The sequence below is a fragment of the Kribbella orskensis genome (assembly GCF_004342085.1).
Classification (GTDB): domain Bacteria; phylum Actinomycetota; class Actinomycetes; order Propionibacteriales; family Kribbellaceae; genus Kribbella; species Kribbella orskensis.
The window spans coordinates 1-56690 of record NZ_SLWM01000009.1 but is presented as its reverse complement, the minus strand read 5'-3'; the positions used below and the strand labels follow the sequence as shown (position 1 = coordinate 56690).

55 protein-coding genes and 1 pseudogene (1 of these 56 running past the window's edge) are annotated in these 56690 nt (G+C 68.9%); 25 read left to right on the top strand and 31 right to left on the bottom strand.

What is annotated here, in order from left to right; all coding sequences use genetic code 11:
* On the bottom strand, positions 1-368 hold the 5' portion of the coding sequence (locus tag EV644_RS23725) for a cupin domain-containing protein (protein ID WP_132191044.1). Its footprint begins 82 nt before the window's first position; only the first 368 of its 450 coding nucleotides appear in the window; it begins with the start codon at positions 366-368; the stop codon falls past the left edge of the window.
* Positions 369-423: 55 nt separating this feature from the next.
* Between EV644_RS23725 and EV644_RS23720 the strand changes: the two genes are divergently transcribed.
* From EV644_RS23720 to EV644_RS23710, 3 genes are all read left to right on the top strand, one after another.
* The gene (locus EV644_RS23720; RefSeq protein ID WP_132191045.1) at positions 424-1035 is read left to right on the top strand and encodes an HIT family protein; all 612 of its coding nucleotides are present in this window, start codon (positions 424-426) and stop codon (positions 1033-1035) included.
* A 27-nt stretch (positions 1036-1062) separates the two neighbouring features.
* On the top strand, positions 1063-1413 hold the full coding sequence (locus EV644_RS23715) for a VOC family protein (RefSeq protein ID WP_132191046.1): 351 nt from the start codon (positions 1063-1065) through the stop codon (positions 1411-1413).
* 213 nt (positions 1414-1626) lie between these two features.
* On the top strand, positions 1627-2676 hold the full coding sequence (locus EV644_RS23710; protein ID WP_241998698.1) for a serine/threonine-protein kinase: 1050 nt from the start codon (positions 1627-1629) through the stop codon (positions 2674-2676).
* A gap of 48 nt (positions 2677-2724) precedes the next feature.
* Here EV644_RS23710 and EV644_RS23705 read toward each other — a convergent pair whose 3' ends face one another.
* Entirely contained in the window at positions 2725-4806 is a 2082-nt protein-coding gene (locus EV644_RS23705; protein ID WP_241998700.1) for a vWA domain-containing protein, read from the bottom strand.
* 145 nt (positions 4807-4951) lie between these two features.
* Here EV644_RS23705 and EV644_RS23700 point away from each other — a divergent pair, with 145 nt between their 5' ends.
* The 6 genes from EV644_RS23700 to EV644_RS23675 all read left to right on the top strand — a co-directional run bounded on the left by EV644_RS23700 (position 4952) and on the right by EV644_RS23675 (position 10949).
* A complete protein-coding gene (locus tag EV644_RS23700; RefSeq protein WP_132191048.1) occupies positions 4952-5473 on the top strand; it encodes a DNA-binding protein in 522 nt (173 codons plus the stop codon).
* Positions 5474-5653: 180 nt separating this feature from the next.
* Entirely contained in the window at positions 5654-6526 is an 873-nt protein-coding gene (locus EV644_RS23695) for a substrate-binding periplasmic protein (protein WP_132191049.1), read from the top strand.
* Positions 6526-7278, top strand: coding sequence for an amino acid ABC transporter permease (locus tag EV644_RS23690; RefSeq protein ID WP_132191050.1), 753 nt, complete (start codon positions 6526-6528; stop codon positions 7276-7278). Before EV644_RS23695 ends, EV644_RS23690 begins: the two co-directional genes overlap by 1 nt.
* The gene (locus EV644_RS23685; protein ID WP_132191051.1) at positions 7262-8029 is read left to right on the top strand and encodes an amino acid ABC transporter ATP-binding protein; all 768 of its coding nucleotides are present in this window, start codon (positions 7262-7264) and stop codon (positions 8027-8029) included. Before EV644_RS23690 ends, EV644_RS23685 begins: the two co-directional genes overlap by 17 nt.
* A gap of 135 nt (positions 8030-8164) precedes the next feature.
* Positions 8165-8905, top strand: coding sequence for a polysaccharide deacetylase family protein (locus EV644_RS23680; protein WP_132191052.1), 741 nt, complete (start codon positions 8165-8167; stop codon positions 8903-8905).
* Between the two features lie 154 nt (positions 8906-9059).
* Positions 9060-10949, top strand: coding sequence for a hypothetical protein (locus tag EV644_RS23675; protein ID WP_132191053.1), 1890 nt, complete (start codon positions 9060-9062; stop codon positions 10947-10949).
* A gap of 41 nt (positions 10950-10990) precedes the next feature.
* Here EV644_RS23675 and EV644_RS23670 read toward each other — a convergent pair whose 3' ends face one another.
* The 6 genes from EV644_RS23670 to EV644_RS23645 form a co-directional block, all read right to left on the bottom strand.
* Positions 10991-11782 carry an HAD-IIA family hydrolase gene (locus EV644_RS23670; protein WP_132191054.1) on the bottom strand — a complete coding sequence of 264 codons (792 nt, stop codon included), beginning with the start codon at positions 11780-11782 and terminating at the stop codon, positions 10991-10993.
* Positions 11783-11983: 201 nt separating this feature from the next.
* Complete coding sequence (gene rpe, locus EV644_RS23665; RefSeq protein WP_132191055.1) at positions 11984-12646, bottom strand: ribulose-phosphate 3-epimerase; 663 nt, start codon at positions 12644-12646, stop codon at positions 11984-11986.
* 13 nt (positions 12647-12659) lie between these two features.
* Positions 12660-13391 (bottom strand): cobalt-precorrin-6A reductase, encoded by a 732-nt coding sequence (locus EV644_RS23660; protein ID WP_132191056.1) that lies wholly within the window; start codon positions 13389-13391, stop codon positions 12660-12662.
* 1 nt (position 13392) lies between these two features.
* Entirely contained in the window at positions 13393-14133 is a 741-nt protein-coding gene (gene cobM / locus EV644_RS23655; RefSeq protein WP_132191057.1) for a precorrin-4 C(11)-methyltransferase, read from the bottom strand.
* A gap of 31 nt (positions 14134-14164) precedes the next feature.
* Positions 14165-15352, bottom strand: coding sequence for a precorrin-6y C5,15-methyltransferase (decarboxylating) subunit CbiE (gene cbiE, locus EV644_RS23650; protein ID WP_132191058.1), 1188 nt, complete (start codon positions 15350-15352; stop codon positions 14165-14167).
* Positions 15345-15728, bottom strand: a complete 384-nt coding sequence (locus tag EV644_RS23645) for a pyridoxamine 5'-phosphate oxidase family protein (protein ID WP_369410514.1) — start codon at positions 15726-15728, stop codon at positions 15345-15347. The genes cbiE and EV644_RS23645 overlap by 8 nt, the downstream gene beginning before the upstream one ends.
* Positions 15729-15930: 202 nt before the next feature.
* On the opposite strand from EV644_RS23645, the gene EV644_RS48165 reads away from it, so the two are divergent.
* Positions 15931-16332, top strand: coding sequence for a transposase (locus EV644_RS48165; RefSeq protein ID WP_158292911.1), 402 nt, complete (start codon positions 15931-15933; stop codon positions 16330-16332).
* A 69-nt stretch (positions 16333-16401) separates the two neighbouring features.
* Here the strand turns inward: EV644_RS48165 and EV644_RS23635 are convergent, their stop codons facing one another.
* The 3 genes from EV644_RS23635 to EV644_RS23625 all read right to left on the bottom strand — a co-directional run bounded on the left by EV644_RS23635 (position 16402) and on the right by EV644_RS23625 (position 19957).
* Positions 16402-17064, bottom strand: coding sequence for a hypothetical protein (locus EV644_RS23635; RefSeq protein WP_132191061.1), 663 nt, complete (start codon positions 17062-17064; stop codon positions 16402-16404).
* Between the two features lie 377 nt (positions 17065-17441).
* Positions 17442-19043 carry an ABC transporter permease gene (locus EV644_RS23630; protein ID WP_132191062.1) on the bottom strand — a complete coding sequence of 534 codons (1602 nt, stop codon included), beginning with the start codon at positions 19041-19043 and terminating at the stop codon, positions 17442-17444.
* Positions 19040-19957, bottom strand: coding sequence for an ABC transporter ATP-binding protein (locus EV644_RS23625; RefSeq protein ID WP_132191063.1), 918 nt, complete (start codon positions 19955-19957; stop codon positions 19040-19042). The genes EV644_RS23630 and EV644_RS23625 overlap by 4 nt, the downstream gene beginning before the upstream one ends.
* Before the next feature lie 97 nt (positions 19958-20054).
* Between EV644_RS23625 and EV644_RS23620 the strand changes: the two genes are divergently transcribed.
* Complete coding sequence (locus tag EV644_RS23620) at positions 20055-20570, top strand: GbsR/MarR family transcriptional regulator (protein WP_132191064.1); 516 nt, start codon at positions 20055-20057, stop codon at positions 20568-20570.
* 29 nt (positions 20571-20599) lie between these two features.
* On the opposite strand, the gene EV644_RS23615 is transcribed toward EV644_RS23620, so the two are convergent.
* Entirely contained in the window at positions 20600-22468 is a 1869-nt protein-coding gene (locus EV644_RS23615; RefSeq protein ID WP_241998702.1) for an alpha/beta fold hydrolase, read from the bottom strand.
* A gap of 302 nt (positions 22469-22770) precedes the next feature.
* Between EV644_RS23615 and EV644_RS23605 the strand changes: the two genes are divergently transcribed.
* Positions 22771-22974, top strand: a complete 204-nt coding sequence (locus EV644_RS23605; protein ID WP_241998705.1) for a hypothetical protein — start codon at positions 22771-22773, stop codon at positions 22972-22974.
* A gap of 35 nt (positions 22975-23009) precedes the next feature.
* Here EV644_RS23605 and EV644_RS23600 read toward each other — a convergent pair whose 3' ends face one another.
* On the bottom strand, positions 23010-23774 hold the full coding sequence (locus EV644_RS23600; protein ID WP_132191065.1) for an alpha/beta fold hydrolase: 765 nt from the start codon (positions 23772-23774) through the stop codon (positions 23010-23012).
* A gap of 14 nt (positions 23775-23788) precedes the next feature.
* A complete protein-coding gene (locus tag EV644_RS23595; RefSeq protein WP_241998707.1) occupies positions 23789-24850 on the bottom strand; it encodes a LacI family DNA-binding transcriptional regulator in 1062 nt (353 codons plus the stop codon).
* A 78-nt stretch (positions 24851-24928) separates the two neighbouring features.
* On the opposite strand from EV644_RS23595, the gene EV644_RS23590 reads away from it, so the two are divergent.
* From EV644_RS23590 to EV644_RS23580, 3 genes are read left to right on the top strand one after another with little or no spacing between them, the layout of a single operon-like run.
* Positions 24929-25864: a carbohydrate ABC transporter permease gene (locus EV644_RS23590; protein ID WP_199239968.1), complete on the top strand. Its 936-nt coding sequence runs from the start codon at positions 24929-24931 to the stop codon at positions 25862-25864.
* Entirely contained in the window at positions 25845-26783 is a 939-nt protein-coding gene (locus EV644_RS23585; RefSeq protein WP_241998709.1) for a carbohydrate ABC transporter permease, read from the top strand. Before EV644_RS23590 ends, EV644_RS23585 begins: the two co-directional genes overlap by 20 nt.
* A gap of 25 nt (positions 26784-26808) precedes the next feature.
* The gene (locus EV644_RS23580) at positions 26809-28104 is read left to right on the top strand and encodes an ABC transporter substrate-binding protein (RefSeq protein ID WP_132191066.1); all 1296 of its coding nucleotides are present in this window, start codon (positions 26809-26811) and stop codon (positions 28102-28104) included.
* Between the two features lie 165 nt (positions 28105-28269).
* On the opposite strand, the gene egtD is transcribed toward EV644_RS23580, so the two are convergent.
* Genes egtD through EV644_RS23560 form a run of 4 tightly spaced genes read right to left on the bottom strand, consistent with a single transcriptional unit; the run spans position 28270 to position 32640 of the window.
* Positions 28270-29283: an L-histidine N(alpha)-methyltransferase gene (gene egtD / locus EV644_RS23575; protein WP_241998710.1), complete on the bottom strand. Its 1014-nt coding sequence runs from the start codon at positions 29281-29283 to the stop codon at positions 28270-28272.
* Positions 29271-30053, bottom strand: coding sequence for an ergothioneine biosynthesis protein EgtC (gene egtC, locus EV644_RS23570; RefSeq protein WP_132191067.1), 783 nt, complete (start codon positions 30051-30053; stop codon positions 29271-29273). Before egtC ends, egtD begins: the two co-directional genes overlap by 13 nt.
* Entirely contained in the window at positions 30053-31387 is a 1335-nt protein-coding gene (gene egtB / locus EV644_RS23565) for an ergothioneine biosynthesis protein EgtB (protein WP_132191068.1), read from the bottom strand. The genes egtC and egtB overlap by 1 nt, the downstream gene beginning before the upstream one ends.
* The gene (locus tag EV644_RS23560) at positions 31384-32640 is read right to left on the bottom strand and encodes a glutamate-cysteine ligase family protein (RefSeq protein ID WP_132191069.1); all 1257 of its coding nucleotides are present in this window, start codon (positions 32638-32640) and stop codon (positions 31384-31386) included. Before EV644_RS23560 ends, egtB begins: the two co-directional genes overlap by 4 nt.
* Before the next feature lie 301 nt (positions 32641-32941).
* Here EV644_RS23560 and EV644_RS23555 point away from each other — a divergent pair, with 301 nt between their 5' ends.
* On the top strand, positions 32942-34045 hold the full coding sequence (locus EV644_RS23555) for an FAD-dependent oxidoreductase (RefSeq protein WP_132191070.1): 1104 nt from the start codon (positions 32942-32944) through the stop codon (positions 34043-34045).
* On the opposite strand, the gene EV644_RS23550 is transcribed toward EV644_RS23555, so the two are convergent.
* Entirely contained in the window at positions 33988-34707 is a 720-nt protein-coding gene (locus EV644_RS23550; protein WP_132191071.1) for a (2Fe-2S)-binding protein, read from the bottom strand. The two genes, EV644_RS23555 and EV644_RS23550, sit on opposite strands and share 58 nt — an antisense overlap.
* A gap of 63 nt (positions 34708-34770) precedes the next feature.
* On the opposite strand from EV644_RS23550, the gene EV644_RS23545 reads away from it, so the two are divergent.
* Positions 34771-35427 (top strand): hypothetical protein, encoded by a 657-nt coding sequence (locus tag EV644_RS23545; RefSeq protein WP_132191072.1) that lies wholly within the window; start codon positions 34771-34773, stop codon positions 35425-35427.
* Here EV644_RS23545 and EV644_RS23540 read toward each other — a convergent pair.
* From EV644_RS23540 to folP, 3 genes are read right to left on the bottom strand one after another with little or no spacing between them, the layout of a single operon-like run.
* Entirely contained in the window at positions 35424-36113 is a 690-nt protein-coding gene (locus EV644_RS23540) for a class III extradiol dioxygenase subunit B-like domain-containing protein (protein WP_132191073.1), read from the bottom strand. The genes EV644_RS23545 and EV644_RS23540 overlap by 4 nt on opposite strands.
* 23 nt (positions 36114-36136) lie before the next feature.
* Positions 36137-36868, bottom strand: coding sequence for a pyrimidine reductase family protein (locus EV644_RS23535; RefSeq protein ID WP_132191074.1), 732 nt, complete (start codon positions 36866-36868; stop codon positions 36137-36139).
* Positions 36865-37677 carry a dihydropteroate synthase gene (gene folP, locus EV644_RS23530; RefSeq protein ID WP_132191118.1) on the bottom strand — a complete coding sequence of 271 codons (813 nt, stop codon included), beginning with the start codon at positions 37675-37677 and terminating at the stop codon, positions 36865-36867. The genes EV644_RS23535 and folP overlap by 4 nt, the downstream gene beginning before the upstream one ends.
* Before the next feature lie 250 nt (positions 37678-37927).
* On the opposite strand from folP, the gene EV644_RS23525 reads away from it, so the two are divergent.
* The 3 genes from EV644_RS23525 to EV644_RS23515 are packed head-to-tail and all read left to right on the top strand — an operon-like array spanning position 37928 to position 40958.
* A complete protein-coding gene (locus tag EV644_RS23525; protein ID WP_132191075.1) occupies positions 37928-39247 on the top strand; it encodes an L-fuconate dehydratase in 1320 nt (439 codons plus the stop codon).
* On the top strand, positions 39244-39996 hold the full coding sequence (locus EV644_RS23520; protein ID WP_132191076.1) for an SDR family NAD(P)-dependent oxidoreductase: 753 nt from the start codon (positions 39244-39246) through the stop codon (positions 39994-39996). The genes EV644_RS23525 and EV644_RS23520 overlap by 4 nt, the downstream gene beginning before the upstream one ends.
* Complete coding sequence (locus EV644_RS23515) at positions 39993-40958, top strand: aldo/keto reductase (protein ID WP_132191077.1); 966 nt, start codon at positions 39993-39995, stop codon at positions 40956-40958. The genes EV644_RS23520 and EV644_RS23515 overlap by 4 nt, the downstream gene beginning before the upstream one ends.
* Positions 40959-41547: 589 nt before the next feature.
* Here the strand turns inward: EV644_RS23515 and EV644_RS46515 are convergent.
* The 4 genes and pseudogenes from EV644_RS46515 to EV644_RS23495 all read right to left on the bottom strand — a co-directional run bounded on the left by EV644_RS46515 (position 41548) and on the right by EV644_RS23495 (position 45187).
* Positions 41548-42206, bottom strand: a pseudogene (locus EV644_RS46515) (SDR family NAD(P)-dependent oxidoreductase).
* 305 nt (positions 42207-42511) lie between these two features.
* Complete coding sequence (locus EV644_RS23505; RefSeq protein WP_132191078.1) at positions 42512-44092, bottom strand: ABC-F family ATP-binding cassette domain-containing protein; 1581 nt, start codon at positions 44090-44092, stop codon at positions 42512-42514.
* 168 nt (positions 44093-44260) lie between these two features.
* Entirely contained in the window at positions 44261-44491 is a 231-nt protein-coding gene (locus tag EV644_RS23500; RefSeq protein WP_199239964.1) for a DUF6343 family protein, read from the bottom strand.
* A 24-nt stretch (positions 44492-44515) separates the two neighbouring features.
* A complete protein-coding gene (locus tag EV644_RS23495) occupies positions 44516-45187 on the bottom strand; it encodes a FadR/GntR family transcriptional regulator (RefSeq protein ID WP_132191080.1) in 672 nt (223 codons plus the stop codon).
* A gap of 401 nt (positions 45188-45588) precedes the next feature.
* Between EV644_RS23495 and EV644_RS23490 the strand changes: the two genes are divergently transcribed.
* From EV644_RS23490 to EV644_RS23480, 4 genes are all read left to right on the top strand, one after another.
* Complete coding sequence (locus tag EV644_RS23490; protein WP_132191081.1) at positions 45589-45993, top strand: DUF3052 domain-containing protein; 405 nt, start codon at positions 45589-45591, stop codon at positions 45991-45993.
* Between the two features lie 424 nt (positions 45994-46417).
* Positions 46418-50284 carry a multifunctional oxoglutarate decarboxylase/oxoglutarate dehydrogenase thiamine pyrophosphate-binding subunit/dihydrolipoyllysine-residue succinyltransferase subunit gene (locus EV644_RS23485; protein ID WP_199239963.1) on the top strand — a complete coding sequence of 1289 codons (3867 nt, stop codon included), beginning with the start codon at positions 46418-46420 and terminating at the stop codon, positions 50282-50284.
* Position 50285: 1 nt separating this feature from the next.
* Positions 50286-50462, top strand: coding sequence for a DUF6104 family protein (locus tag EV644_RS45485; RefSeq protein WP_199234592.1), 177 nt, complete (start codon positions 50286-50288; stop codon positions 50460-50462).
* Between the two features lie 25 nt (positions 50463-50487).
* Positions 50488-51213 carry an AAA family ATPase gene (locus EV644_RS23480; RefSeq protein WP_132191083.1) on the top strand — a complete coding sequence of 242 codons (726 nt, stop codon included), beginning with the start codon at positions 50488-50490 and terminating at the stop codon, positions 51211-51213.
* A 42-nt stretch (positions 51214-51255) separates the two neighbouring features.
* Here the strand turns inward: EV644_RS23480 and EV644_RS23475 are convergent, their stop codons facing one another.
* Positions 51256-51618, bottom strand: coding sequence for an ArsR/SmtB family transcription factor (locus EV644_RS23475; RefSeq protein WP_132191084.1), 363 nt, complete (start codon positions 51616-51618; stop codon positions 51256-51258).
* Between the two features lie 116 nt (positions 51619-51734).
* On the opposite strand from EV644_RS23475, the gene EV644_RS23470 reads away from it, so the two are divergent.
* Entirely contained in the window at positions 51735-52964 is a 1230-nt protein-coding gene (locus tag EV644_RS23470) for a calcium:cation antiporter family protein (RefSeq protein WP_241998712.1), read from the top strand.
* A gap of 64 nt (positions 52965-53028) precedes the next feature.
* On the opposite strand, the gene EV644_RS23465 is transcribed toward EV644_RS23470, so the two are convergent.
* Genes EV644_RS23465 through EV644_RS23450 form a run of 4 tightly spaced genes read right to left on the bottom strand, consistent with a single transcriptional unit; the run spans position 53029 to position 55599 of the window.
* Positions 53029-53325: a WhiB family transcriptional regulator gene (locus EV644_RS23465; protein WP_132191085.1), complete on the bottom strand. Its 297-nt coding sequence runs from the start codon at positions 53323-53325 to the stop codon at positions 53029-53031.
* A gap of 16 nt (positions 53326-53341) precedes the next feature.
* On the bottom strand, positions 53342-53998 hold the full coding sequence (locus EV644_RS23460; protein ID WP_132191086.1) for a GNAT family N-acetyltransferase: 657 nt from the start codon (positions 53996-53998) through the stop codon (positions 53342-53344).
* Between the two features lie 7 nt (positions 53999-54005).
* Positions 54006-54974 (bottom strand): zinc-binding dehydrogenase, encoded by a 969-nt coding sequence (locus EV644_RS23455; RefSeq protein ID WP_132191087.1) that lies wholly within the window; start codon positions 54972-54974, stop codon positions 54006-54008.
* A gap of 31 nt (positions 54975-55005) precedes the next feature.
* The gene (locus EV644_RS23450) at positions 55006-55599 is read right to left on the bottom strand and encodes a DUF1349 domain-containing protein (RefSeq protein ID WP_132191088.1); all 594 of its coding nucleotides are present in this window, start codon (positions 55597-55599) and stop codon (positions 55006-55008) included.
* Between the last annotated feature and the right edge of the window lie 1091 nt (positions 55600-56690).

Sequence of the window (56690 nt, the reverse complement as noted above, 5' to 3'; positions counted from 1 at the left end):
GCCGCCTGCCAAGCACCCGCCGGTACTACGGCCTGCGGGTGCTGGCCGGCTTCGACGTCCGGGCCGAGGGTGATCGGTTCGGCCTCGCCCGGGTCGTCGCCGGTGCCGCCGAGGTCGAGCGTCAGCGGACCGCCCGAGTGCCACAGCCAGATCTCGGCCGAGCGCACCCGGTGCCAGCGCGACTCCTCCCCCGGCTCCAGCAGGAAGTAGATCGCCGTCGCGCTCGCCCGCGGTCCGTCGTACCCCTCCGGCTGGAAGCTGACCGGCGACCGCCAGGTCTCGCGGAACCAGCCGCCCTCGGGATGCGGCGCCAGGTCCAGGACCTGTGCCAGCTTCGGTCGTTCCAACTCGCCTGCCGGGTCACTCATGCCACAAACGGTAATGGCCGTGACAGCGGCCGATCGCGTTGGGCAGAGTTCGTGCATGAGCGAAACCGAGAGGCCGTCCGACTACCACCGCAGACTCCCGTACGGCGAACGCGTGTCAGCCGAGCCTCTGCTGGGCGGGCCGTTCTTCCCTTTCGAGGGCGACCTGCAGGTGGTCCCGCTGGACGAACCGGTCCTCCCCGAACCACCGCGTGCCGGTGAGCCCGGCGGCAAACCGTGCTTCACCTGCACCAACCCCGAGCTGGACGCGATCTGGGGCGACGACCAGTGGCGGCTGAAGTCCGGCTTCCAGCAGAACGGCCTGCCGATGGTGGCCCTGTTGGTCCCCCGCGAGCACTACCGGCTGGACAACCTCCCGCCCGAGCTGACGGCCACGCTCGGACCGATGATCCAGCGCGTCGCCGGCGCGATCCGCCAGATCGAGGGCGTCGGCCGCACCCACTTCAACCGCTGGGGCGACGGCAGCGAACACTTCCACGTCTGGTTCCTCGCCCGCCCCCTCGGCATGATGCAACTCCGCGGCGCCATGATCGCCGCCTGGGACGACCTCCTCCCACCCGTCCCAACCGAAGAGTTCCAAGCCAACGCCCGCACAGTCGCCACCGCGCTTTCAGAACAAGGCGGTGTCGCGCTCGGCCTCGGGAAGTGATCGATCCACCGCCGTTACAGTCGGTGGATGATCAACGGAGCGCACGTCATCATCTACAGCCGGGATGCCGAGGCGGACCGGGCGTTCTTCCGCGACGTGCTGGGCTATCCGCACGTCGACGCCGGCCGCGGCTGGCTGACCTTCAAGCTTCCGCCGGCGGAGGTTGCGGTGCATCCGGTGGGCGAGCGGGAGTCGCACGAGCTGTTCCTGATGTGCGACGACCTGGAGCAGACCGTCGCCGACCTGACCTCGCGTGGCGTCGAGTTCGTCAGCTCGCCCGAGGATCAGGGGTGGGGCATCCTCACGTCGATCCGTCTTCCCGGCGGGGGCGAGCTCGGGCTCTACCAGCCGCGGCACCAGACGGCGTACGACCTCTGACGCACTGACCTCGACCGTCGCCTTGCGAGATCGGCCGATTGCGGATCGTGGCCAAATCCTTGACCGGACTCGGTGCTGTCGGCTATCTAGCACCACCAACATCCTGATCGCCCGCGCCCTGGGCCACTAGCTCTATCGAGAATCGCCTGTACTCCGCTGCACGGGTACAGGCGGTTTCTCGTGATGGGACCGCGGGACGGTAGTTTCTGGGCGGTGGAGGCGTTTGCGGGGCGGTACCAGCTGATCGACCTGGTCGGCACCGGTGGCATGGGCTCGGTCTGGCGCGCCTGGGATCTGCGGCGGAAGGCGTACGTCGCCGCCAAGGTCCTCGGGCAGCACGACGCGGCGACGTTGCTGCGGTTCGTGCGGGAGCAGTCGCTGCGGATCGACCATCCGCACGTGGTCGCGCCGCACGGGTGGGCCGCGGACGACGACAAGGTCGTCTTCGCGATGGACCTCGTGCGCGGCGGCTCCGTCGCCACCCTGCTCGGCGACCACGGTCCGCTGCCCGAGTCGTACGTCGCGGTCCTGCTCGACCAGGTCCTGCACGGACTGTCCGCGGTACACGCCGCCGGCATCGTGCACCGCGACCTCAAGCCGGCCAACCTGTTGCTCGACGCCACTGGTACCGGGCGGCCGCACCTCCGCCTGTCCGACTTCGGCGTCGCCGGCCTGCTCGACGAGCCACGCATGACCCGTCACAGCACGGTCCTCGGCACCCCCGGCTACATCGCCCCCGAACAACTCGCCGGCGCCGACCCGGACCCCCGCCAGGACCTCTACACCGTCGGCGCCGTCGCCGCCGAACTCCTCACCGGAGTACGCCCGGACCTCAACGGCGCCCTGCCCACCGGCGAAGGCGACTTGTGGGATCTCATCCGCACCCTCACCGACCCCTCACCCACGGCCCGCCCGACCTCCGCCGCCGAAGCCGGCCGCCTCCTCGCCCAAACCATCCTCGTCCCACCCCCAGGTGCCGCCCCCTGGGCCCACCACCCCGATCCCCCCGAAGCCTTCGACCAACTCCCGCCCCTCCCACCCACCTGGACCCCTACCGGTCCAACTGCACGTCCCTCGCGATCGTCACCTCCATCGCGGCCGTCGTCCCCACAGCCACTAGCCGTCTCATCCACCGCCCTGGCGACCGCAACTATCAGCAGCCCCAGCTCCAGCCGAAGCAAGCCCCTCCTCTGGACCGCGGTCGGCAGCCTCACCGGCGCCGTGGCCCTTCTCGCCACCGCCACCTGGCTCTTCTTGCGCTGACCTGACAACAGCAGAGCCCGGACCGCTCGAGGCGATCCGGGCTCTTACTCAGCGCGGGGCTGGGCCTTGCTGCGGGTTCTGCGGTGGCCCCTGGTTCGGATAGTTGGGCTGGTTGGGGTGGTTCGGCTGGTTGGGGTGCTGTTGCCAGCCGGACGGCTGCGGGTAGGGACCAGGCTGCGGGTAGGAGGCGGGGTGGGCAGTCGCGACCGCGTTCTTGTTCCGAAGGCGGAGGACCGCCCAGGCGCCGAGCAGGGCCAAGAGGACGCCACCGCCGCCAAGACCGGCGATCAGGCCGACGGGAGTGCCGTCATCGGAGGAACTGCTGCCGCTGTCCTGAACCGGACCGCCCGCCTCGGTCTTGTCCCCAGAGGGCTTGTCGGACGGCTCGTCGGTCGGAGTCGCACTCGGGGTCACCGAGTCTCCCGAGACCGGCATCGCGCCGTCGACGTACTCCGGCTTGCCGGCGCCGGCCGTCCCCTGCAGTCCGACGGTCAGCGTCATCGGCATGGCGAAGGGCTGCGGCGCCTGCGTCTTCTTGCTGAGCGAGACCAGCACGTAGTACTCACCAGGCTGCGACGTCCCCGTGTTGTAGCTGTTGGCGCCGGTGCGGTTGAGGTAGCGGATCTCCTTGCTGACGACTCCGTGGACCGTGCCCCTGCTGGTCAGTGCGACCTTCTTGTACGCGCCGCCGGGCGCGCCCTTCGCGAACGTCGCGTACACCTCGTCACCGGTCGGCGAGATCAGGTTGACGTCGAGGTACCGAATGCCGTCGAACGCCTTCCCCATGGCCGCCCCCAGCTGCGGGACGCTGACCTGGGCCTGCAGTCGCTGGCCCCAGTCGACCTTCACCTTGTAGAGCTGCACCTCGCCAGGCATCAGGGTCGTCTTGTAGCTGCCCGGGCTCAGCAGTGGCGCGTCGGGAAAGCTCGAACCAGGCACGATCTCGCGAGGCGTCGAACCCGGCATCGACTTCCAGGTCGGCTCCTCGGCCTCGTCCGGCAGACCGGTCGTGGTGCTGACCGGCGGCTCCTCGTCGATCCGCAGCTCGAACGGTGTGGCCACCAGCTGCTTGTCGCCATGGGACACGGTCAGCACGAGCTGGTCCGCCGTGGCGCACTCGTCCTGCGTCTCCTTCCAGCTCGAAGCCACCCCGGTCGCGAGCCCCTCGTCACTGCCGTAGTTGTGCGGATAGCTCCAGCCACAGTCGTCGCCCTCGATCGTCGAGAGCTGGGTCTTGGACTCGACCACATCGCTACCGCCGGCAGGATTCCGGAAGCTGACACCGGCCCGCAGGGTCGAGCCGGCGATCGTCCGCTTGACCAGGTAGTACTTCGCGACCTTCTCGGCGCCGAACTTGTCGGAGTAGAGGCCCGGGGCAAGCACCGGGGCACCCTCCTGCTGCGGCCCGCCCTCGACCGGAGTACCGGAGAGGCGGAAGGGGCGGAAGGCGCGGGTGGACAGGCGGTCCAGGCCGGCTTCGAGGTCGATCGTGGAGTCGGCGTCGTAGTAGTCGCCGCGGCCCTCCCGGGCCACGCACTGCAACTGGCTGCGAGCCTTGGCGCCGACCCGGAAGCCGACGACGTCGATCTTCAGGTCGATGCCCTGCTTGGCGATCGACCGGGCCACCTCGCAGGGCTCCGGCGCGCAGGTCGCCTCACCGTCGGAGACCAGCACGATGGTGCGCTGGCCGCTCGGACCGAGATCCTTGGCGGCCTGCTGCAGGGAGTATCCGATCGGAGTCTCGCCGTACGGCTTGTACTTCGCGATCGCCGACAGCAACTGCGGGCGGTTGCCGGTGCCGATCGGCACGGTCAACTGGGTGTCCGTGCAGGCGCCGGGCTGGCTGCGCTTGAACACGGTCGCGCCGTAGACCCGGAGACCGACCTGGGCGCCTTCCGGGAGCTTGTTCACCACGCGGGTGAGCGCAGTACGGGCCGCAACGATCTTGGTCTGGCCGTCACCGGCCGGCTCCTTCATCGACCCGGACGAGTCCAGCACCATCACCAGCTTGCCGTTGTCCCCCGGCTCGGGATCGGCCTGCGCAGGCGCGATCGACAGACCGGCCAGCAGCACGGCGGCGATCAGAGTCAGGGCCGCGGGGCGGCGGTACCCCTGCGTTCGGATCATCATTTCCTCCAGTGGATTCGCTATCGCAACCTTTGCAGTTTGCTATCGCGAATGTCAAGCAGGTTCGGAACTGGAATTTGCGGTTCGCAGCTGCGAAGATGATCGAGCGGGCGCCGAGGGGGAGCCTGCCACAAGGAGGGTGGCAACCGTGGACCAGACCGAGCACAACCTGCAGCAGCAAACCGAGCTGTACGGCGAGCCGCTGGGGGTCCTGATGCGGCGGATCGGCGGCACCCTGGGGCTGACCCAGGCCCGGCTCGCTGAGGCGATCGGCCTGTCCGCGCCGATGCTGTCGCAACTGATGAGCGCGCAGCGCGTGAAGATCGGCAACCCCGCTGTCGTGCAGCGTCTGCACTCGCTCGACGAACTGGTCGCCCGGGTGGTCGAGGACGGCCTCGAGGATCTCCAGATCGCCGCCGAGCTCGACGAGATCCGCGGCAGCACCGGCGCCTTCACCAAGTCGGTGCCGACGGCAAGCATCGCGCGGCCGGCCGCGCGCACCGTGGTACGGGAGATCCAGGATCTGTTCCGGTCGGTCGCGTCGGCGGACGAGATCCAGCGGGCCGCGAACCTGATCGTTGCCGACTCCCCCGGTCTGGCCGAGCTGCTGCTCGCTTACGGTGCGGGACGGACCGACGACGCCGTGGCACATTACGAACGCCACCACTGAACCGGGCGTGATCTGAAGCACACAAGGGCATTCGGGCTCTTATATACCACGCTCCGAGTGGACATTGCGGTCTCGTCTCATCCCGCGTGACGGCGGAATGAGCCGCCGTACGACGGCGTTAGCGTCCTCGGGTGGGTCAACCCCACAGCCCCGACATCCCCTGTTCTGAAGGAGACACCCGTGCGCGCCATCAGCGCCTTCCGCCGGTTCGCCGCTCTCGGTACGGCCGTCACCCTGGCTGTCGCGCTCGCGGCCTGCGGCAGCGACGACAAGTCCGCTGCCTCGGGACCCGACCTGGGCCTGATGCAGTCCGGCACCCTGCGGATCGGCACGCTCACCGACGCGCCGCCGAACGTCTACGTCAAGGACGGCAAGTTTACCGGCTTCGACAACGACCTGATCACGGCGGTCGCGGCGAAGCTGAACCTCAAACCGGAGTTCGTCGGCACCGACTTCTCCGCCCTGCTCGCGCAGGTGAACGGGGGTCAGTACGACCTCGGCAGCTCCTCCATCACGGTCACCGAGGCGCGCAAGAAGACCGTTGCGTTCAGCAACGGCTACGACTTCGGCTACCTCGGCCTGAACACCACCAAGACCTCCGGCATCACCTCGTTCGACCAGCTGAACGGCAAGCGGGTCGTCGTGGTGCAGGGCACCGTGCAGGACGACTACGCCACCCAGAAGAACCTCGACCCGGTGCGGGTGCCGAACTACAACGCCGCGCTCGGCCAGCTCAAGGCCGGTACCGCGGATGCTTGGGTCTCGCCCGCCGAGATCGGCGAGAAGATGGCCAAGGAGCAGGGCGGCGGCACGGTGATCCTGGCCGCGAAGGAGCTCAGCGACGCACCGATGGCCTTCGCGGTGGCCAAGAGCAACGACAAGCTCCGCGAGGCCGTGAACAAGGCGCTCGACGAGGTGATCGCCGACGGCACCTGGACCAAGTTGGTCGAGCAGTACTACCCGGGCCGCGCGGTACCGCCGAACTTCAAGCCCGGTAGCGGCTCCGTCAAGTTCACCACCCCGACTGCCCCGGCCACTCCCGCGGCTGGCTGATGGACATCTGGTCCACCCTCTCGGACACCTTTCTCGACTGGGAGTCGATGAAGGCGGTCCTGCCGGAGATGTTCAAGGTGGGACTGGTCAACACCCTCATCCTCGCCGCCGCCTCGGTCGTGCTGGGCACTGTGCTCGGCATGGTCGTGGCGGTGATGGGGCTGTCCCGCCGCCGCTGGCTGCGCTGGCCGGCGAAGATCTATACCGACATCTTCCGCGGCCTGCCGGCGATCCTGACGATTCTCCTGATCGGCCAGGGACTGTCGCCGATCACCCGGCACTGGTGGGGTCCGGACCCTTACCCGCTGGGCATCCTGGCACTGTCCCTGATCGCGGCCGCCTACATCGGCGAGATCTTCCGCTCCGGCATCCAGAGCGTGGAGAACGGCCAGTTGGAGGCCGCGCGGGCGCTCGGCTTCACCTACACCTCCGGCATGTGGCTGGTCGTCATCCCACAGGGTGTACGGCGAGTCCTGCCCGCGCTGGTGAACCAGTTCATCGCGCTGGTGAAGGACTCGAGCCTGGTCTACTTCCTCGGGCTGCTCGCCAGCCAGCGGGAGCTGTTCCGGATCGGCCAGGACGCGGCGGCGACGAACGGCAACCTCTCGCCGTTGCTGCTGGCCGGGATCTTCTACCTGATCATCACGGTGCCGCTGACGCACCTGGTCAACTACTTCGACAAGCGGCTCCGCGAGGGCCGTCCCACCGCCGAACTCGAGGTCGAGGAGCTCGTCCATGCCGACCATCGCTGACACCGCGCCCGCCGACACCACCTTCCGGGCGGCCAGCCTGGAGCTGTCCGGGATCGAGCTCGCCTTCGGGACCAACAAGGTACTGCGGGGCGTGGACCTCGTCGTACCGGCGGGGAGGACGGCATGCGTGATCGGGCCGTCCGGGTCCGGCAAGTCGACGTTGCTTCGCGCCACCAATCGGCTCCTCGAACCCGACGCGGGTGACATCCGGCTCGGTGGCGAGTCGGTACTGCGGAGCAACCCGGACGAGCTGCGCCGGCGGATCGGGATGGTGTTCCAGCACTTCAACCTGTTCCCGCACAAGACAGTGCTCGAGAACATCACGCTGCCGCTGCGCAAGATCAAGAAGCTCACTCCCGAGGGTGCGGTCGAGGCGGCCCGGATCCAGCTCGAGCTGGTCGGACTCCGGGAGAAGGAGTCGGCGCGGCCGGGCAACCTCTCCGGGGGCCAGCAGCAACGGGTCGCGATCGCCCGGGCGCTGGCGATGAAGCCCGAGGTGATGCTGTTCGACGAGGCCACCTCGGCGCTCGACCCCGAACTGGTGAAGGGAGTGCTCGGCCTGATGGCCGATCTCGCCTCCGCCGGGATGACGATGATCGTGGTCACCCACGAGATGGGCTTCGCCCGGCAGGTCGCCGACCAGGTTGCCTTCATGGACCGCGGTGTGGTCGTCGAGGCTGGCGTCCCGGAGAAGCTGTTCACCGCCGCCGAGTCCCCACGGCTCCAGCAGTTCCTCTCCCAGGTGTTGTAGCCCTCGGAGCTTCGGGGATACCGGGCCTGTCCGGTATCCGAAGTTGTTGACGCGGCAGCGGCGCGCTCTCTGGCGTTCGGCGTACCTCGCGCGGATCGTGGGAGGCAGTGAGGTCACCTACGTCCGGGGGCACGCATGGTTCGTCGTTCGCCTGCCCGGGGCCGCCGGTCCGCCCGCCCACTCACCCGGCCGACCGTCCGCCCGACGGTCGCCACCACCGTTCTCGGCTTGATCGCGCTGCTGGGGATCTCCGCGTCCTGCACACCCCAGACCACGGTCAGCCCGGCGCATGCCGCACCCCAGGCGGCGCCGACGAAGTACGTGCTGCTCACCTTCGATGACGGGCCTGATGCGAAGTACACCCCGCAGATCCTCGAGATCCTCAAGTCGTACGACGCCAAGGCCACCTTCTTCGAAGTCGGCCAGAACGTGGTGAAGCACCCCGACCTGACGAAGCAGATCCACGAGCAGGGCCACAGCGTGCAGAACCACACCTGGTCGCACGCGGACCTGCGCAAACTCTCCTCGGCAAGCCTCAGGAACCAGGTGGCGAAGACCGACCAGGCGATCCGCGCCCAAACCGGCTACACCCCGCGCTGCCTGCGACCTCCGTACGGCGGGGTGAACAAGGTCGTCACCCAACGCACCGACAGCCTCGACAAGGTGATCCGCCTGTGGACCGTCGACTCGCACGACTGGGAACGACCCGGTACGTCGGTGATCGTGAAGCGGGTGCTCACCGGAGTGAAGGACGGCTCGATAGTCCTGATGCACGACGGCGGCGGCAACCGCAGCCAGACCGTCGCCGCGCTACCGAGCATCCTCAAGACCTTGCAGGCGAAGGGCTACGGCTTCGCCGCCACCTGGTGCCGCTAGGCGCTCGGCATCCCATCCCGCGCTGGCTGATTACTGATCGTCAGGTATATCCGTTCTCGGTAGCCCTCGCCTGTGACGTTTCCCTTTGTGGATAAGGGGATCTGACGCTCTGACGGTTTGCGTCCGGACTGATACGGACGGTAGTATCGAACACATGTTCGCCCGTGATGTGCCGCCTGACGTGGCCGCGTTGAGTGCGGCCGAGACGCTCGCCTCGGCCGCGCGGCTGCACGCGCAACGCAACCGCGCCGACGTCGAGCTGCTCGAACTGGCCCTGCACTTCGCCGACCTGCACCCCGACCCCGCCACCGTGCCCGGCCACCACCGGGTCCCCGGCGGAGAACGCGGCGTCGTCTACGGCGGACCGGGCTGCCCGGCGGTCGCGGAGTTCGCCGTGGCCGAGTTCGGCGCCGTCATCGGCCGCTCCACCGGCTCCGCCGCCGCCTACCTCGGCCAGGCCCTCGCGCTGCGCCACCGGCTGCCCCGGATCTGGGCCCAGGTCCGCTCCGAGCACGCCACCGCCTGGAAAGCCTGCACCATCGCCACCGCCTGCCTCACCCTGTCCGAACAGGCCGCCGCGATCGTCGACGCCGAACTCGCCGGCATCGTCGACACCGTCACCCCGCACCGGATCGCCAACATCGTCCGCGCCGCGCTGTGGCGAGCCGACCCCGACGCCGCCCAGGCCGCCGCCGAGGCCCGAGCCAGACAACGCGGCGTCTGGCCCGGCCGCACCGACGAACACGGCACCACCACCTTGTACGTCAAGGCCGCCACCGGCGACATCATCCGCCTCCACACCACCCTCACCCAGCTCGCCGACGCCCTCGCCGACCTCGGCGACACCGACCCCCTCGACCAACGCCGCGCCAAAGCCATCGGCATCCTCACCGACCCAGAACTAGCCCGCGAACTCCTCACCGTCACCCAGCACCTCACCAACACCCCCACCCCGGCCCGGCCTCAGCCACAGGCATCGGCCGTACCGCGCCCACAGGCACCGCCACCGCCGCCCTGTGACCAGACCCCGCCAGGCGACTCTCAGCCTGTCAGCACGCCCCAGGCCGAGCAGACGGCCACAGCCGAGCAGGCGGCCACAGCCGAGCAGGCGGCCACAGCCGAGCAGGCACCACCTCTCGAGGACCAACCGCACGTGGATGACCGGTGCGAGCCCCGCCTCGACGCTGAGCCCGGCCCGGACGACGAAGCCGACCGCGACGCACCCCACCCCAGCGAGCCGGCATCCGACGAACTGTCCGAACCACTCTCGGCACCCGACCACAACAACACCAACAGCGGCGACAGCGGCGACAGCGGCGACAGCGAGAGCAACAGCCGTCACACCAACCCGGCCGAACCAACCACCGACGCCGGGATGGACGCCGCCGCGCGCCGCGAACTCGCCCGGAAACTAGCCGCCATCAAACAAGGCGCCCACAGCAACCACCCCACCAGCGGCGCCGGCACCACCGACAACCGCACCACCGACGGCCACACCGGCGGCGCCGGCACCACCGACAACCGCACCGAACGCGGGCGCAAGCACGCCCGGACCACGACGCTCTACGTGCACATCACCGACCAGACCCTGCTCGCCGACGGCGGCATCACCCGCGTCGAACGCTTCGGCCCCGTCTACGCCGCCCGCCTCGAAGAACTCCTCGGCCACGACCAGATCACCGTCAAGCCCGTCATCGACCTGAACAACAAGATCAGCGTCGACGCCTACGAAATCCCCCGCCGGATCCGCGAACACCTCAAACTCACCCACCCCGTCGAACAATTCCCCTACGGCACCGCCGAAACCACCCACCACACCGACCTCGACCACATCCAGCCCTACAACTTCAACACCACCGGCCCACCAGGCCAAACCAGCACCACCAACCTCACCCCGCTCCGGCGCTACAGCCACCGGGTCAAAACCCACGGCCACTGGACCGTCCACCGCCTCAACGACGGCGCACTCGAATGGACCACCCGCCACGGCTACAAATTCCGCGTCGACCACACCGGCACCCACCCCGTCGCGGACCAGCCATGACCTGCCTGCACCCCCGGAGGTTCAGCGAAACGATGGTGCGCTCAGGTCAGAGTGGTGATCAGGGGGACGACGTCGGCGATGGATTCGACGATGCGGGTCGGGCGGTAGGGGAAGCGTTCGACCTCGTGCTCGCCGGTCGAGCCCGAGAGCACCAGGACGGTGCGCAGGCCCGCCTCGAGGCCGCTGATGATGTCCGTGTCCATCCTGTCGCCGATCATCACGCTGGTCTCGGAGTGCGCCTCGATCTGGTTCAGCGCGCTGCGCATCATCAGCGGATTCGGCTTGCCGACGAAGTACGGCGCGACACCGGTGGCGCGGGTAATCAGCGCCGCCACGGATCCGGTGGCCGGCAGTGGTCCCTCGGCAGACGGGCCGGTCGGGTCCGGGTTCGTCGCCAGGAACCGCGCGCCGTCCGTGATCAGCCGGATCGCCTTGGTGATCGCCTCGAACGAGTACGTCCGGGTCTCCCCCAGCACCACGTAGTCCGGGTCCCGCTCGGTCAGCACGTACCCGACCTCGTGCAGCGCCGTAGTCAGACCCGCCTCGCCGATCACGTACGCCGTACCGCCGGGGCGCTGGTCGTCCAGGAACTGAGCGGTCGCCAGCGCGGAGGTCCAGATCACCTGCTCCGGCACATCGATGCCCCCGGCAAGCAACCGGGCGCGCAGATCCCGCGGCGTGAAGATCGAGTTGTTCGTCAGCACCAGGAACTTCTTCCCCGACGTCTGCAGCGTCCCGATGAACTCACTGGCCCCAGGAATAGCCCGCTCCTCGTGCACCAGCACGCCATCCATATCCGTCAGCCAGCTCTCAACCCGCTTGTGCTCGCTCATCCCACACCCCTCGTCGCCGCCCGTCCCCTAGATCCTGCCAGACCCCCCACCCCTCCCCCGGCAACCCGCTCGGACGTGAGCACCCACTCACTCGTGGATCAGGAACCCAGGCAAACGATTGCCCACCCCGAAGATCCACGACTGAGCGACGGCTCACCCGCGGCTCGGGTGAACGGTGGCGACGGAGGAGCCGCGTGGGGGTTACTTGCTGGCGTTGGTGGCTAGGGTGCGGAGGGTTTCGACCATCTTGTTGGGGTCGTCGGCGTTGTAGACCGCCGAGCCGGCGACGAAGACGTTGGCGCCGGCTTCAGCGCACTGCTCGATCGTGTCGGCGGAGATGCCGCCGTCGATCTCGATCCAGATGTCGAGGCCGTGCTTGGCGACCAGGTCGCGGGTGCGGCGGATCTTGGGGACGCAGACGTCGAGGAACTTCTGGCCGCCGAATCCCGGCTCGACGGTCATGATCAGCACCATGTCGAACTCGGACAGGATGTCCTCGTAGGGCTCGATCGGGGTGGCCGGCTTGAGCGCCATCGCGGCGCGGGCACCCTTGGCGCGGATCTCGCGGGCGGTACGGATCGGGGCGCGGCAGGCCTCGATGTGGAAGGTGACGCTGCTCGCGCCGGCCTCGACGTACCCGGGGGCCCAGCGGTCCGGGTCCTCGATCATCAGGTGGCAGTCGAGCGGCTGCGCGGCGGCCTTGGCGAGCGACTCGACCACCGGCAGGCCGAGTGTCAGGTTCGGCACGAAGTGGTTGTCCATCACGTCGACGTGCAACCAGTCGGCGTTCGAGACCGCTGCCGCGTCCTCGGCCAGCCTGGCGAAATCGGCGGACAGGATGCTCGGTGCGATCTGGATTCCCATAAGGCCCCGGATTCTACCGACGGTCCCGCAGCCACCCGACGACCTGGTCGGCCGACGCCACCATGCAAACGCCTTCCGGTACCGGCGGCCGCCTGATCACCGTAACCGGGATCCCGACCTCGCGCGCCGCTTCGAGCTTCGCCGCGGTCATGTCGCCACCGCTGTCCTTGGTCACCAGTACGTCGATCCGGTGCCGCCGCAGCAGGTCCAGCTCACCAGCAAGCTCGTACGGCCCGCGGTCGAGGAGCAACTCGCACCAGGTGGGCCGTGGCGTCGGTGGATCCACACACCGCGCGAGCATCCACACCCCTGCATCGGCAAACTCCCCCAAGCCCTGCCGTCCGATCGTCAGGAACGCCCGGGCGCCAAGAGATCGCAGTACGGCGGCAGCCTCCGCAGCCGAGTCGACCCACACCCAGCGGTCCCCCGACTGCTCACGCCAGCCCGGGCGCCGCAGTACGAGCAGTGGAAGGCCTAGAGAAGCAGTAGCAGCTACTGCGTGGGCAGTCATCGTCGCGGCGAAAGGGTGCGTCGCATCGACCACGGCGTCCACACATTCGGCCCGCAGCCAGTCCACCAGCCCAGGGACGCCACCGAAGCCGCCCTGCCGTACAGCACCCTCGGGCAACCGAGCCTCGAGCGTTCGCCCGGCGAGCGACGACACCACCTCGACGCCCGGCTCGACGACCAGCAGGGCGGCCACCTGCCGAGCCTCCGCAGTACCGCCGAGCAGCAGAACCTTCATGTCACCTGGAGCGGGTTGTGGAGTACAGGTGACTGTCCCGGAAGTTCTCGGCGGCCAGCACTCTGCCGACGATGACTACTGCGGTCCGGAGGATGCCGGCCTCACGGACCTGGGCAGCGATGTCGGCCAGCGTGCCGCGCAGGATCACCTCGTCGTCACGGCTGGCGCGAGCGACTACCGCCACCGGGCAGTCTGCGCCGTAGTTCGGGGTGAGCTCGTCGACCAGCCGTTCGATGTGCTGGACCGCCAGGTGCAGGACGATCGTGCCGCGGCTCGCGCCGAGCGTCGCCAGGTCCTCCCCCGGCGGCATCGCGGTCGCCTGTGCCGCGATGCGCGTCAGGATCACCGTCTGCCCGACCTCCGGCACGGTCAACTCCCGCTTGAGCGAGGCCGCCGCAGCAGCAAACGCCGGTACTCCGGGCGTCACGTCGTACGGGATCTCCAGCGCATCCAGGCGGCGCATCTGCTCAGCCATCGCGCTGAACACCGCAGGGTCGCCTGAATGCAGCCGCGCGACGTCCAGCCCGGCCTCGTGGGCTTTGGTCAGTTCGGCGAGGATCTCATCCAGGTTCAGCTCAGCGGTGTCGATCTTGCGAGCGCCGGGCGGGCAGTGGTCGAGGAGCTCGACGGGGACCAGCGCACCGGCGTACAAGCAGACGGGTGACGACGCGATCAGGTCGCGCCCACGAACGGTGATGAGGTCGGCCGAGCCGGGGCCGGCGCCGATGAAGTGCACAGTCATGTGATCACGCTCCGGCCGATCAAGGACGTGGTCATTTGGTCACGCTCCAGATGGTCACGGGCATCGCGGGGCGCCAGCCGGTCATGGTGCCGACGGGCGAGGCGCGCTGGACGCCGAGGCGGACCAGGTCGCCGCCCAGTTCGGCGTACCAGCGCGCGATCAGGACCTCGGTCTCCAGCGTGACGCCGTTGACGACGAGCCGGCCGCCTTGCTTGAGCGCCTCCCAGCAGGTCTCGATCATGCTCGGCGCCGTCGCACCGCCGCCGACGAACACGGCATCCGGCGCCTCCAGCTCGGCCAGGGCTTCCGGCGCCTTGCCGACAACGGTCCGTACTACGACGCCAAGGTTCGCCGCGTTCCGTTCCAGCCGCTTCGCGCGGTCCGGATCCCGCTCGATCGCGACCGCGCGGCAACTCGGGTGATGCCGCGACCACTCGATCGCGATGCTGCCCGCGCCGCCGCCCACATCCCAGAGCAGTTGCCCTGGGACGGGTGCGAGCCGAGACAGCGTGACCGCGCGTACTTCGCGCTTCGTCAGCTGCCCATCACTCTCGTACGCCGAATCCGGCAACCCCGGAGCCGTCGACAGCACTGGCCCGCTTTCGCAAAGGATCCCGATCACGTTGAGCGCGTCCACGTCGCCGGCCCACTCCGCGGCTTTCGTGGTCCGGACCCGCTCATCGGGCGAACCCAACTGCTCCAACACGGACAACCGACTGGCGCCGTACCCGCGATCTGTCAGTGCTTTTGCAACCTCGCCCGGCGTGTGTGCGCCCCAGCTCAGTACTATGAGCCGCCGGCCGGGTTGGATGTGCGGGTGCACGAGTTCGAGCGGGTGGCCGACCAGGCTGATGACCTGAACCTGGTCCTGCGGCCAACCGAGGCGGGCACACGCCAGCGACACGCTCGACGGATGCGGAATCACCCGTACCGCGTCGGCGCCGAGCAACCTCGTCAGCGTCGTACCGATTCCATGGAACGTCGGGTCACCGCTGGCGAGCACGCAGATCCGTCTGCCGCGGTGAGCATCGAGCAGTCCAGGCAGGGATTCCGAGAGCGGCGACGGCCAGGCGACCCGTTCCGCCTTGCCGTCGGGAATCAGGGCGAGCTGTCTCAAGCTTCCCATCAGGACCTCGGCCTGACTGATGACGTCCCGGGCTGTCGGCGCCAAGCCGTCCCAGCCGTCCGCGCCGACACCTACGACCGTGAGTTCAGACACGGCCGAGGACCTTGGTGACGGCGATCTCGATGACGACGCGCTCCGGGTTCTCCCGCGGCTGACGGTAGCGCTCGGCGTACCGGCGTACGGCGTCAGCGACCCGTTCTGGATCGTCGCTCACCACCGCCCGCCCCTCCAACGTCGACCACTTCCCCCCATCGGTCTGCGTGACAGCGACCGAGGCCTCCCCCGCCGCCCTGATCTGCCGAGCCTTGTGCGACCCACCCGAACAGATCACCCGCGCGATCCCCGTCTTCAGATCGACCGTCACCCCGACCATCACGGCATGCACAGTCCCATCCGCCCGCACTGTGCTCAACACCGCCAGATGCCGCTCAGTCCAAAAGTCGACGAACTCCCCAGACCGCTCACTCAAAGGCCGCTCCACCCACCGATCGTAAACAGCAGCCTCTCGAAGCCGTCGGGCCAGGCCCTACGCGAGGGCCACCAACTCCGACTCCTACCCCGCTCCAAGCGGCTTCAGACAACCACACTCGCCGGTGTCGTCGGCGACGGGCGGTTCTACGAGTGGGCCTGGATCAGCATCGAACCCGAACGCAGTGACGCTCAAGGCAGCGGTGGCTGATGATTCGCCGCAACAACGCCACCGGCGAGCTCGCCTACTACCGCTGCTGGTCACCGACACCGGTGCCGCTGCGCGAGCTGGTCTGCGTCGCCGGGCGCGCTGGACGATCGAGGAATCCTTCCACGCGAGCAAGACCCTCACCGGGCTCGACCAGCACCAAGTCCGCCGCTGGGACAGCTGGCACCGCTGGACCATCCTCGCGATGCTCGCCTACGCCTTCCTTGCCGTCCTCACCGCGCCCGAACCAGCCACCACCAGCGCCGACAGGCCATCCCGACCAAAGATCACGAAATACGGCTGCCGTACTAGACGGGCTTCCAAAACAGATGGTGGCCGCAGTCCCGGCGGCATCGACCCGGGCGGCGACGGTCGCGCGGCACGGTGGCTGTCCTAGCCCACAGACTTGGCGAGTCATCCTCGCGGAGGAAGATCACGGCGCAGGCCGGCGCATTTCCGCGGGCCCCTATCCCGTGTTGCCGGCACGGATCGGCGGGCGGGTGACGAGGATGACCACGCTGACCAGCAGGACCCAGGCGGGGAAGAGGAGTTGAGTCCATCTGTGTTCACCGGCCGCCAGCAGCAGTACCAGCGCGACGAGGTAGCCGAGGACCGCGACCCACCGGGGAACGGCGGCCGTGCGAAGCCCGACCGTGCTGACCGAGAGGGTGAATACCGCAGCCATCCGCATGGCGTAGACCGAGATGAGTGTCTGCGTGCTGCTGCGACCGAACGCATAGACATCGGGGTTGACGTTCCCTTCCGCGAGCATCTCCATCATGCTGGTCGTGGTGACTGCGCCTACGAACAGCATCGCCAGGAAGAGCAGACCGCTGCCTAGGAACACCGTGGAGAACAGGCGGTCCTCGACACTGCCCAGCTGGTCGCGAATCACGCCGATGAACCACAAGAAGGCGATGCCCGCGAACGGCACCAGGTGAAGACTGAGCCGGATCAGGGTGCGTCGCTGTGCGTCAGCTTCGAATGACTGAAGGTTGCCCTCGGACAGCGCAATCCGCGTCATCGTCAGGGACGCGAGGAGCAGCACGCCGAAGACGATCCCGGCGATCGCTGCCGACCGCCGGTTCCGCCAGAATCGGGCGGTCAGCACGGGAGATTGGGCGCTCATCTCAGTCGTTCCCTCTCGCGACGGTCACCACAGCATAAGCGGGCCTGAGTTGCTCGGCAGCGATCGCCAAGCCGTTCTGCTCGGCCCAACGTGCCGCCATCCCAAAATTTCCCCGAGCCCGTTGATGCGCTACGGATCGTAACGATCGCTAACCGTGACCAACAACGACAATCCAAAGAGTTGGACCCATACAGTTGGCCGAACTGAATGGGCAGGCATTGACGTAGGCCACTTCGCCGGGCGCTCGCTCAGAGGCGTACGAACCGTCGGGACCCGGTGGGGCGACGAAGCTGCAGATCGTTGCAAAAGAGCAGCCCGCCCGGATCAGGTCCAGGCGGGCTGGGGTGGGCCGGACCCCTCAGGCCGGCGCCACGTTTCTAGGTGGTGATGTCTCGGCGGCGGAAGGTGTAGAAGCCGGTGAGGATCAGGGCGGCGGCGATTGCGGTGAGGGTGATGACTGAAGTGGCTGTGAAGTCGCCGCCTGGGAGCCGCGGGGTGTGGGCGTAGGGCGAGATGTCCATCAGGCCCTGCGGGAGGTCGAAGATCGGGCCGAACTGGCCGATCAGGAGGAACGCGCCGAACAGGACCCAGGCGGCCGTGACCAACTTCGGGGCGAACCCGAAGAGGATGACCACGAGACCCGTCACGACCCAGATCGCGGGCAGTTGCACGGCGGCCGCCGCCAGCATGCGCGGCACCTGCCGGCCCATGTTGCCGAGCGAGGCGCCACTCGAGATGCCCGAACCGAGACCGCCGACGAGTACCAGGACCGCAGTACCGAGGAGCGCCATCAGCACGTGACTCGCCATCCACTGGGCCCGTGTGACACCTGTCGCCAGCAGCGGTTCGGCCCGCAGCGCGGTCTCCTCGGAGCGGAGTCGCAGAGCCGCCTGGATGCCGAACGCGGAGGCGAGCAGGCCGAGGACGCCCATCTCGCTGGAGAGGAACGCGTCGGTGATGCCGTTCACGCCGCCGAGCTTCTCCACGAGTTCCCTGGCGCTGTCGCTGCTCACGAACCCTTCGACGTTGCTGGCGATGTTGCCCACGATGAAGCCGAGCAGCAGGAACGCGAATCCCCAGGCGTACAAGGTTCCCCGGTGCAGCCGCCACGCAAGTGCGAGCGGCGAGCGCAGCGAGACCGAAGCCGTGGCGGGACCCGGGCGCGGCCGCACGAGACCGGCGCCGACGTCACGCCGCCGTACCAGCGCGAAGGCCGCGGCAACGAGAACCCCCATCAGCGCAAGAGGAAGCAGTACGACGACCCAGCGGTCTCCCGCGAACGGGCGGATCTGCTGAGCCCACCCGATCGGCGACAACCACGAGATCCAGCGCGTGCCGCCATCGGACGCGGAATCACCCAGCGCCCGTAGTACATAGGACACACCGAGTACTACGGCCGTCAGGCCGTTCGCGGTCCGGGCACCCTCGGTGACCTGGGCGGTCAGCGCGCCTACGCCGGCGAAGGCGAGACCGGCCGCGGCCCAGGTCAGACCGAAGGCGAAGGATCCGGAGGCCGGCAGGCCAGTCCCGATCAAGCTCAATGCGGTCAGTAGGCCCATCACGATCACCGTGCCGGCGGACACGATCAGCGCGGCGGTCAGGGAGGCGTAGCGGCCGAGCACGCCGGCGCTGAGCAGTTCCAGCCGTCCCGACTCCTCCTCACCACGGGTGTGGCGGACCACCACGATCGCGGCGAGCAGAGCCACCAGCAGCGCGCCGAAGGAGGTCAGCTTGAACAGCGAAACCTCACCGAGCGAGGTGGGATCGAAGATCCGGCCGTAGAGGGAGACCAGCGCGGGCGACGAGTTCGTGGTGTTGGCCGCCTCCACCCGAGACGCCACGTCCGGGTAGAGGTCGATCGACGCCTTCGCGGAGCCTGCCGCCATCGAGACGAACACCACGATCCATACGGGCAGCATGATCCGGTCGCGGCGCAACGCGAGCCGCACCAGGGTCGCAGTACCGGCGAAGTCCTTCATCGGGTCGCCGCCAGAGGTTCTGCTGCGACCGTGTCGTCCTCGTAGTGCCGCAGGAACAGTTCCTCGAGCGTCGGGGGCTGCGCCACCAGGCTCTTGATGCCGCTGGCGGCCAACTGCTTCATCAGCGCGTCCAGCTGGGCCGTGTCGACCTCGCACCGCACCCGGTTGCCTTCGATGTCGAGGCTGTGGACACCCGGCAGGTTGACGATGCCGTTCGGCGAAGCGGCGAGCTCAGCCTGGATCGACGTCCGGGTCAGGTGCCGCAGGTCGGCCAGCGTCCCGGTCTCGACCACCTTGCCGCGACGGATGATGCTGATCCGGTCGCAGAGGGCCTCGACCTCGGACAGGATGTGGCTCGACAGCAGCACGGTGCGGTCGCGGTGCCGCTCCTCCTCGATGTACTGCCGGAACACCTCCTCCATCAACGGGTCCAGGCCGGAGGTCGGCTCGTCCAGGATCAGCAGTTCCACGTCGGAGGCGAGCGCCGCCACCAGGGCGACCTTCTGCCGGTTGCCCTTGGAGTAGGTGCGGCCCTTCTTCGTCGGGTCAAGGTCGAAGCGCCGCAGCAGGTCGTCCCGCTTCTTCGGGTCCAGCCCGCCGCGGAGCCGGCCCAGCAGGTCGATCACCTCGCCGCCGGTCAGGTTCGGCCACAGGTTCACGTCACCGGGGACATAGGCCAGCCGGCGGTGCAGCTTGGCCGCGTCCTGCCACGGGTCGCCGCCGAGCAGCGACGCGTCGCCCTCGTCCGCCTTCAGCAGACCGAGCAGGACCCGGATGGTCGTGGACTTCCCGGCACCGTTCGGACCGAGGAATCCGTGCACCTCACCGGTCGCGACCTCCAGGTCGAGACCGTCGAGGGCGTGCGTACTGCCGTACGACTTGTGCAGTCCAGAGACCACGATGGCTGATGTCATGATTCATAACGTACACTTCATTCAGAAGATTGTGAATCTTGCTAACACGATTCTCACACCGCGAGTTTTTCACTGACGCAGAGGAGATGATGGGGCGGTGAGCGCACCCAGACAACGAGACGACGAGGCGGTCCAGCGGTATGCCGAGCAGTTCGGCAACGTGCTGGCCGAGACCGGCTGGCCGCGGATGTCCGCCCGTGCCTTCGCCGCCATCCTGGCCAGCGAGGAAGGCCGTCTCACCGCCGCCGAGCTCTCCGAGCGGCTGAAGGCAAGCCCCGCCGCCATCTCCGGCGCGGTCAACTACCTGATGCAGTTACGGCTGGCCACCCGGGAACGCGAGCCGGGCAGCCGGCGCGACGTCTACGTGGTGCAGGAGGACTTCTGGCACGAGTCCATGATGAGCCAGGACCGGGGCCTGTCCCGCTGGGAGGACATCCTCCAGCAGATGCTGCAGGTGACCGGCCCCGGTACTGCGTCGGACCGCCGGATCCGGGCCACGATCGGCTTCATCGAGTTCATCCAGGAAGAGGTCGAGGGCCTGAGTGAGCGCTGGGTCAAGCGCAAGGCCGAGATCGACGCCCGGCTGGACGAGCAGGACAGCCGAGGGGCCTAGTGGGCCCCCCGGCTGTCGAGCAGTACTAACTAGCGCAGCGAGGTGGCCGCGACCGTGTCCAGCGCCTGCTGGAGCAGCGGGTTCGTCCTGGCGCTGCCCGCCTTGGACTTCGGCAGCGGCACCGCCTTGCCGTCCACCGGGCCCTTGACCGGGTAGACCGACAGTTCCTCCGGCAGCGGTGTCGTCCCGCAGACCTGGTCCTTGCCCGGCAGCTCGCCGGTGAAGACGAACTTGTCACCGATCGCCTCGGCGCACGACGACGCCGAACCGACGTACTGGCCGTGCTGGCCCTCGTCGTCGATCGCGACGAACCGGGTGGCCTGCTTGGTGTCGTTGTGAGTCCGCAGCGATCCCTCGTACGCCGTGGCCGGGTCGAGCTCGCCCTGGATGATCAGCATCCGCGGCGATCCCTTCAGGTCCAGCTTCCGGTCCTGCGGGGCGTAGTTCCAGAACGCACACATCGGGACGCCGTTCATGTAGCCGAAGAAGCTGTACTTCTTGGCCATCTTGTCGGCTTCCTCGAGGTAGAAGTTCGGGTCCTTGTTCCAGGCGGTGTCGTTGCAGCGGACCGTGGTACCGATCGCGCCGAGGTTCACCGGCTGGTCGCCCGAGGTGGCCGTGGCCGCCTCGGCCCGGGCATCGGCCATCACGTCCTTCAGCGAGTCCACCTTCGCCGCGGCGACGGTGGCCGGGGATGGGGCAGGCGACGCGGCCGCCGAGACGCCGTACCGGGCGCGGAGCGCGGCCAGCGTGTCGTACGCCTGCAGGTTCGGGGCGAGCCGCGCCCAGGCCCGGTCGACGTGCGCGAGCTCGACCTCGCCCGAGTCCGACGGGTCCTTGGTGAACTCGTCGTGCACCAGGATGTCGAGCGTCGCCCGGATGAATCGGGTGTTGCCGTAGATCGCGCTGTAGATCAGGCCGTCCAGGTTGTCACCGCGGACCGAGCTCTCGCCGGCCTTGACCAGCGTGGTCAGAGACGCGCGGATGCCGTTGTAGCGCGCGGTCACCTGGGCCGGCGTCTTGCCGAGACCGGTGATCTGGTCGGCGTGCCGGGCGATCCAGGGGAACAACTGGGTGTCGCGGCGGCGCTGGCCGGAGAACGGGTCGAAGTTCACGTTGTCCCACTGGGTGTGGGTCCAGTCCATGTTCGAGTCGAGCACGAACCGGCCGACCTTCGACGGGTAGGTGTCGGCGTACCAGCCGCCGAGCCAGGTGCCGTAGCTGTAGCCGATGAAGTTCAGCTGACGGGCCTTGAAGAGGGCCCGGATGAAGTCCATGTCGTACACGGCCTGCTGGCTGCTGACGAACTGGCCGAACTCGGTCGCGGCGCAGGCGTCGGCCTGCAGCTTGGCCTCGGCCACCTCGACCTGGTGGGTCAGCTTGGTCCGCTCCTTGTAGTCCGGCGTCACCGGCAGCGCGTTGAGCGCCTCGGCGGTGGTGATGCACTGCAGCGGGGTGCTGGCGCCGAAACCGCGCGGGTCGAAGCCCACCAGGTCGAAGTCGCTGAACAGCTGCGGCTTGTCCGCGGCCAGTGCCGCCGACAACGAGAGGCCGGCGCCACCCGGGCCACCGGGGTTTGTGGTCATCAGACCCTTGGAGGTGCCGGTGGCCTGGCTGTAGGCGATGGCGACCTGGACGTCCGGGTGCGCGTCCGGGTTGGCCCAGTCCATCGGCACGTTGACCTTGGCGCAGTTGGTGGTGGGCGCCTGCGGGTAAAGCCGCTTGACCGCGGCATCGAAGGAGCACACCGACCAGGTGATCGCCTGGTCGAGGTACCGCTGCGGGATGGAAGGCGTCGGCGGATCCGTCGGAGCGGCCGCCGAGGCCGCGGTGGTGGCCAGCAAGGGAACTACCAAGGCGAGGGCGGCTGCCATCACGAGCATGCGAGGTTTCTTCACAGTGCAACCCCTGTGTCATTGCAGGCGGACAGGATGCTGCAACCTATGACGCCGAAAGGATCGGGTTCCAGGCCTCAGTCCGACGTCAAGGGCAAACCCGCGACTACAACTCGTAAACAGTGAAGATGGTGCAGTAGACCGGAGGGGACTCCAGTCCCGGGTAATAGAGCCGCCCCGCGTCGTCGGTGATCTTGAAATAGGCGGTCGAGGCCCCTACCTGGGACGGCGCCTGCAGCCTCATCCAGACCGTCACAACCTCACCCGGTACGGCGTCCGGAACCAAGGCGGACTGGAACGACGCCGTGGCCCGCGGGGTCGCCCACCGCGGCGACCTCCACCCGCCCAAGGGAGCCCTCGTCTTCTGGGACCTCGCCGCGCCGTACGGGCACGTCGGGGTCGCCCGGGGTGACGGCTACTTCTGGGCCACCAGCGTCGGCGGCAAGATCGGCCTGGCCAAACTCCCCTACTTCTCCAGCTACCTCGGCTGGGCCTGGCCGAACTTCTAGACCCCTGGTCACGAGCACCCGGGTGCGACCGCCCCTCAAGCGCCCGGGTGCTTTGCCAGCTCTTCCATCCGGTCGAGCCAGTCGGACACCAAGGCCCGATAGAGCGCGTCGTTCTGGATCGGCAGGTCGTGGTCGGCCCGATCCAGTACTGCGTACGTGGCGCGCGGGTAGTCGTCGAGCAGCGGCCACGCATCGGCGTAGCCCGTGATGGTGTCCTGCCGACCGGTGACGATCAGCGTCGGGGATTCCAACCGCGCGGACGGCTCGACACTCAAGGCATAACCATTGCGCTGGATCGCGCCGAGGAAATCGAGGTCGGCCTGTTCCTCAGCGGGCAGGTAGTACCTCTCCTGCTTCTCCCGATGCGCCTCGACAAAGCCATCAGGCATCGGCCTGTATTCCGGAAGCGTGCGCAGGTCGCGATCCACGATGACGCCGGGGACGCGGAGGAGCAGACCCAGGATGCGCGAGGGATCCCGGTGGATGATGCCGCGGGCGTGGAGTCCACCGGCCGAAGTACCGGCGAGCGCGAAGGGTTCACCGCCGACCAGGTCGTCGACCACCCCGGCCAGGACGCCGAGCATGTCGTCCTGGTCCTTGATCCGGTCGCGCGAAGGGGTGTTGCCGGTGCCCGGTGGGTCGACGTAGATCCGCCGCCAGTCGGGGTGTGCCTCGAAGACCGGCTCGTGGACGTCGCGTCCTTCGCCGTTCGCGTTCCCCCAGCCGGGCAGGAAGACGATCGGACGGCCTTCGCCGTACGACTCGTAGTACACCGGGAGGTCATCGACGAGGCTGATCACCTGACCGACGCTACCTACTCCCCCGCCGGCTCGGCTTTGATTCTCTTCCCAGCAGAAGGCGGGCGCTCTCCCGAGCCTCGCTGGATCAGCGCGCACGGAAGGACGATGCGCTGCGGCGGCCGGGTGTCGATGCCGGAGGTCCGGTCGAGCAGCAGGCGGGCCGCGGTCCGGCCGAGCTCGGCGATGTCGGAGGCAACGACCGTCACCGGGGTCGGGAGCATGTCGGCCAGCCGGAAGTCGTCGAACCCGACCACGGCCGGCTCGGCGTCCACCCCGCGCAGCGCACGCAGTACGCCCTCGGTGAGAAAGTTCGTCGAGGCAAAGAAAGCGGTCGGCGGATCGGGGCGGTGCATCAGTTCGCGCGTCGCCTTCTCGGCAGCCTCGGCGTTACCTTCCGACAGCTGAACGACGAGGCTCTCGTCGACGTCGAGACCGGCCGAGCGATAAGCCCGGCGATAGCCGCGCAACCGCCGGCCGGTGGTGTAGTACGACGGGGCGAGCAGGATCGCGATGCGCTCATGTCCCTGCTGGAGAAGGTGTTCCGCGGCAAGCCGGCCGCCGCCTTCGTTGTCTACCATCACGATGTCGGCATCGATCCCGTGCGCGGGCCGGTCCACGAAGACCACCGGCACGCCGGCGCTCGCCAGGAACGAATGGTCCCCTTGGTCCGGCACGATCATCAGGCCGGCCACCTGCCGCCCGATCAGTTCCTGGATCGCGCGCTTCTCCCCTTCGGGATCCTCGTCGACGCTGCCGAGCACCACCGCGAAACCGACCTGGCCGGCCACTTCGAGCGACGACTTCGCGATCGTCGCGAAGAACGGGTTGGTGAGGTCACCGAGCACCAGGGCCAGGCTGGACGACTTCTTCCCGGGCCGGAGTGCGCGGGCGACCTCGTTGCGCTGGAAGCCCAGCGCGTCGATCGCGGCGCGCACCCGGCTCGCGGTCTCGTCCCGCACACCCGCGCCGCCGTTGACCACCCGGGACACCGTGCCGAGTCCCACTCCGGCGCGCTTGGCCACGTCGATCATCGTCGGGCGGCTGGGCTCCGGCTGTCTTGGAAACGTTTCGGACACAGGGTTGACTTCTCTCTCACGACACGGCATCGTCACACAACAATAACCCGTTGGAAACGTTACCATCCAGGAGGCAGGATGAATCGTGACGGACCCGGAGGGGGCCGTGGGCTGAGCCGGAACGCGGGCTCGGACGTGAAGGCGGCGTACCTGTTCATCGCGCCCGCGATCATCGGCTTCACGGTCTTCGTGGTGTATCCGCTGATCCGCTCGTTCTATCTCGCGCTGACCAAGTACAACGGCCTGACCGATCCGGTCTTCGTCGGCCTGGCCAACTTCCGCCGGCTGTTCACCGTCGACCCCGCGTTCTGGCCGTCGCTGCGCGCGACCGGGTACCTGGTGGTGCTCTACGTCCCGCTCTCGCTCGCGATCGGGCTGGCGCTCGCGATGTTCTGCAACCAGCGCTTCGCCGGCGTCCGGATCGTCAGGACACTGGCCTACCTGCCGGTGGTGCTGCCCGCGGTCGCGACCATCACGCTCTGGAAGTTCATCCTCAATCCTCAGGTGGGGTTGCTGAACACCATTCTGGAGAAGCTGCACCTGCCGACCAGCAACTGGCTGCAGAGTCCGGCGATGTCGATGCCCTCGATCGTGACCGTGATGCTGTGGGGCGTCGGCGGCACGATGATCATCTTCCTGGCCGCGCTGCAGGCCGTGCCGACCGAGCTCTACGAGGCGGCCCGGGTCGACGGCGCGGGGCCGTACTCGGTGTTCTTCCGGATCACCCTGCCGATGATCAGCCCGATCATGCTGCTGCAGGTGATCCTGCAGACGACGGCCGCGCTGCAGACGTTCAACCAGCCGAAGATCCTCACCAACGGCGGACCCGGTTTCAGCACCAGCGTGCTGATGCTGTCGATCTACAACAACGGATTCTCCAACCTCGGCAGGGTTCCCCAGCTCGGGTACGCCTCCGCCCAGGTGTGGGTGCTGTTCATCCTGATCATCGCCGTGATCGCCCTGACCGCGAAGTTCTCCTCGCTCTGGACCTACAGTGACAACACTCCCGACTGAAACCGCGGAAGCGCCCCGAGCCGCCGAGGCGGCCGCACTCACCCAGACCAGTGCCAAGAGCCCGGCTCCCCCGGGCCGGCGACGACCTGTCGGTACGGCGTCGTGGTACGTGATCGCGCTCTTCATCAGTTCGGTGATGGTCGTCCCGCTGCTGTGGATGATCACCATCGGCCTGAAGAGCGGGACCGCCGTGTTCGAGGTGCCGCCGAGGTTGCTGCCGCACGAGTTCAAGTGGAGCAACTTCGTCAACGGCCCGCAGGCGATCCACTTCCCGCGGCTGCTGCTGAACTCCACCATCATCACGGTGCTCAGCGTGCTCGGCGGGGTGATGACCGCGATGATGGCGGGCTACGCCCTGGCCCGGCTGCGGTTCCCCGGCCGGAAGCTCTGGTTCTACCTGTTCGTCGGCAGCATGTTGCTGCCCGGCGTGGTGGGCCTGATCCCGCTGTTCCAGCTGTACAAGAGCATCGGCTGGTACGACACCTGGCTGCCGCTGATCGTGCCGGCCTTCTTCGGCGGCAACCCGCTGTTCATCTTCCTGGCCCGGCAGTACTTCCTGGCCATCCCGTACTCGATCGACGAGGCGGCCAAGATCGACGGCGCCGGGCACTTCCGGATCTTCACCAGCGTGATGCTGCCGCTGACCCGGCCGGCCTGGATCACGATGGCGATCCTGGCCTTCCAGGCGTCCTGGAACGACTTCCTGAATCCGCTGGTCTACCTGTACTCCTCGGAGAAGTGGCCGCTGTCGGTCGGGATGGCGTCGTTCATCTCGCCGTTCGCCGGGCAGACGCCGAACTGGAGCTACTACATGGCCACCAACCTGCTCTACATGCTGCCGCCGCTGATCATCTTCTTCGCCGCGCAGCGCTACTTCATCCAGGGCCTCGGCTCACTGGGCAGCACCACTCAGAAGTAACCCCGAACCCCCGAGGAGCACAGCTGTGAAGAGGATCATCGGTACCACCCTGGCGTGCGCCGGGTTGCTGACGGCAACGGCCTGCGGCGGATCGGACAGCGGCGGCGACGCCGACGGACCGGTCACCGTGACCGTGATGACGTGGGAGTCGCCGGAGACCAACGCCGCCATCAAGAAGGCGCTGGAAGGGTTCAAGGACGACAAGATCACCGTGCAGCTGATCGACACCCCGAGCGGCGGGTACGGAGACAAGCTCGCGTCGCTGACCCAGGCGAAGAAGCTGCCGGACCTGTTCTGGTGCGGCAACGACACCGAGCAGCAGTACACCTCGCAGGGCCTGCTGGTGGACTGGTCGAAGCGGATCGCCGACGGCGACGGCGACTTCAAGGCCGACAAGTTCGTCGCCTCCGCGATGGAGAACTGGAAGACGGCCGAGGGTCAGATGGGCGGCCTGCCGTCGCTGATGAACACCTACGGCGTCTGGTACAACCTCGACGCCTTCAAGGCGGCCGGCCTCCCCGAGCCCAAGGCCGGCTGGACCTGGGACGACATGTACGACGCCGCCGGCAAGCTCGCCAACAAGGGCGGCGCGAAGTACGGGCTGGTCGCGGACCAGCTCACCTCCGCCGATGCCCCCTTCACGATGAGCCTGTACTCCGTGTCCGCGGGCGGCGCACCGTTCACCGACAACGTGAACCACCCGACCAAGGCCGAGGCGGACGACAAGTACACCGAGGGCGTCACCAAGCTCGCCGAGGCGATCAAGTCCGGCGCCGTCGCCCCGCCCGGGTACGACGCCTCGAACGTGCCGGCGCTGTTCTCCGGCGGCAAGGTGCCGATGATGTTCGGCGGCCAGTGGCTCGCGGCCGGGTTCCAGACGGACAAGCCGAAGATCAAGTACGGCTTCGCGCCGTTCCCGCAGGTGACCACCCCGACCACTTTGTACGACTCGGTCGGCATCTGCACCCCGCAGTACACGGCGAACGAGGACTCGACGTACAAGGTGCTGCAGTACCTGAACACCAAGGTGTGGGACGCCGTGCTGCCGGCCGCGCCGGTCGCTCCCCCGGCGTACACCCCGGCACAGGAGAGCTACTTCGGCGCGCTGACGAAGTCGAACCAGACGACGGTGGTCGACACGGTGAAGGCCGACCTGGCCGCCGAGAAGACTGTCGGCGTCCGCTTCACCACCCAGTGGTCGTCGCAGGTGGGCGACCTGACCACCGCGATGTACCAGCCGATCCTGAGCGGCAAGAAGCCGGTCAGCGACCTGCAGGCCTACGTCGGCAAGATCAACGACCTGATCAAGTCGCAGGGATAGTTGCCGCAGGCGATGTTCTGGCACGCGGGTCGGCGGACGGTGTCCACCGGCCCGTGGCCAACAGCAACGACGAACCGCCGGAGAACCACTACCACGGTAGGCCGACCGACCTCGCGTCCGAGGAACTGCGGAGACGTCTCAGCGGTTCTTCGGACGCAAGAGGTTCTAGACGGCCTGCCAGAGGGAGAGGGCGAAGCGGTCCTGCGAGTCGGTCCACCAGGCGCCGGAGGTGAAGCCGGCCTTGTCGAGCTCGGCCTCGACGCCGTGCCGGTGGAACTTGGCGGACACTTCGGTGCTGAGCTCCTCGCCCTCGGCGAAGTTCACCTCGAGCCGGATCTCCGGGATCAGCACCCGCATCGCCCGGTCGGCGCGCAGGTGCATCTCGATCCACTCGTTGTCGGCGTCCCAGATCGCCACGTGGCTGAACGCGTCCACGTCGAAGTCCGCGCCGAGCTGCCGGTTCAGCACCCGCAGCACGTTCCGGTTGAACTCGGCCGTCACGCCCGCGCTGTCGTCGTACGCCGCGACGAGGGTGGCCGGGTCCTTCACCAGGTCGGTGCCGAGCAGCAACCACTCCCCAGGCTCCAGTACCTCGCGGACGGACTCGAAGAAGTCGCCGCGCTCGTCGGGCAGCAGGTTCCCGATCGTGCCGCCGAGGAACGCGACGACCCGGGGAGCCTCGCCCGGCAGCTTGTCCAGGTGCGCCGTGAAGTCGCCGACCACCCCGTGCACGACCATGCTCGGGTAGTCCGCGGTGATCGCCGCGGCCGCGTCGCGCAGCGCGGACTCGGAGACGTCCAGCGGTACGAACGTGGTCAGCGTGCCGTGGTCGCGCAGGCCGTCGAGCAGCAGCCTGGTCTTCTCCGACGAGCCGGAGCCGAGCTCGACCAGGGTGTGCGCGCCGGTCAGTTCCGCGATCTCGCGCGACCTGGCCTTCAGGATCTCCCGCTCGGCCCGGGTCGGGTAGTACTCCGGCAGCCGGGTGATCTGCTCGAACAGCTCACTGCCGCGGGCGTCGTAGAACCACTTCGGCGCAAGCCACTTCGGCTCCGCGGTCAACCCGGCCCGGGCATCCGCCCGCAGCGCGCGAGCCGCGTAGTCCGGGGTCAGGTGAATATCGATCTCGGGGTCGATCAGGGTCCCCTGACCGGGGCGGTGGGGTGGGGTCAGAGAGTGCACTGTCGTCCTTCCATCGGGAGCTCCTGCGGTCCTGGAGCGAGAGGTGTGATGGCTACGGTCGTTGCCGTTGCCAAGAGCAATGAATAGTCCGGGACTTCTTCCCAGCCGTCGGTGGTCCAGGGCTCCGAGCTGACCGTCACGGAATCCGTCGTACGCCGGACCCAGAGCGAGTGTGTCCAGGTGGTCGCGACCAGTTGCTCGCCGTCTGTCAGCAGCACGTTCAGCCGGGATTCGGGTGCCGCCGCCGCCACCTCGCGCACGACTGACGCGACAGCCTCGGCCGCGGACGATCCGGAGTACAGGCGGTCCTGGATCAGAGCCCAGAGCAACGCCGAGTCCATCGGGGCGTCAAGGGTGAGCAGCTCGGAGACGGGCAGTGCCTCGGCGAGCTTCGAGATCGAGCCGGGCCAGCCGCTGATCAGCCCGTTGTGGCTGAACAACCACTGGTCCCGCACGAACGGTGCCACCGCCGACTCGGTCAGCGGCGACCCCACCGTCCCGTTCCGTACTGCGGCCAGCACCGCGCCCGACTGGATCGATCGAGCCAGCCCCGGCAACGACTCGTCCGCCCAGATCGGCACACTCCGCCGATACCGCACAGGCGCAGCCCCGTCGACGTACCAGCCGAGGCCGAAGCCGTCGGCGTTGACCGAGCCACCGCCGCGCATGTCGGACGGGGCCCAGCTCTGGCGGTACAGCGAGTGAGGCGGCTCCAGCACCAGCGACGCCAGCGACACCGGCGGCCCGAGGTAGGCCAGATGACGGCACATCAGGCGAGCTCCTCCGGCCGCGGATCCCGGGCACAGCGGAAGCCGGCGAAGATCTGCCGGCGGATCGGGTAGTCCCAGTTACGGAAGGTGCCGCGGGCCACCACCTCGTCCGTGCCGAAGGATCCGCCGCGCAGCATCTTGTAGTCGCTCCCGAAGAAGACCAGCGAGTACTCGTCGTACGGGAACGCGCGGAACCCCGGGTACGGCCTGAAGTCGCTGCTGGTCCACTCCCAGACGTCGCCGATCAACTGCTCGACACCGAGCGGCGAGGCGCCTGCCGGGTAGGCCCCGATCGGCGCCGGACGGAGATGACGCTGGCCGAGGTTCGCGTGCTGCGGGCCCGGGCTCTCGTCGCCCCACGGGAAGCGCCGCGTCCGTCCGGTCGCCGGGTCGAACCGCGCGGCCATCTCCCACTCCTCCTCGGTCGGCAGCCGCTTGCCCGCCCAGCGCGCATACGCCTCGGCCTCGTAGAAGCAGACGTGCATCACCGGCTCGTCGAGCGGCAGCAGCTCGCGATGGCCGAAGCGGGTCCGCAGCCAGTTGCCGTCGACGAGTTCCCAGAAGCGCGGCGCGACCAGCGAGGCTTTCTGCACATGCGCCCAGCCGGCCTCGGACCACCATTGCGCGTCCTGGTAGCCGCCGCCGGTCACGAACTTCAGGTAGTCCCCGTTGCTCACCGGCGCCGTGTCGATCACGTACGGCGCGACGTGCACCGCATGCGCGGGTCGCTCGTTGTCGAGCGCCCATGGCTCGATCGAGGTGCCCATCTCGAACACCCCGCCCGGCACCAGCACCTCGGACCGGGCCAGCCGTCGCCCGGCGGGTGGTGCTGGAGCGTCGAGCACCGGAGCGCCCGTGCGGAGCTGGTGCGTGGCGAGCATGGTCTCGTCGTGCTGCTGCTCGTGCTGCACGATCATGCCGAACGCGAAGGCGTTGTCGACCAGTTCGCGACCACCGCTGAACTTCACGTGGTCGAGCACGTCGAGCACCTTGTCGCGGACCTCGACGACGTACTCGCGGGTCTCGGTGGGACCGAGCAGCGGCAGCGACGGCCGGTCGGCCCGGGCGTGCATGAACGCGTCGTACAGCTCATCGATGTCCTGGCGGACCGGTTCGCGGCCGCCGACGTCACGGACCAGCCAGAGCTCCTCTTGGTTGCCGATGTGCGCGTAGTCCCAGACCAGCGGCGACATCAGCCGGGAGTGCTGCCGGACCAGGTCGTCGGTGTCGACCGCGTCGGTCAGCTGGACGGTCCGGCCACGCGAGCGTTCCAGCTGCGCGGCGACGAACGAGCGCAGCTCCTCGGCGGTCAGGTCGGACAACTGGTGGTTCATGATGCTCGCCTTCTGTGGGTGTCGTCGACGATGCAGTGCAGTCGGGTGCCGACCTCGGTGATCAGGTCCTGATCCACGCCGGTGCGGCTCAATGCCTCGGTCCCGAGCTCGACCACGTCACGCGCGGTCTGCAGGACCAACTTGTCGTCCAGCCCTTCCCGGGCAGCCGGGAACCAGCGCCCGGCCGACGGCTCGGCCGCGGCCAGTGCCTGGTCGATCAGCGCGGGGTCGGACATCAACGCGGTCAGCAGCAGGGTCGGCGCGATCCACCCGTCCCCCTGCTGCGCGTCCAGGTAGCGCACCTCGAGGTACCCGCGCGGCCGGACCGGCGGGAACAAGGTGGACAGGTGGTACACGAGATCGTCGTACGTCGGTCTGCCGCCGGCCGGATCTCCGACGGCCAGGTCACTGCCGACCAGAGCGCCATCCGCCCAGGCACCGAAGGTGAGACCGGCAGGGGCGTCCCACGTGTCACCCCGGCGTAGGCAGAGCACGGGCGCATCCATCGCGGTCCGGGCCCACGCCTCGGCCGGGTCGCCGTTGAGCGGAGGTGGCTCGGTGAAAGGGGCACACGTGCCGAAGGTCGCCTCGGTCCGGGCGGACGCCCAGCCGGTGTCGGAGCCCGCCCGGCGCCGGGAGTTCGCGAACAGAGCGACCAGCGCCGGGCCGAGGTTGTGCAGTGCTCGCCAGCGGAGCGCGGTCTGGTCCTTCTCGCCTGCGTCGAGGCAGACCTGCAGGCCGGCCGTGCTGCACATCATCCGCGGGCCGTGCGGGCCGAGCTGCTCGAAGGCACGCTCCATCGCGGCATAGCGCGGGACGGTGAGGATGCGGCGGGGCGGGCGGAAGGCGTCGAGACCGTGGGCGCCGGGCACCAGGTCTTCGGTGGCGAGAAGGGAGAAGAGCTCCGCGGCATCTGCGGCGGTGTCCTCGATCAGCCTGGGCACGGAGGCCGAGGCGGGGCCGGAGATCTCCACCTGGCCACCCGGCTCCACCGTGACCAGAGCACCCCGGCTCAGTGGCAGCTGCGGGCTGCCCCGGACCAGGGTGGCGGGCGCGTGCACGCCCAGGGCCTTGCTGAGTTGTCCGGCGTCGAGCGGCCGGTGCGGATCGTCCGCATGGTGCACCGTCCACTCCAGCTCGACGCCGTGCAGCTGGGGAGGTCCGTGCTTGAAACACACCATCGCGACGTAACCCTCCGCCTCCACGCGGGAGCCGATCGGAGTCGTCGCCGGGAAATCGCCGGACGCGGTCACGTCAGCGAACCTAACCGCGGCCCTGGGTACGGACAACCGATAGCGGGTTACCCCTCGATGACGTCAGCCACCCTGCGGCGCCCGTCCAACACTGTGTCGAAGTCATGGTCGACATAGTGCCGCCGCCCACCGACAATATTCCGCGCCCGATCTCCTCGGCCGATCCCGGCGGGGTCCGTCCGCAGCGGGGTCCCGGCGGCTGACGCGGTGGCCCCCCGGTCGCGCTTTCCGCTCTCAGCGAAATACCCGGCCGAGCCGGCGCCAGTGGCCGGTATCCGGAGCGGCCGGGTAGGAATGACGAATGCAGACCTATGACGTCGTCGTGATCGGCGCCGGGGCGATGGGCTCCGCGGCCGCCCGCGCTCTCGCCGCGGCCGGCCGCGAGGTGCTGGTCCTGGAGCAGTACGAGCTCGGGCACAACCGTGGCGGTTCGCACGGTGGCACGAGACTCTTCCGGCTGGCGATAGACGACGAGGCCGAACTCCTCCGGGCCGAGCAGTCACGAGTCTTGTGGGAGGAGCTGGAGAGCGAGACCGGTGTGCGGATGCTCGACCTCGTCGGTGGCGTCGACCACGGCGTGGACGAGCACCAGGTCCGGGAGTTCGAGGAGCAGTTCAGGCGGCACGGCATCGACCACGAGGTGCTCGATCCGGCGGAGGCGACCGAGCGCTGGCCCGGGATGCGGTTCGAGACGAAGGTGCTCTACCAGCCGAGGTCGGGACGCGCGCTGGCCGACCAGGCGCTGACCGCGATCCGGGAGTCGGCCCAGAGCCTCGGAGTGGAGTTCCGCCCCAACTGCCCGGTCACCGGGCTCAAGGTGGCGGGTGCGGCCGAGGGTCTAGTGGACCTGGAGACGCCCGCGGGCGCCGTACGGGCTCGTCAGGTGGTGGTGACTGCCGGGCCGTGGGCGCCGCGGATTCTCGGTGGGCAGCTCGAGTTGCCGGCGATCACCGTGTCGCAGGAGCAGCCGCGCTTCTTCGCGCCGCTGGATCCGGACAGCGCGTGGCCGGTCTTCGTGCACCGGCGCCGCGGCGACGATCCGCTCGACGCGGCCACGGTCTACGGAGTGTTCGAGGAGGGCCGTGGGGTGAAGGTCGGCATGCACGCGACCGGCGCGGTGATCGAGCTGGACCAGCGGGACTTCGCGGTCGAACCCAACCGTGACGCCGCGCTGGTCTCTTACGTCCGCGACTGGTTCCCCGGAGTGGATGTGACCAGGTCGGAGGCGATCAGCTGCCTCTACGACAACACCGAGCGCGGCGACTTCGTGATCGATCGCCGCGGACCGATCAGCGTGGCGACCGGGTTCCACGGCGAGGGGTTCAAGTTCGTGCCGCTCGTCGCCCGCTATCTCTCGGAGCTGGTCACCGGGACGGGTTCCCCGCCGACCGCCTTCGCGCTCTGAGTACTGCGAACCCGGGGGCAACCGGCGCAAGGGTTCACGTTGGGAAGGGCATAGACGAAGCAGCAGGACGTGCGGATCTGCTGGTCGAGCCTGATGTGGAAGGCCTCCGCGGCAGCCGCCGCCTGCAGGGCTTCCTCGGGTAGCCGCATCGCGCCCCGGAGCTCGTCCTCGACAGCACCGAGTCGCTGCCGCGAGCTGAGCTTCACCCCGGGCCGGTAGCTGTCGGTGAAGGCCCTGGTGTGCGATTCCACCTGCTCGACCGCCTTGGCCAAGGGCACGACGTCGGGCGACAGCAGAGCCACGTCAGTCGGGTAGTGGGCGGTCGGGTGCCGCCGGAACGCCAGGGACGCCGGTGACACGTCCGGCGAGACCCCGGCGAGCGCAGTCGACAGACCGGCCACCATGGACGGCACCGAGACATACCACATCAGCACGAACATGGCGGCCACCTGCACCGGCGCCTCGATGTCGTACTCGCGCCCGTAGTCGTCCTCCAGCGCCTTGCGCCACCCGTACGTCGGGTCGCCGCCGTTCTGCTGGTCCGCGAGGAGCTCGGCGCAGGAGATCCACTCGGGCCCCGGCAGCGCCGACGCAGTACGGACGGACAGCCAGGACACCTGCCCGTCCAGCATGTCCGCGAGGCGACCCGCGGTGTACGTCATACGGCCAGCCTACGGTCGGCTCGGCCGGCAACCAGCACTGAGCCGCCTGGGTAGGGTCGGGGTATGACGGCTTTGGAGCGCTGGCATGTCGGGCCCTGGACCACGCGAGGGACGTTGCCTGGTGAGCCGTTGGAGCCGGGACGGAAGCGGACGCCCGACGAGCTGAACTTCGACATCGTCGGGCTGGCGCGCATCCTCGGGCGTCGGCTGTCCGGACGCGAGGAGCTCCAGGTCCGCCTCTGGCAGAACGAACTCCGCCCCACCCACACCCGCCGCTGCGGCGTCCACACGCTCGCGGATCCCGGCAACTCGCGCCTGCTCGCCGAGACCGCCCAGAAGGCACTCGCCTGGCTGGCCTCGCGAGCACCTGAGGGCTACGAGTTCGTCCTCACCGACGCGGTTTGTCTGCGCCCGCTGACGGAGCTGGCGGCCGAGACCGTCACGGTCGACGCGGTCGTCCAACTCGCCGCCGAGCGCGGAGATGCTCTCCCGGCCGACCGCCTGGCCGCTTCCCACGTACGCCGCTCCTCGGCGGGCGAGTGGTTCGCCGGCGACGCGGTCTGCAACTGGTCCGGCCCATACCCGACCGCGGAAGAAGCAGCCGACGCGATCCGGGCCGCCCGAGTAGAACTGACCAACCAGTTGACCGAGTCCGGCCACTCGGACCTCGCGGCAACCTTCTCCCGCTGGTCAGACGTCCACGTGGAACCTGCCGTCTAGGTCCAGCTCGCGACGAAGTAGCCGACGCCGTACGGGGCGGTGTGGTGGGTGAGGTTGCCCTGGAGCGGGGTGGTCGCGGTAGCACCGGCCAGGACCTGCCAAGGAGCTCGGCCAGCGGCCTGGAGAGTCGTCGCCAGGTCTGGGTCCAGCGCGGACAAGGTAGTGGTGTCGGCCAGGTCCAGTGCGGCGGCGACGGTCGTGTCGAAGATCTCGGCACGGGGGTGAAGGTGCACCGGGGAGTGTTCGCTGCGGCGGGCCGAGCCGTCCCCCATCACCAGCAGAGCCACCCGTTCATTGCCATGGGCAAGCTCTTGCCCCAGTTCCAGACAGGCGGCCGGAGTCTCGTCGGCAGCGACCGTGATCGAGAACCGCGGAAGACCCGCCGCCTTGCTCTGGTTGACGAGCCACGCGCCCATCGTGAGCGAGAGCGGCAGCACCGGTTCGCCGGAGCCCACCTGTACGCCGGGAGCGCCGTACGGGCCGAACGTGCCACCGGCGGACGCGTCGTACCGGGTGCCAGTGGTGGGTCCGGAGCCCACGATCACCAGGGTGTCGGCGTCTGCGAGCTGGTCGATCGCGGCAAGGCAGGCAGCGCGCAGGTCGTCGAGCTCGGCGGCGGCTCCACCGGCGATCTCGGGAACCAGGAGCGGCGGATGCGGGCAGACCGCGGCGCTGACGATGGGCACGACGTCAACCGTAGTCGAGGCTCTCAGTTGGCCCGGAGGTAGCGCATGAAGAGGTACCCGTCGTCCGAGCCGAGCACCGACCTCAGCTCCAGCCGCCGGGCGATCGTCGATACGGGGCCGGCCGTGATGCGACCCGCACCGGGGCCGGCCAGCAGCGGCGCCAGTGACAGGCACATCTCGTCCACCAGATCCGCCTCGGTGAGCGCACCCAGCAGATGCGGCCCACCCTCCGACAGGATCTGCGGCAGCCCTCGCTCAGCCAAGGCGGCCACGGCCGTCGGGAGATCGACCGACGTCTCGCCACAGACCAGTACGTCGGCCACCTCGGCGAGTGCTTCGTGGCGGTCGGGCGGCGCCGCGGCGTGCGTGATCACGACCGGCCGGATCGGCGCCTGCGCGAACACCGGGTTGATCGGGTTCAGGTCGAGCCGTGACGAGACGATCGCCAGGGTCGGGTTCTCCGGCAGACCGTTCGCCTGCCGCCACTCCCGGCGCTTGGCACTGAGCCGGAGCGGGTTGTATCCCTCGGCTCGGACAGTCCCGGCACCGACCAGGATCACGTCGCTGAGCATCCGGAGCTTGCCGAACAACTCCTGGTCCGCCTGGTTCGACAGCGACTTCGACTGCCCGTCAATCTCGACCGCGCCGTCGATACTGCAGACGAAGTTGCTCCGCAGATGGGGCACCGAGCGATCGTCGACCTGGTACGCCGCGATCACCTCGTCCTCGGTCAGATCGGCCAACTGACGAATCAAGCCAGGCTCCTTCGGGTTCCAGCGGGCTGCGCGGCACCCTGCAGTACTGCGACCAGGTCCAGCGCCTGCCGGGCCGCAGGGACATCGTGCACCCGGAAGACCCGGGCGCCCAGCCAGGCGGAGACGGTCAGCGCGGCGAGTGTCCCGGAGCCACGCTGTCCCGGCGGCAGGTCGAGGGTCTCGCCGATGAAATCCTTGTTCGAGACCGCCACCAGCACCGGCCAGCCGGTCGCCGCGAGTTCGTCCAGCCGGCGGGTCAGCTCGAGCGACTGCAGGGTGTTCTTGCCGAAGTCGTGGGTCGGGTCGATGAGGATCCCGTCCGGCCTCACTCCCGCGGCGACGGCCCGTTCGGCGAGGGCCGTGGTCGTGCGGATCACGTCGGCCACCACGTCGTCGTACGCCATCCGGTGCGGGTCGGTCCGCGGGGTGAGGCCGCCGACGTGGCTGCACACGAGCCCGGTCCCGTACTCCGCGGCGGCGGCCGGGATGTCGGGGTCGGCGCCGGCCCAGGTGTCGTTGATGAGGTCCGCCCCGGCTGCTCCGACCCGGCGGGCGACGCCACTGCGGTAGGTGTCGACGCTGATCACGAGGTCCGGGTGGCGCTCGCGGATTCCCGCCACGAAGTCGACCGTGCGCCGGAGTTCCTCGTCCTCGCTGACGGGCTCGCCGTACCCGGCCTTGACCCCGCCGATGTCGACCAGGTCCGCGCCGTCGGCGACCGCCCGATCGATCGCCTCGTACGCCGCCTCGGTGGCGAACGTGGCGCCGCGGTCGAAGAAGGAGTCCGGCGTCCGGTTCACGATCGCCATCAGCGCGAACTCCGCCGGTCCGAACGACCGCCGCCCCAACCGCAGTACTCCGGGCTCGTCAGCGTCCTGGTGGTCGGGCACGGTTCGACTCTATCCAGCGGCTCCCGGCCGGTCGGTCCGGGCCGGGTGAACCCGGCGCGGACCTTGTTCCTTGAACGGATGAATTAACTCGCCGGAGCACTGCCCGAACGACCCCCATATCCTATAGGATCTGGTCTGCCAGATCGGAACACTGCCAGAACGGGTCTTCATGCCACGCTTCACCGAGTTCGAGACGTACGACGTCCGCTTCCCCACCTCGCTGGACCTGGACGGCTCCGACGCGATGAACGCCGACCCGGACTACTCCGCGGCGTACCTGATCCTGCGCACCGACGTCGGCGATGGGCTCGAAGGACACGGATTCGCCTTCACCATCGGCCGCGGCAACGACGTCCAGACGGCCGCGATCGAGGCGCTCCGCGACCACGTGATCGGCCTGGACGTGGACGAGACCCTGAACGACCTTGGCGGCTTCTGGAAGTCCCTGGTGCACGACTCGCAACTGCGCTGGCTCGGCCCGGAGAAGGGCGTCATGCACATGGCGATCGGGGCGGTGGTGAACGCCGTCTGGGACCTAGCCGCCAAGCGCGCCGGAGTACCGCTGTGGAAGCTGCTGGCCGACCTCTCCCCCGAGCAGATCGTCGACCTGGTCGACTTCCGGTACCTGTCGGACGCGCTCACCCGCGAGGAGGCGCTGGAGATCCTGAACGCCGCTGTGCCGGGTCGCGCCGAGCGGGAGAAGTCGCTGCGCGAGCAGGGCTACCCGGCGTACACGACCACGCCCGGCTGGCTCGGGTACGACGACGCCAAGCTGGTGCGGCTCTGCCACCAGGCAGTGGCCGAGGGGTTCACCCAGATCAAGCTGAAGGTCGGCGCGAACCTCGACGACGACATCCGCCGGATGCGGCTGGCCCGCGAGGCGGTCGGCCCGGACATCCGGATCGCGATCGACGCGAACCAGCGCTGGGACGTGGCCGAGGCGATCTCCTGGATCGAGGCGCTGAAGCCGTACGACGTGTGGTGGGTCGAGGAGCCCACCAGCCCGGACGACATCCTCGGCCACGCGGCGATCGCCCAGGCCGTCGCGCCGGTCCGGGTGGCCACCGGCGAGCACGTGCAGAACCGGGTGGTCTTCAAGCAGATGCTGCAGGCCGGATCCCTGTCGTTCCTGCAGATCGACTCGGCCCGGGTCGCCGGGGTGAACGAGAACATCGCGATCCTGCTGCTGGCGGCGAAGTTCGGCGTACCGGTGTGTCCGCACGCGGGTGGCGTCGGGCTGTGCGAGCTGGTGCAGCACCTGTCGATGTTCGACCTGGTGGCCGTCAGCGGTTCGACCGAGAACCGGGTGATCGAGTACGTCGACCACCTGCACGAGCACTTCCTGGAACCGGTCGCGATCAAGGACGGCCACTACGTCACGCCGACGCAGCCGGGCTTCAGCGCGGAGATGGATGCCGAGACGCTGTGTGACTTCCGGTACCCGACTGGCAAGATCTGGACTGACCTGACGAAGGAGAGCGTGAAGTGACGGATTTCGCCGGCCTACGGGCCGTGGTGACCGGAGGAGCCTCGGGGATCGGTCTGGCGGCCGCCTCGCTGCTGGCCGCGCGAGGTGCCCAGGTGGTCGTCTTCGACCTGAAGCCGGACGTGCCCGCGCCGCTGACCGGCATCGCCGCGGACGTGAGCGACGACAGCTCCGTCCGGGACGCGGTCTCCGCGGCCGCGCTGCAGCTCGGCGGAATCGACATCCTGGTGAACAACGCCGGGATCGGCGCCCAGGGCACCGTGGCGGGCAACGACGACGAGGAGTGGCACCGCGTCCTCGACGTGAACGTCGTCGGCATCGCACGCGTCACCCGGGCGACGCTTCCCTACCTGCGTCGCTCGTCGGCTGCCGCGATCGTCAACACCTGCTCGATCGCCGCCGTCGCCGGCCTCCCGAACCGTGCGCTCTACAGCGCCAGCAAGGGCGCAGTACTGGCGCTGACCATGGCGATGGCCGCTGACCACGTCCGCGAAGGCATCCGGGTCAACTGCGTGAATCCGGGCACCGCCGACACCCCCTGGGTCGGCCGGCTGCTCGACGTCGCGTCCGACCCGGCCGCCGAGCGTGCCGCCCTGGAAGCCCGGCAGCCGATGGGCCGGCTCGTCACCGCCGAGGAGGTCGCTGCCGCGATCGTCTACCTGGCAAGCCCGCTATCCGCCTCGACCACCGGTACTGCGCTCGCGGTCGACGGAGGCATGCAGAACCTGCGACTGCCGGCAGCCCGGTCATGAAGCTGTTCCCGGAGGACTCGCGAATCGGGCTCGGCGGCGCTCCGCTGGCCGGGTTGTTCACGCCGGTCGCTGATGCCGAGGCTGCCGCGACCGTACAGGCCGCGTGGGACGAGGGCTGGCGGTACTTCGACACGGCACCGCACTACGGTCTCGGTCTGGCTGAGGAGCGCCTGGGTGGTGGGCTCGCCGGGAAGCCCCGCGACGAGTACGTGCTGTCCAGCAAGGTCGGCCGGATCATCTACGAAGCGGACACCGACGCCACCGACGACGAAGGCTTCGCTGTCACCTCCCGCCGACGCCGCCGCTGGGACTTCAGCCGCGACGGCGTCCTGCAGAGCATCGAGGACTCCCTACGCCGCATCGGCACGGACCGCCTCGACGTCGTCTTCGTCCACGACCCCGACGACCACTACGAGGAAGCCGTCGCCACCGCCTTCCCGACCCTGATCGAACTCCGCGAACAGGGCGTCATCGGCGCCATCGGCTCCGGCATGAACCAGACCGCGATGCTCACCCGCTTCGTCCGCGAAGTAGACATCGACGCCATCATGCTCGCCGGCCGTTACACCCTCCTGGACCCCGACGGCCTGGACGACGTGATGCCCGCCTGCGTCGAGAACAACGTCCAGGTAGTTGCCGTAGGCATCTTCAACTCCGGTCTGCTGTCGCAACCTCGTCCAGCGGCGGACGCGACCTTCAACTACGCCCCTGCGCCTGCTCCCTTGGTGGACAAGGCCAACCAACTCGCCGACATCTGCGAGTCCCACGGCGTAACCCTGCCGGCGGTCGCCCTCAACTTTCCCCTCCACCACCCCGCCGTCGCCGGCATCGCCGTCGGCTGCCGCACCGCCGACGAGGTCCACACCAACGCGGCCCTCGCCCGGGTCTCCATCCCCTCCGGCATCTGGTCCGACCTGAAGTCAACCGGCCTACTCCGCTCCGACGCCCCAACACCCACCTAGCAGTCCGCCCCAGGCAACTCCTCCGTCGCTCGCCCTCACCTCACACGCCGGTTCGGCGCTCCTGCGTCGCCGCTCAGAGAAGCCAGAGTGGTCGCGATGAAGGCGAGCTGATCGCCGGACGTGCTCGGCCTGGTTATCAGGCCACCGCGGGGTTTTCCAGGCCGCTGCGGGTTGTCGGGCCGCCGCGGGTTTGTCGGGCCGCTGCGAGTTGTCGGGCCGCCGCGGGTTTGTCGGGCCGCTGCGAGTTGTCGGGCCGACAATTCGAGCCTGCGCTCACACGACACCCCACCCCGGGTTGGTAGTCCGGCACGGCTGTACCGAACGACAGGTAGATGTCCCTCGCGACGGCAACCTCCCGGCGTACCGAGGGTCTTGATGGACCGAGAGCAGGCAGTACCTCCTGTCGATCCGTACGCCGCTCGGACCCGCAACCAGCCGTCCGGCGACTTCCCCCACTCCCCCACCTCGGGCGATCCGGGTCCGCTCGGCCTTGGCATCCACCCAAGCGCATTCACCGAGCGGCGACCTAGCGGGGTTGACGCAAGCGACGGAGGAGTGCGGGGCCGGAGGAGCGCGGCGGAGTACTGGCTCAGTAGGTTGCTCGGCCGCCGCTGATGTCGTAGACGGCGCCGGTGGAGAAGCTGCATTTGTCGGAGGTGAGCCAGGCGACCAGCTCGGCTACTTCTTCGGGGCGGCCGATGCGGTGCATGGGGATCAGGCTGGTGAGGCGGGCCAGCACGTCCGGTGCGGTGGCGGCGTTCATGGGGGTGTCGATCACGGCTGGGGCGATGACGTTGACCAGGATGCCGCTGGTGGCGAGTTCCTTGCCGAGGGACTTGGTCATGGCGATGACGGCTGCCTGGAGGCGGAGTATGCGGAGAGGTTCGCGTTTCCGTCCTTGCCGGCCATGCTCGCGAAGTTGACGATCCGCCCCCAGCCGCGTTCGCGCATGCCGGGGATGACTGCTCGGCACAGCTGGAAGGTGCCGCGGACGTTCACTGCGAACGTTTGATCCCAGTCGGCGGTCGAGATCTCCCACAGCGGCTGGTTCGGCCCGACGATGCCGGCGGAGTTGACCAGGATGTCGATCCCGCCCAACTCAGCGACCGCCGACGCTACGGCTTCCTCGTCGGTGATGTCCAAGACCACATCAGCACCGGCTGTCCGGTCGAGGGTGACAACCTCGATCCCATCCGCCCGCAACCGCTCGACAGTCGCCAGCCCAAGCCCACTCACTCCCCCGGTCACGAGCGCACGTCGAGTCACAGCTACCCCTGTCTCGATGGTGGGCTCTCAGTATGTCGGACGCCGGCGACAGGATCCGTCTGCCGCCGGCGCCCCTGGCGACTTGCTGGCGGCGACGTAGGGCATCAAATTGAGCAAGTCCTACGCCCAGAAACACTCAACTGATGCACAAGGTCGGGGGCCTCCGAGGTACCCCGGCCAACCCGCCGACCCGCCAACCCCTTGGGATCACCGACCTGCAACAGAGGAGCGCGCCGAACAACCGGTGCTGGGAGCAAGCGACGAAGGAGTGGCGTGAGTCCGGAGTACTAGAGCGGGTCGATCTCGTGGAGTTCGTTGTCTTCTATCGACAGCCAGCGGGTGATGCCGATCTCGCGGAGGAACGGGAGGTCGTGGCTGGCGACCACCAGGGCTCCGTTGTAGGAGGCCAGGGCTTCTCGGAGTTGGGTGACGCTGGAGAGGTCCAGGTTGTTGGTGGGTTCGTCGAGCATCAGCAACTGGGGTGGGGGTTCAGCCAGGAGGAGGGCGGCGAGGGTTGCTCGGAAGCGTTCGCCGCCGGACAGGGTGCTGACGGGTTGGTCGGCCGCGCGGCCTCGGAAGAGGAAGCGGGCCAGGCGGGCTCGGCGTTCCTGGTTCTCTGCGCTGGGGGCGAGGAGGGCGAGGTTCTCCACCACCGACAGGTCGTCCTGCAGGAGGTCGAGGCGCTGTGGGAGCAGCCTCCACGGGACGAGAGGTTTGTTGTCGGAGGCAAGGGCGTGGAGCAGGGTGCTCTTGCCTGCGCCGTTCGGGCCGGTCAGGGCGATGCGTTCGGGGCCGCGGATCTCCAGGTCGGCGTGCAGGCCGGTACGGAGTACGTAGTCCTCCAAGCGCAGCACGATCCGTCCGGCCGGTACGGCGGTCTTCGGCAGATCGACGCGGATGCTGTCGTCGTCGTGGACCTTCTCCTCCGCGTCTGCCAGCGCTTCCTGGGCCGCGTCGAAGCGGTCGCTGTGCATGCCGAGGTGCTTGCCCGCCGACACCTGCGCGGAGCGTTTGAGGCCGCCGGCGATGATCTTCGGGATGCCGCCCTGCTCGAACGCGCGCTGACCGGCGGCCCGGCGGCGGTCCATCTTCATCCGCGCCTCGATCAGTTCGCGTTTCTGCCGCTTCAGGTCGGACTCGGCCGCGCGGACCATCCGCTCGGCCGCCTCCTGCTCGACCGCGACGGCTTCCTCGTACGCCGTGAGGTTGCCGCCGTACCAGGTGACCTCGCCCTTGCGCAGGTCGCCGATCTGGTCGACCCGGTCGAGCAGTTCGCGGTCGTGGCTCACGATCAGCAGGGCTCCCCGGAATCCCTCGACCGCGTCGTACAGGTGCCGCCGCGCGCGCAGGTCCAGGTTGTTCGTCGGCTCGTCGAGCAGCAGTACGTCGGGGCGGCGGAGCAGTTCGGCGGCCAGGCCGAGCAGGATCGTCTCGCCGCCGGAGAGTTCGCCGACGCTGCGGTCCAGGCCGATCGTGCCGAGGCCGAGCTTGCCGAGCATCGCCTCGGCCCGCTCCTCCACGTCCCAGCCGTCGCCGACGGCCGCGAAGTTGGCGTCCGAGGCGTCGCCCTGCTCGATCGCGGTGATCGCTGCACGGATGCCGGCGATGCCCAGGGCCTGGTCGACGCGCAGAGCGGTGTCGAGGGTGAGGTCCTGCGGCAGGTAGCCGAGTTCGCCGTTGACCCGGATCGACCCGCGTTGCGGTGCGAGTCGGCCGGCGATCAGCCGCAGCAGGGTGGACTTGCCGACGCCGTTGCGGCCGACCAGCCCGGAGCGGACCGGGCCGGCCACGAAGGTCAGCCCGTCGAACAGCACGTCGCCGTCGGGCCAGGCGAAGAAGAGGTCGGTACAGCTCAGGGAATTACTCATGCGCACACTCCATAGAGGTCTCTGCCAGACCGCTCGACCGGAACGGGAGCGATCAACTGCTCAGAAGAAAGACCTCGGAGTTACAACGCGGACCCCTGACGCCGGGAATGTGACTGGTCCAGAGTAGACAACCCCCCGACCGGCATCAACCAGGTTTCCGCACCGGCATCAGTCGGACCTTCCGCGGGAGCGCTGCCGGTTCACCCACTTCCGCCGGCCGATCACGAGCAGGTCGAGCGCCGCGACGACCGCGAGGAACTCGGCCGCGATCGCCCACCCGGCCGGCACATCGTTGACGACGAACAGCACCGCGGCCACGCTGCAGACCACCAGCCCGAAGGAGGCCAGCACGATTCTGAGCGTCAACGCGCTCTGCGGCGGAGGTGGTTCCTGACTCACTCCGATGCCCTCCACATCAACGGTTCAGCGGGCCTTGCGCAACCAATTCTCGACGCCCGCGATGTGCGCGGTCATCCAGGCGCGAGCCGCCTCCGCGTCGCCGATCTCGATCGCGTCCAGGATCGCGCTGTGCTCGGCCAGGGTCCGCTCGACCGCTCCGGCCTGGGTGACCCCGCGCCAGATCCGCGCGCGCTGCGTCGCCCCGGAGACCCCGTCGAGCAATGAGCAGACAACCGCGTTACCACTCGCCTCGGCGATCCCGCGGTGGAACTTGAGGTCGTTTGCGACGAGGTCGTCCACCCCGGCGCCTGCGGCCAGATCGCTCGTCAGCAAGCGCAACTCGGACAACTGCTCGGTCGTACGCCGGTTCGCCGCCAGCGCGGCAACCCCGGGCTCGAGCAGACGTCGTACCTCGAAGAACTGCAGCACGGAATCGTCCTGATGCAGGTCGACCATGAAGCTCAGCGCGTCGAGCAGGTGCGCGGAGTCGAGGCTGGTCACGTACGTCCCGTCGCCATGCCGCACGTCCAGCACGTTGACCAGCGTCAGCGCCTTCACGGCCTCCCGCAGCGAGTTCCGCGACAGCCCGAGCCGCGCCGCGAGGTCAGCCTCCTTCGGCAGCCGGTCTCCCGGCCGCAACTCCCCCGAGGTGATCATCCCTTTGATCTTGACGATCGCCTCATCCGTCAACGCCATCCCGTCAGTATGCCGCCGCAGGCCGCTCGCCGCGCCTTGCCGAACCGAAGACACACCCGGTACGTCGCAATCTCGCGGCCCGGACGAGTCAGCTGGCGCACCCCGACCGCAGTACTCCACCGGCCGTGCCTGTTGCCAGCGGCACCAACCCACCACCCCACCGGCCGCTGGGATTCGCCGAGTCGTGGATTTCGGGGTCGAGCAAACGTTTGCCCAGAACGCTGATCCACGACTGGCGGCGAGGACCGGACGAGTTCTCTGGGTGATCGGTGCGGGGCGCGCGGTGGTGAGGCTGGACGAGTCGTCTGGGTGATCGGTCCGGCGCGCGGCACTCGTGAGACCGACGGGGTTAGAGGATGACGCCACCCGTATGTGCGGCGGTGGGCGCCTACCATCGCCGCATGAGCGCCGGATACTCGGGCAAGCCGCTGGCCGCCAAGCTCGGCATCAAGCCCGAGCACGCCGTCGTCGTCGAGAACGCGCCGGCCGGGTTCGTGATCGAGGGGCTCCCGGACGGGCTCAAAGTGATCACCCGGCCTGGGCGGGCGGAGTACGACGTGATCCTGGCCTTCTGCCCGGATCGGGCGCGGCTGGCGAAGAGGTTGCCGGTACTGCTCGGGAAGACGGCGAAGGCCGGGATGATCTGGATCGCCTGGCCGAAGCGGTCGTCGGGACTGGCGACCGACCTGGACGAGAACGGCGTCCGCGACGTGGCCCTGCCGCTCGGGGTGGTGGACGTGAAAGTCTGCGCGGTCGACGACACCTGGTCCGGGCTGAAACTTGTCCGCCGACTGGTCAACCGGTGAGCCAATTCTCGCGAACTGGACTGATCCGGTGCGTGACCTTCGCCACACGATTGCGCGGAGCTGACCATCACGCCCTGCAAGTGCGCAGCTGCATACAGTGGCCAACCAGGCGTCCGAGGGGGCCCGCACACCCCTTCCCGCAGGCCCGGAAACCCACCCCTGCAACGGGTCCCGCAGTTCCTCCGGCTGATGGCCGCGTCACCGGGACCCGGACCGGCCCGCAAATCGCTGGAACACCTGCCATCACGCTGTTTCAGGGGGCGATCGATCAAGCGCCGACGCGCCAACCACTGGATCGACTGGTCCGGTGATCCCGGGCTGTAGAAGTGTTGGCCGTGCTATTAGCCTTGCCTCGGGAAGCACCCCATAACTCCAGTGCTCATAACACAGGTATCTGACCCGATCGGAAGAGGCGAACTGCCAAGTGGCCACCGAGCCATCAGAAACTAATCCCCTTGCAGCCTTCGGTGCGAACGAATGGCTGGTCGACGAGATGTACGAGAACTACCTCCAGGACCCCAAGTCTGTGGATCCGGCGTGGTGGGACTTCTTCAAGGGTTACAGCCCGGGTGATGCGAAGCAGGCGAAGCCGGCCGACGCTCCCCGCCCCGATGCGGTGTCAGACAACAAGACCCCCGAGGCGCCGAGCCGCGGTACCGCCGCCGCCGCGCCGTCATCCAGCCAGCCGGCCGCCCAGGCCGCGGCTGCCGCACCAGCTCCGGCTGCACCGGCTCCGGCTGCACCGGCTCCGGCCGCACCGGCTCCGGCCACGCCCGCTCCGGCAGCTCCGGCAGCTCCGGCCAAGCAAGCACAGACAGCAGCATCCACAGCGAAAGCAGCGCCCGCGGCGAGCGGCGCCCCGACCGGAGGCACGGTGAACCAGCCGCCCAAGGCGCAACCCAAGCCCGCACCCGTGACCAGCACGGACGCGAACCGGGTCATTCTGCGCGGAGCGCCCGCACGGACCGCGCAGAACATGGAGACCAGCCTCGGGGTCCCCACCGCGACGAGCGTGCGCCAGGTGCCGGTCAAGCTGCTGATCGACAACCGGATCGTCATCAACAACCACCTCAAGCGCGCCCGCGGCGGCAAGATCTCCTTCACCCACCTGGTCGGCTGGGCCCTGGTGAAGGCGCTGAAGACGCTGCCGGAGATGAACGCCTCGTTCGACGAGACCGAGGGCAAGCCGACGCTGGTCCAGCCGGAGCACATCAACCTCGGCCTGGCCATCGACATGCAGAAGCCGGACGGCACCCGGCAGTTGCTGGTGCCGTCGATCAAGGCGACCGAGTCGATGACGTTCGCCGAGTTCTGGATGGCCTACGAGGACATCGTCCGGCGGGCCCGGGACAACAAGCTCGCGCTGCCCGACTTCCAGGGCACCACGATCAGCCTGACCAACCCCGGCACCATCGGCACCCAGCACTCGGTGCCGCGGCTGATGAGCGGCCAGGGCTGCATCATCGGCGTCGGCGCGATGGAGTACCCCACGGAGTACCAGGGTGCGGCCGAGGAGACGATGGCCAAGCTCGCGGTCAGCAAGGTGATGACGCTGACCTCGACCTACGACCACCGGATCATCCAGGGCGCCCAGTCGGGTGAGTTCCTGCGCCGGCTGCACAAGCTGCTGCTCGGCGAGGAGGGCTTCTACGACGAGATCTTCCAGTCGCTGCGGATCCCCTACGAGCCGATCCGCTGGGCCGCCGACCTCCCGCACAGCCACGAGGAGGACATCAGCAAGCAGGCCCGCATCCTCGAGCTGATCCACGCCTACCGGGTCCGCGGCCACATCATGGCCGACACCGACCCGCTGGAGTACAAGCAGCGCAGCCACCCCGACCTCGACGTCGCCACCCACGGCCTGACCCTGTGGGACCTGGACCGCGAGTTCGCGACCGGCTCGTTCGGCGCCCAGGCCGACCGCAAGTTCATGAAGCTGCGGGAGATCCTCGGCATCCTGCGCGACTCGTACTGCCGCACGGTCGGCGTCGAGTACATGCACATCCAGGACCCCGAGCAGCGCAAGTGGCTGCAGGAGCGGATCGAGCGGCCGCACACCAAGCCGCCGCGCGAGGAGCAGCTGCGGATCCTGGCCAAGCTGAACGAGGCCGAGGCCTTCGAGACCTTCCTGCAGACCAAGTACGTCGGCCAGAAGCGGTTCTCCCTCGAGGGCGCGGAGACCACCATCCCGCTGCTCGACGAGATCTGCGAGGAGGCCGCCGGCGCCGGGCTGGACGAGGTCACCATCGGCATGGCGCACCGCGGCCGGCTGAACGTGCTGGCCAACATCGTCGGCAAGTCGTACGGCCAGATCTTCCGCGAGTTCGACGGCAACATCGACCCGCGGACGGTCCAGGGTTCCGGTGACGTGAAGTACCACCTGGGCGCCGAGGGCGAGTTCGTCTCCGAGTTCGGCGACAAGATCAAGGTCTCGGTCGCGGCGAACCCGTCCCACCTGGAGACCGTCGACCCGGTGCTGGAGGGCATCGTCCGGGCCAAGCAGGACCTCCTGGACCGCGGCGCCGCGTTCCCGGTGCTGCCGTTGCTCGTGCACGGTGACGCGGCCTTCGCCGGCCAGGGCGTGGTGGCGGAGACGCTGAACCTGTCCCAGCTGCGCGGCTACCGCACCGGCGGCACGATCCACGTGATCGTGAACAACCAGGTCGGCTTCACCACCTCGCCGGCCTCATCCCGCTCGTCGATGTACAGCACCGACGTCGCCCGGATGGTGCAGGCGCCGATCTTCCACGTGAACGGCGACGATCCCGAGGCCTGCATCCGGGTCGCGGACCTGGCCTTCGAGTACCGCCAGGCGTTCAACAAGGATGTCGTCATCGACCTGGTCTGCTACCGCCGCCGCGGTCACAACGAGGGCGACGACCCGAGCTTCACCCAGCCGCTGATGTACGACCTGATCGAGCAGAAGCGGTCCGTGCGCAAGCTCTACACCGAGGCCCTGATCGGCCGTGGCGACATCACGGTGGAAGAGGCCGAGCAGGCGATGCGCGACTTCCAGCAGCGGCTGGAGCGGGTGTTCACCGAGGTCCGCGAGGCGAAGAGCCAGCCGGACACGCCGGCGCCGTACGTGACCGTCCCGGTCTACCCGGACAAGCCGGACGGGCCGGACGCCACGGCGACCACCCCCGAGGTGCTGAAGAAGATCGCGGACGCGTACACGACGCTGCCGGAGGGCTTCACCGCGCACCCGAAGGTGATGCCGCAGCTGCAGCGCCGGGCCGCCGCGATCACCCAGGGTCCGGTCGACTGGGCCAGCGCGGAGATCACCGCGTTCGGCTCGCTGCTGCTGGCCGGGCGTCCGGTCCGGCTGGCCGGCCAGGACAGCCGCCGCGGCACCTTCGTGCAGCGGTTCGCCGCCATCATCGACCGGATCAACGGGCAGGACCACGTCCCGCTGCAGCACCTGGACGAGGAGCAGGCGAACTTCTACGTCTACGACTCGCTGCTGAGCGAGTACGCCGCACTCGGCTTCGAGTACGGGTACTCCGTGGCGCGGCCGGAGGCGCTGGTCCTCTGGGAGGCCCAGTTCGGCGACTTCGTCAACGGCGCCCAGTCGATCATCGACGAGTACATCTCGGCCGGTGAGGCGAAGTGGGGCCAGAAGTCCGGTGTCGTGCTGCTGCTGCCGCACGGCTACGAAGGTCAGGGCCCGGACCACTCGTCGGCCCGGATCGAGCGGTTCATGCAGCTGTGCGCCGAGAACGCGATGACGGTGGCGCAGCCGTCCACGCCCGCGTCGTACTTCCACCTGCTGCGGCGTCACACGCTGCAGGAGGAGCACAATCCGCTGATCGTCTTCACCCCGAAGCAGCTGCTCCGGTTGAAGGCGGCGGTGTCGCAGCCCGAGGAGCTGACCAGCGGCACGTTCCGCCCGGTCCTGAACGACCCGGAGGCCGAGCAGAACACGGCCGCCGTGGAGCGGGTCATCCTGGCCTCCGGCCGGATCAGCTACGACCTGCTGGCCGAGCGCAAGAAGGCGGAGCCGGACAAGATCAGCACCGTGATCCTGCGGGTCGAGCAGCTCTACCCGCTGCCCGCCGAGGAGATCAAGGCCGAGCTGGCGAAGTACCCGAAGCTGCAGGAGATCCGCTGGGTGCAGGACGAGCCGGCGAACCAGGGTCCGTGGCCGTTCATGGCGCTGAACCTGACCGAGCACCTGGGCGGCAAGCCCTTCTACCGGGTGTCCCGGCCGGCCATGTCCGCGCCGTCCGTCGGCTCGCACAACGTGCACGTCACCGAACTGGCGACGCTGATGAAGCAGGCCTTCAGCTGACGTGTACTTCACCGACCGAGGGATCGAGGAGCTCGAGGGCCGGCGTGGCGAGGAAGACGTCACGCTGGCCTGGATGGCCGAGCGGCTGCGCGAGTTCGTCGACCTGAACCCCGAGTTCGAGACCCCGATCGAGCGCTTCGCCACCTGGCTGGCGCGGCTGGACGACGAGGACGACTGAGCTCGTCCTCGTCTAGCCTGACGAGATGCCCTTCGCCGACCACCCCGTACGCCGGGTTGCCGCGGCGGAGGGCATTCGTCCGTCCGGGACCTGGCCGCACACCATCCCCGCGGTCCGCCAACTCCTGACCGACGGGCTGGACCTCGACCCGGGCGTCACCTTCCTGGTCGGCGAGAACGGCACCGGCAAGTCCACCCTGGTCGAGGCGATCGCCGTCGCCTACGGGATGTCCCCCGAGGGCGGCTCCACCGGCGCCCGGCTGACGACCCGGGCGACCGAGTCGTCGTTGTCCGAAGACCTCCAGCTGACCAGGGGTGCGGGTGCGAGCCGGGCCGGATTCTTCCTCCGCGCCGAGACGATGCACGGCTTCTACACCTACCTGGAGGACAACCCGCGGACGGGTGGGCCGCCGGACCTGCCGTTCCACCGGATGAGCCACGGAGAGAGCTTCCTCGCCGTGATCGGCGACAGGTTCGACCGCCGCGGGCTCTACTGCCTCGACGAGCCGGAATCGGCGCTGTCGTTCTCCTCGAGCCTCGCTGTCGTCGGTGTCCTCGACCGGCTGGCCAGGAGCGGCAGCCAGGTCATCTGCGCCACCCACTCCCCCGTCATCGCCGCACTACCGGACGCGAGAATCCTCGAGGTCGGGGAGTGGGGCATCCGCGAGAGCCCCTGGGACGACCTCGAACTCGTCCAGAACTGGCGCTCCTACCTGCACACCCCCCAACGCTTCCTCCGCCACATCCTCTAGCTCGTGCTCGACGGACTGTCAGCGCGGGCGACCGCAGTACGGCTACTCCGCGTGGGGCGGGCGGCGGCGGACGGGTGGGTCGGGGGCCAGTGAGCCGTCGGGGGCGATGTGCTCGAAGATCTGGTCGACCAGGTTGAGCACGTGCGGGTCGTCGACGGTGTAGATGTGCCGGCGGCCCTCGCGGCGGGCCGTGATGATGCCGGCCAGCCGCAGCTTGCCTAGGTGCTGGCTCGCGGTGGCGATGCTGACGCCGACCCGCTCGGCCAGCGTGCCCACGTCGTACTCCCCTTGCGCCGCCAGGGAGACCAGGTGCAGGCGGACGGGCGCCGAGAGCATGGCGAACGTGCCGGCGGCGGACACCAGCTGCGCTTTCGTCGGCTCGCGTTCAGGGCGTGAAGTGGTCATGGGTGGAGTCATTGTGACGCCTCCGGCGGTCAGCAGGCACGCGGCTGGCCGGTGGTGAGCACGGTCTCATACTTGCGCAATTGCGAAAGTATCAAAATGGTGGCAACCTTGACCGCGTGATCAGAGCTCTCCGCCCCGTGCTTCTCTGCCTCCTCGCGGCAGCGCCGGCCGTCGCCCTGCGACTGGCCGGCGTCGAACTGTCCGCCCCACTCGGCATCGTCGTCTTCGGGCTCGCGGTGGTCGCGGCGTCGTTCGTGCTCGCCTGGGCCGCCGAGGCCGCCGAGGTCGACATCTCCGGCGGCCTGGCGATCGCGCTGCTGGCGGTCATCGCCGTACTCCCCGAGTACGCCGTGGACCTCTACTTCGCGCACACCGCCGGCAGCCAGCCGGAGTACGTCGCCTACGCCGCCGCCAACATGACCGGGTCCAACCGGCTCCTGCTCGGCCTCGGCTGGTCCAGCGTTGTACTGATCAGCCTGTACGTCGCCAGCAAGCGCAGCGGGAGGACCGTGAAGGCGCTGGTGCTGGAGTCCGGGTACCGCCGTGAGCTCGGTTTCCTGGCGGTCGCCAGCGTGGTCGCGTTCATCATCCCGATCACCGGCGAGATCCACCTGGTGCTCGGCATCGCCCTGCTGGCCTTCTTCGCCTACTACCTCTGGCGCGCGGCCGCCTCCGAGCACGACGAGGAGCCCGACCTGATCGGACCCGCCAAGCGGATCGGCGGACTCGCGAAGGTCCAGCGACGGACCGCCGTCATCTCCATGTTCCTGGTCTCGGCCGGGGTGATCCTGCTGTCGGCCGAGCCGTTCGCGGACTCGCTGGTCGAGGGCGGGCACGCGCTGGGGATCGACCAGTTCCTGCTGGTGCAGTGGCTGGCCCCGCTGGCTTCCGAGGCGCCCGAGTTCATCGTGGCGATCCTGTTCGCGTGGCGCGGCAAGGGCGCTGCCGCGCTCGGCCTGCTGATCTCCGCCAAGGTGAACCAGTGGACGCTGCTGATCGGAAGCCTGCCGATCGCCTACGGGCTCGGTGGCGGTCCGGCGGCCCTGCAGCTCGACGGACGCCAGGTCGAGGAGTTCCTGCTGACCGTGACCCAGACGCTGCTCGGTATCGCGGTGCTGCTGACGCTGCGCTTCCCGCGCTGGGCGGCCTGGACGCTGCTCGGGTTGTTCCTGGTGCAGTTCGCGATCCCGGGCCAGACCGGGCGGTACATCCTCTCCGGCATCTACCTGGCGCTGGCGATCGTCGCCTTCATCCGCAACCGTCAGTACGTGGTGGCAACCATCACCTCGCCCTTCCGCCGGACCGCGCAGGTCGAGGAGCGGACGGACGAGCTGGTCGGGGTCTGACCTCCCGCAGTACGGAAACTGCCCCCACCGGCGATGCTCGGTGGGGGCAGTTCGCGTCTGGACACTAGCTGGCCTGCTGCTCCTCGATCGCGGCGGGGCGGCGGCGTTCCTGGGGTCCGGGGCGGCCCCGGCGGCGGCCGGAGAGGAACTTCTCGCCGGCGGCGGTGCCGGTGAACTTGGTCCGGCGGGCCCACTCGCGGCAATCCTCGATCACCGGGCACGCGGTCAGGCAGATCGCCTGGGCCTTGCGCTGCTCCCACTGGGTGGCGTTCTCGTCGTACGCCGGCGCCTGGCCGATACACGCGGCCCGCATCATCCAACGGTCGGCGGGGTCGGCGATCACCGTCAAGGTCGGCCTCATGGGCACTCCTGCTCCCTCATCGATCGGGCGGATCGAAACCGTGGGGGTTTCCCGCGGTAGAACCAGACTGCGCCAGCCTCGTTGCCCCGGTGCGACGGCAATGTTTCAGCCATGAAACGTCACGCCGGTCCGCTGTCACATCAGTGCCGCTGTCACCGGCTCGCGGTACGGCGGGCCGGACCATCCTGATCTCCGGTACGCCGAAGAACGGCTCGTCCACCCGTACTCCGTCCTCCGCGAAGCCCTGGCGGCGGTAGAACGCCCGCGCCCGCTGGTTGCCCTCCAGCACCCACAGGCTGGCGGGTTCCTTGCCGATGGCAACGTCGAGCAGCCGGTACCCGAGCCCGCTGCCCCACCACTTCTCCCGGACGTAGATCGCGTACAGCTCCAGCGGCGTCGGCGCGTCCTCGTCCCGCGACGGCCCGGGCGACGAGAACCCGATCACCCGGTCCTCCACCTGGACCGAAGGATCAGGGTTGAGCGCGATCCACCGGACCAGGCCGGCCTCGATCGCCCCGGCCCACTTCTCCGTCCGGCGCCCGACGTCACCTGTCTTCTCGGCCAGCACCGCGGGCTCCACCAGTCCGCCGTACGTCTCCCGCCAGCACAGCAGGTGGCACCACGCGCCGGCCTCGGCGTCGGCCACCTCGGCGCGGCGGATCACAGGTTCCATCGGCGGGTCAGACCGTGAAGACGATCTTGCCGAACACGTCGCCCTCGTGCATCTTGGCGAATCCCTTGCGGGCGTCGGCCAGCGCCAGGGTGCTGTCGATGTGCGGCTTGATCCCGGCGTTCGCCATGAACCGCACCAACTCCGCGAGCTCGGTCCGGGTGCCCATCGTGGAGCCCTGCACCCGCAGTTGCAGGAAGAAGATCCGGTTGAGCTCGGCCGACTTCGGCGCCTGCCCGCTGGTCGCGCCGGAGATCACCAGCGTGCCGCCCTGCTTGAGCGACTTCAGCGAGTGCGACCAGGTCGCCTGGCCGACGGTCTCCATCACGGCGTCGACCCGCTCGGGCAGCCGTGCCCCGGACTCGAACGCCTCGTGCGCGCCGATCTCGACGGCCTTCGCCCGCTTGCCCTCGTCCCGGCTCGTCGCCCAGACCCGGATGCCCGCGGCCCGGGCCAGCGTGATCAGCGAGGTCGCGACGCCACCACCGGCGCCCTGCACCAGCACGGTGTCACCCGGCTTCAGCCCCGACTGGGTGAACAACATCCGGTACGCCGTGAGCCAGGCCGTCGGGAGGCACGCGGCCTCCTCGAAGCTCAGCCCGGCCGGCTTCGGTACGACGTTGCCCGCGGGCACCACGACCTTCTCGGCCAGCGTGCCCTGGTACCGCTCGCTCAGCAGCGACCGCTTCGGGTCGAGCGTCTCGTCGCCCTTCCACGCCGGGTCCGAGATCACCGCGTGCACGACCACCTCGTTGCCGTCCGGGTCGATCCCCGCGGCGTCGCACCCCAGGATCATCGGCAGGCTCTTCTCCGCCAGCCCGACGCCCTTCAACGACCACAGGTCGTGGTGATTCAGCGCGGTCGCCTTGACGTCGATCGTCACCCACCCGTCCGGCGCCACCGGCTCAGGCCGCTCCCCCACCTCCAGCGCGGAGACAGGATCCTCGGCGTCGAACCCGGCAACGTAGGCAGCAAGCATGCCCTCACCCTAATGCCCTGCTGCCCTGCGATCAGTCGAGGTGGAGGGCTTCGTCCGGGGTGGTGACGACGAAGGAGGTGAAGCGGACCGTCAGGCCGTCCCGGGTGGGCGCGCAGGTGAACGGTCCGGCGGCCGCCGTCGCCGCAGGGTCGAGCGGCGCCACCCGGAACAGTTGCCAGGGTTCGTCCTCGCAACGCGCCCGCATCGTCAGAGCGTCGCCCGACCGGCTCACCCGGATGGTCACCTCGCGGCCCGCCCAGTCGGCCACAGGCGCGAGTGACCAGTCGGAGCGGCCGTGCGTAACGACGGAGCCGAGGTGCGGAACCCCGTCGGTGAACTCGATCCCGGCCTTGACCCAGGTCTCCTCGTCCACCCGCACCAGCAGCCCAGCCTGGTCGTACAACTCGTCGAACGCAACCACGAACCCGACCTCGAGCGCCGACTCCGGCGGGAAGTCCGTCAGCAGCGCATGCCCGTCATCGTGCACGAACCCGTAACTGGTGGTCCGCCAGAAGTCGCTGCCCTTCCGGGCCGTGACCAGCAGATTGCTCCCCTCGGCCAGCACCGCCTCCGGCGGGTTCAGCCAAGCCGCCTCGGACCACTCGATCGCACGCCTGCTCTCCATCCCCCAGACGCTAGGCGACGTGTCGCCCACAACACCAGTACGCCGGTACGCCGGTGCGATTCCAGCGGGCATAGGGACAGGCGTTCCTCCCGGTATCGGCGGAGGTGGTTGCGCCTGGCGACGGCGGAGGTGGTTGCGCCTGGCGACCGCGGAGGTGGTTGCGCCTGGCGACCGCGGAGGTGGTTGCGCCTGGCGACCGCGGAGGTGGTTGCGCCTGGCGACCGCGGAGGTGGTTGGGTCTGGCGACGGCGGAGGTGGTTGGGTCTGGCGACGGCGGAGGTGGTTGGGTCTGGCGACGGCGGAGGTGGTTGGGCCTGGCGACCGCGGAGGTGGTTGCGCCTGGCGACCGCGGAGGTGGTTGCGCCTGGCGACGGCGGAGGTGGTTGCGTCACCGGGCTGCCTGATGGTGCTAGTCGTGCTGGTGTGCGTCAAGAGCGCTTCGCGTCCCTTCGGGATCGGAACAAGTTCCGACTCTTGACCCACCCCACCCCGACCAGGGAAGGACGCAGCTATCCCGGAGCCGCTGAGGAGTGTGGCGACAAGGCCCGGGGAGCTCCCCCGCCCAAACGCTCGGGGAGCTGCCTCGCCCGGCGGTTCGGGGTGTTCCTTTGCCCGGAGGTCCGCGAGACTCCCGAAACTGGCACTTTGTGCACCACCTGAGCAGATCCCGGCGACCCGGACGCGCAACCGGTGCACAAAGTGCGGGCTCGGACACCAAGCTGGGACCTCGGACACCCCATGACCTGTCCCAGGTCCCCACTTGGTGTCCGAGGTCCCCAGCACCGCACCGCCACCGGCCGTCACACCCCCCGAGAAGGCGTCCGCGGTCCCCACAAGGTGTCCCAGGTCCCCACAAGGTGTCGGGTGTCGCCAAAACCGCACCGGACGCCGGCTGTCAGGCCGCCCACCAGGCCTGGTCCCCGCGATCGGGTCTCGCGGGCTCTGCGGCGGATCGCGGCGTGTCCGGTGGCAGGTTGTTCGGCCGCTGGCGGCTTGTAGAGCCTGTTGAGAAATGGGTGTGGCGGTGGTGTGGGTCACCGGGTGGGCGTTCGAGTATTGGGTATGGCGAATTCGTATCGGCCGGTTGATCG

Bases quoted from the DNA above. Each gene is read 5' to 3' on its own strand.
- rpe (WP_132191055.1), bottom strand. From the start codon at position 12,646: ATGGGAATCCAGATCGCACCGAGCATCCTGTCCGCCGATTTCGCCAGG.
- egtB (WP_132191068.1), bottom strand. From the start codon at position 31,387: ATGAACCACCAGTTGTCCGACCTGACCGCCGAGGAGCTGCGCTCGTTC.
- EV644_RS23465 (WP_132191085.1), bottom strand. From the start codon at position 53,325: ATGAGGCCGACCTTGACGGTGATCGCCGACCCCGCCGACCGTTGGATG.
- EV644_RS23590 (WP_199239968.1), top strand. From the start codon at position 24,929: ATGAATCGTGACGGACCCGGAGGGGGCCGTGGGCTGAGCCGGAACGCG.
- EV644_RS23495 (WP_132191080.1), bottom strand. From the start codon at position 45,187: ATGGCGTTGACGGATGAGGCGATCGTCAAGATCAAAGGGATGATCACC.
- EV644_RS23705 (WP_241998700.1), bottom strand. From the start codon at position 4,806: ATGATGATCCGAACGCAGGGGTACCGCCGCCCCGCGGCCCTGACTCTG.
- EV644_RS23670 (WP_132191054.1), bottom strand. From the start codon at position 11,782: ATGAGCGAGCACAAGCGGGTTGAGAGCTGGCTGACGGATATGGATGGC.
- EV644_RS23545 (WP_132191072.1), top strand. From the start codon at position 34,771: ATGACGGCTTTGGAGCGCTGGCATGTCGGGCCCTGGACCACGCGAGGG.
- egtC (WP_132191067.1), bottom strand. From the start codon at position 30,053: ATGTGCCGTCATCTGGCCTACCTCGGGCCGCCGGTGTCGCTGGCGTCG.
- EV644_RS23630 (WP_132191062.1), bottom strand. From the start codon at position 19,043: ATGAAGGACTTCGCCGGTACTGCGACCCTGGTGCGGCTCGCGTTGCGC.
- EV644_RS23490 (WP_132191081.1), top strand. From the start codon at position 45,589: ATGAGCGCCGGATACTCGGGCAAGCCGCTGGCCGCCAAGCTCGGCATC.
- EV644_RS23660 (WP_132191056.1), bottom strand. From the start codon at position 13,391: ATGAAGGTTCTGCTGCTCGGCGGTACTGCGGAGGCTCGGCAGGTGGCC.
- EV644_RS23635 (WP_132191061.1), bottom strand. From the start codon at position 17,064: ATGAGCGCCCAATCTCCCGTGCTGACCGCCCGATTCTGGCGGAACCGG.
- EV644_RS23550 (WP_132191071.1), bottom strand. From the start codon at position 34,707: ATGACGTACACCGCGGGTCGCCTCGCGGACATGCTGGACGGGCAGGTG.
- EV644_RS23555 (WP_132191070.1), top strand. From the start codon at position 32,942: ATGCAGACCTATGACGTCGTCGTGATCGGCGCCGGGGCGATGGGCTCC.
- EV644_RS23715 (WP_132191046.1), top strand. From the start codon at position 1,063: ATGATCAACGGAGCGCACGTCATCATCTACAGCCGGGATGCCGAGGCG.
- EV644_RS23475 (WP_132191084.1), bottom strand. From the start codon at position 51,618: ATGACCACTTCACGCCCTGAACGCGAGCCGACGAAAGCGCAGCTGGTG.
- EV644_RS23625 (WP_132191063.1), bottom strand. From the start codon at position 19,957: ATGACATCAGCCATCGTGGTCTCTGGACTGCACAAGTCGTACGGCAGT.
- folP (WP_132191118.1), bottom strand. From the start codon at position 37,677: ATGGCGATCGTGAACCGGACGCCGGACTCCTTCTTCGACCGCGGCGCC.
- EV644_RS23515 (WP_132191077.1), top strand. From the start codon at position 39,993: ATGAAGCTGTTCCCGGAGGACTCGCGAATCGGGCTCGGCGGCGCTCCG.
- EV644_RS23680 (WP_132191052.1), top strand. From the start codon at position 8,165: ATGGTTCGTCGTTCGCCTGCCCGGGGCCGCCGGTCCGCCCGCCCACTC.
- EV644_RS23720 (WP_132191045.1), top strand. From the start codon at position 424: ATGAGCGAAACCGAGAGGCCGTCCGACTACCACCGCAGACTCCCGTAC.
- EV644_RS23455 (WP_132191087.1), bottom strand. From the start codon at position 54,974: ATGCTTGCTGCCTACGTTGCCGGGTTCGACGCCGAGGATCCTGTCTCC.
- EV644_RS23480 (WP_132191083.1), top strand. From the start codon at position 50,488: ATGCCCTTCGCCGACCACCCCGTACGCCGGGTTGCCGCGGCGGAGGGC.
- EV644_RS23690 (WP_132191050.1), top strand. From the start codon at position 6,526: ATGGACATCTGGTCCACCCTCTCGGACACCTTTCTCGACTGGGAGTCG.
- cobM (WP_132191057.1), bottom strand. From the start codon at position 14,133: ATGACTGTGCACTTCATCGGCGCCGGCCCCGGCTCGGCCGACCTCATC.
- EV644_RS23505 (WP_132191078.1), bottom strand. From the start codon at position 44,092: ATGAGTAATTCCCTGAGCTGTACCGACCTCTTCTTCGCCTGGCCCGAC.
- EV644_RS23675 (WP_132191053.1), top strand. From the start codon at position 9,060: ATGTTCGCCCGTGATGTGCCGCCTGACGTGGCCGCGTTGAGTGCGGCC.
- EV644_RS23525 (WP_132191075.1), top strand. From the start codon at position 37,928: ATGCCACGCTTCACCGAGTTCGAGACGTACGACGTCCGCTTCCCCACC.
- EV644_RS23685 (WP_132191051.1), top strand. From the start codon at position 7,262: ATGCCGACCATCGCTGACACCGCGCCCGCCGACACCACCTTCCGGGCG.
- EV644_RS23460 (WP_132191086.1), bottom strand. From the start codon at position 53,998: ATGGAACCTGTGATCCGCCGCGCCGAGGTGGCCGACGCCGAGGCCGGC.
- EV644_RS23450 (WP_132191088.1), bottom strand. From the start codon at position 55,599: ATGGAGAGCAGGCGTGCGATCGAGTGGTCCGAGGCGGCTTGGCTGAAC.